The organism is Serratia sp. MMO-28 (assembly GCF_037199905.1).
Taxonomy (GTDB): domain Bacteria; phylum Pseudomonadota; class Gammaproteobacteria; order Enterobacterales; family Enterobacteriaceae; genus Chania; species Chania oryzae.
The window spans coordinates 115,344-172,511 of record NZ_JBBCVB010000009.1; the positions used below are offsets into that span (position 1 = coordinate 115,344).

A 57,168-nucleotide genomic window follows, 5' to 3' on the forward strand; every position below is an offset into this window, starting at 1 on the left:
CGCGTGAGGCACCAAGCTACGGGGTGCCGGGCGATGAGTGATGCCGTGCGCGACATGCTGGCGCGGCTGCTGGCTTTTGATACCACCAGCCGCGAATCTAATCTTGAACTGATTCATTTTATTCAAAATTATCTGACGGGGTTAGGGGTAGAAACGCAGCTATTCCTCGACGCCAGCGCCAGAAAGGCCAATCTTTATGCCCGTACCGGCCCGGCGGGCCATGGTGGGGTGATGCTGTCTGGCCATACCGACGTTGTACCGGCCGATGGGCAGCAATGGAGCGTGCCGCCGTTTGCGCTGACGCATCAGCATGGCCGTTACTATGGCCGTGGCAGCGCCGACATGAAGGGCTTTCTGGCGTGCGTGTTGGTCTCTGTGCCTGAGTTTGTTGCTCAGCCGCTGCGTATGCCGCTGCACCTGGCGTTTTCTTATGATGAGGAGGTCGGCTGCCTGGGGGTTCGCAGCCTGGTAGCCCATCTAAAGGCCTCGCAGGATAAACCGGCAATGTGCATCGTGGGGGAACCTACGGCAATGAAGCCGGTTTATGGCCATAAAGGCAAACTGGCGATGCGCTGCCAGGTTTATGGTCACGCTTGCCACTCGGCCTATACGCCGCAGGGGGTGAATGCCATTGAGTATGCAGCCAAACTGATTAATAAATTAACCTCGCTCGGCACCCAACTGACGGCCACACAAAACCGGTGTTTTGATCCGCCCTACAGCACGCTGCAGGTGGGCACCATTAACGGCGGCACGGTGCTTAACATTGTGCCGCAGGATTGCCAGTTCGATTTTGAGATTCGCCATTTGCCCGGCGTCGCGGTTGATGCCGTCATCAGCGAACTGGAGCAGTATGCTGAAGAGGAGCTGTTACCCGCAATGCGGCGGGTTGCGGCCAGCAGCGATATCCGCTTTCAGCCGCTCAGCCAGTACCCAGGGCTATTCACCGATCCGCAATCCGATTTTGCCCGCTGGCTGGCGCAGTGGTGCAGCAGTGATGAATTCACCACGGTGGCCTTTGGCACCGAAGGCGGCCTGTTTGATGAAGCCGGCGTGGCCACGCTGATTTGCGGGCCGGGGAGCATGGATCAGGGCCACAAACCTGATGAATACGTGAGCGTTGAGCAACTCGAGCGCTGCATGAAAATGCTGGCGAATTTGCGCACCTGGATGCTGGCTTAGGCACAGGTTCACAGCATGTCTGCCAGCTCTGTCTTGCAAAACTCGACGAAGAGCTGGGCTGGCTTGGTGAGCTGGTTGCGGGTGAGCCAAGCCACGACCAGCCCAGAGCCTTCGACCTCGTCCTGCAGTTCGATGGTCACCAGCGGCTGGCCGTCATAACTGTATTGGCCATAAGGCCGCGTGACCAGAATGGCAAAACCCAGCCCTTGGCCAACCATGCCGCGCACCATCTCTATAGACGGTGAGCTAAAGACGATATTGGGGGTTATCCCCGCCTGGGTGAATAAATTGACGAAGTAGTGACGGCTTGGCAGAACGTCCAGCAGGATCATCGGTTCAGTGGCTAGCTCAGCTAAAGACACCTGGGTTTGCTGCGCGAAGCGGTGGTCGGCTGGCAATAATACATAAGGCTTTCTTGGCTTGGCCAGAATGTCCGTTGAGATGTGATGGTTCAGTTCATGATGATATAACAGCGCGACATCAAGATTCCCCGCCGTCAGGCTTTGCACTAATTCATGCTGTTCGCCATCGCGAATAATGGTTTCTACGCCGGGATAAAGCGTTTTAAAACCTCTAATCAGTTTCGGTAAAATTAATGGGGCGACCGTTTCAAAGCAGCCAATAGTGATTTGCCCGGAAACCATATCATTATCGGCTAACGCGTTTTGCTCAAACAAATGAGCCATTCTTAATAGTTTCTGTGCTTTGTTGTAAAAGCGCTCGCCTGAAGGGGTCAGTGAAACGCCTTGCGCATGGTGACGAATAAAAAGTTGCACGCCAAAGCTGTCTTCCAGGCCTTTTATCGCGGTGGAGATCGAGGGTTGCGCGATATACAGCTTACGTGACGCTTCTGCCACGCTCCGGCATTTGGCGGCGGTAACGAAGTATTTAAGCTGGCGTAAAGTGTAGTTAGCCATCGTTGACTCCTTGATTTCGTATCGGGATAAACGTAACTGACGGTTAACCATCTCCCAGGTGAATTTAGCGATCAATGTTCAAAAATCAAGCCTGATAATTTAATTAAATGTTAATTAAATGTAAAAATAAGCTTTGCAGCATAGAGTAACCGCTGTCACTTAACAGTGAGGTAGCTCAAAGAATGCGGAGCGATCCTGGCGGCCTGATTGCGCGATATATTTATCTGCCATACCTTTCCCAGCTATTTCTAACGCCATTCCTGTTGCTAAGTTTTTTTATCACCACTCACCATATTTTTACTGCTTTTCCCCAGAGCAGAAGCTCGATAGCATCAAACTCTATATTTAACATTTAATAAACACATTAATTACATAATGAGGGCGTAGGTATGTTTACTCTCAGCGGCTGGCAAGAGCGAGCGGCGCATCAACGCTTCATCAATAACGCCATCATCGATGGTCAACAGATTGCAGCGCGAACGGGCATGACGCTTGATGTGATCAACCCGGCCAACAACCAGATCCTGGCGAAAGTTGCCGCTTGCGATGAACCGGATGTCGATCTGGCGGTAGGTGCTGCGCGCCGCAGTTTCGAGCAAGGCGTATGGGCGCATCGGCCCCCCGCCGAGCGTAAAAAGGTCCTGCTGCGCTTGGCTGAACTGATGCTGGCACATCGTGAAGAACTTGCCTTGCTTGATTCACTGAGTATGGGCAAACCGGTGATGGACGCCTGGAATGTGGATGTTCCCGGCGCTGCCCAGGTGTTCTCTTGGTATGCCGAAAGCCTGGATAAATTGTACGGCCAGGTTGCGCCGACGGCGCAGAACGTATTGGCGACCGTGACCCGGGTGCCATTGGGGGTGATCGCCGCCGTGGTGCCGTGGAATTTCCCGCTGGATATGGCGGCCTGGAAACTGGCCCCGGCGCTGGCAGCAGGCAACAGCGTGGTGCTGAAGCCTGCCGAACAGTCGCCGTTTTCCGCCTTGCGCCTGGCGGAGCTGGCGCTGGAGGCGGGGCTGCCCGCCGGGGTGCTGAATGTGGTGCCTGGATTGGGCGAGCGGGCCGGTAAAGCGCTGGGGCTGCACAGGGATGTCGACTGCCTGGTGTTTACCGGCTCAACCCAGGTGGGTAAGGCTTTCATGCAGTATTCGGCGCAATCCAACCTCAAGCAGGTGTGGCTGGAATGCGGTGGTAAAAGCCCGAATCTGATCTTTGCTGATTGCCAGGATCTGGACCTGGCGGCGCAAAAAGCCGCTTTTGCCATCTTCTATAACCAGGGCGAAGTCTGCTCGGCCAACTCCCGCTTGCTGGTGCAGCGCGCCATTCATGATGAGTTTGTCGAACGCCTGATCGCTCAGGCGGCTTACTGGCAGCCCGGCGATCCTCTCGATCCGCACAGCCGTGCCGGGGCATTGGTGGATGCCCGCCATACCCAACGCGTGATGAGCTTTATTGAACAAGCTCGGCAGGACGGCGCGCGTCTGGTTTATGGCGGCCAGCGCCTGAGCTGCAACGGCTCCAGCAACTTCGTGCAACCGACGCTGTTCACTCAGGTTAGTGCTGATATGCGCCTGGTCCAGGAAGAGGTTTTTGGCCCGGTGCTGGCGATTTCCCCGTTTGATACGGAAGACGAGGCGATCGCGATGGCGAACGGCAGTATCTATGGCCTGGCCGCCTCGGTGTGGAGTGACGATCTCAATCGTGCCCACCGGGTTGCACAACGCCTGAACGCCGGAACGGTATCGATCAATACGGTCGATGCGCTGGATGTGACGGTGCCCTTTGGCGGCGGCAAGCAGTCGGGCTTTGGGCGTGACCTCTCTTTGCACTCTTTCGACAAATACACCCAATTGAAAACGACCTGGATTCAGCTGCGCTAGCGTGTCAATGGGTTCCCTGACCATTACGAGGGTGAGACAATGACTCAAAAAGCCAATCTATTATTGGATGCGTTCCCCAAAGCCAGTGATATCGCAGGGGCCCGGCATAAAACGCTGGGCCTGGGGGCATTACTGTCGGTTGCGATCGGGTTAGTGGTATCGCAAGGCGTGATGGTGTTGATGCTGCAGGCCGTCGGCATTGCAGGATTTGGTTTTATCATCCCGCTGGGGCTGGCTTATCTGCTGGCGCTCAGCTATGCGTTTTCGTTTTCTGAGCTGTCGCTGATGATCCCGCGCGCGGGCAGCCTGAGCAGCTATACCGAGGTGGCTATCGGCCAGTTCCCGGCGATCCTGGCGACGTTCTCCGGCTATATCGTGGTGGCGATGTTTGCGCTTTCTGCCGAACTGCTGTTGCTCGATCTGATCATCGGCAAAGTTTTCCCTTCGTCGTCATTGCCACCGCTGACGGTTGCCTTCGGCATCTTGGGCCTGTTCACCGTACTCAACCTGATGAACATCGATATTTTCGCCCGCCTGCAGTCCCTGTTGGCCGTAGTGATGCTGGTGGTATTGCTGCTGTTAGGCCTGAGCGCCATCAGCCATGAACAGGCGCAGCCCTTGACCAGCCTGTTTGCCAATAGCTCGGGGAATCCGCTCGGCTGGGGCGTGCTGACGCTGGTCGCTATGGCGATTTGGGGCTTCGTTGGGGCGGAGTTTGTCTGCCCGCTGGTGGAAGAGGCTCAGCGCCCGGAACGCGATATCCCGCGTTCGATGATCGTCGGCCTGAGCGTGATTTTTGGCACCATTATGATTTATTGCCTCGGCGCCCTGTTGATGATCCCACCCGAGGAACTGGCCACCAACGGTTTACCACACTACCTGTTTGCCACGGCGGTATTTGGTGAAACGGGCCAGATATTCCTGGTGACCGCAGCGGTTACCGCCACCTGCAGCACGCTTAACTCCTCGCTGGCCACCATTCCCCGCATGCTGAGCGGGATGGCGCAAAACGGCCAGGCGTTCCCCTGCTTTAAACGCCATAGCGCCAAAACGGGCTCCCCATGGGTTTCGGTACTGTTTGTTGCCAGCATCACCGGGCTGCCGCTGCTGTTGATGGAAAACGATTCGATCAACCTGCTGCTGAGCGCCGCCGCACTGGCCTGGCTGCTGGCTTACATCATCACTCATATCAATGTGCTGGTGCTGCGCAGGCGTTATCCCAATCAGCACCGGCCTTTCCGTACCCCTTTTTACCCGCTGCCGCAGGCGATCGGCATCGTCGGCATGCTGTATGCCATCGCGAATATTTCACCTTCAACCGAGCAAGCGATACAGATTTATAAGGTGGCGGGGGTGGTACTGGGATTGGTTTCACTGATTGCGCTGGTGTGGATCAAATTTGTGATGCGTAAACCCTTGTTCAAGCCAGAGCCGCTGGCACATACGCCGCAGCCTAACGTCGATACTCATACTATGTGAAAGGATAATCGCCAATGAATATGCAAAATCATCACAAGCGTGAAACCCGTGACTACCAGGAACTGGATGCGAGCCATCATATCCACGCGTTTCTGGATCAAAAAGTACTGAATGCGGAAGGCCCGCGGGTGATCGTGAAAGGTGAGGGGCTCTACCTGTGGGACAACGATGGCAACCGCTACCTGGATGGCATGTCGGGCCTGTGGTGCACCAATCTCGGCTATGGGCGTGAGGATTTGGTGGCTGCCGCGACTGAGCAGATGCAGCAACTGCCGTACTACAATATGTTTTTCCACACTACGCATCCGGCGGTGGTGGAGTTGTCAGAAATGCTGTTCAGCCTGCTGCCGCGCCATTACAGCCACGCTATTTATACCAATTCAGGTTCTGAAGCCAACGAAGTGCTGATCCGCACGGTACGCCGTTACTGGCAGGTGGTCGGGCAGCCGAAAAAGCGCGTCATGATTGGCCGCTGGAACGGTTATCACGGCTCTACGCTGGCCAGCTCTGCGATGGGCGGGATGAAGTTTATGCATGAAATGGGCGGTATGCTGCCGGAGATCGCTCATATTGACGAGCCTTATTGGTATGCCCATGGCGGCACTATGACCCCCGAGGAGTTTGGCCGCCGCTGTGCCTTACAGTTGGAGGAGAAAATTCTCGAACTGGGGGCTGAAAATGTCGCCGGGTTTATCGCCGAGCCTTTCCAGGGCGCGGGCGGGATGATCTTCCCGCCAGAGAGCTACTGGCCGGAGATTCAGCGTATCTGCCGTCAATATCATGTGCTTCTTTGTGCCGATGAAGTGATTGGTGGTTTTGGCCGCACCGGAGAATGGTTTGCCCATCAGCATTTCGGCTTTGAACCCGACACGCTGTCGATCGCCAAAGGGCTGACCTCGGGGTATATCCCGATGGGCGGGCTGGTGCTTTCCCGCACCATTGCCGAAGCCTTGGTGGAAAAAGGCGGGGTGTTTGCGCATGGGTTGACCTACTCCGGCCACCCGGTTGCGGCCGCGGTCGCGCTGGCAAACCTTAAGGCGTTGCGCGATGAAGGGATCGTCAGCCAGGTGAAAAAGGATAGCGGGCCATACCTGCAAAAAGGGCTGCGTGAGATCTTTACCCATCACCCGCTGATCGGCGAGATCCAAGGCACCGGCATGGTGGCCGCGTTACAGTTTGCCGAGGATAAAACCCGCCGCCAGCGTTTTAGCAACGAAAGCGATATTACCTGGCGTTGCCGAACTTATGGTTTTGAAGAGGGCGTCATTATCCGCTCCACTGCGGGGCGGATGATTATGGCGCCAGCGCTGGTGGCGAAGCACAGTGAGATCGATGAATTACTGGAGAAAACCAAACGTGCAGTGGATCGCACTGCGCGCGATCTGGGGGTAATGTAATTACTCAATAAGAGATAAGCCGCAGGGAATGGCGGCTTATCTTATCTTTCGGGAAGTTATTCCCCCATCGATTCGACCAGTGCCTTTATTTTCACTGCCTTCTCAAAGTGATCCAGCTTCATGTCTTTTATCCACCAACTGGCAGCTTCCATCAGTAGTTCAGGATCATCATTTCTGTTGGCAAAAAAGGCATAAAACGAGAGCCCAACGTTATCTCCCTTCGTACGGATTTTCTCATCACAGACCTGGATAATTTTGGCTCTTAACGCTTTTCTCATGGGGATCCTGAATCGAATAGGCTCGAGTGACGGTTATGTTAATACAAAACCGTCTATCGCAAATCAGCGCAGCAGCGACTCTGTCAGGTGTGCCCATAAACTTCCTGCCACTACGATCAGCTCATCATTAAAATCATACTGTGGGTTATGCAAACCAATGCCTTCACCTGCACCAATATTGATATAACACCCTGGTACCTGTTGTGACATAAAAGCAAAATCATCACTGGCTAGCAATGGTGGTGAGTCAGTGATGACATTTTCCTCTCCAAAATATTCAGTCGCGACTTCTATTGCCAACTGGGTGGGTTTATTGGCATTGACCAAAACTGGGTAGCCAATCGAATGTGCTGTAATACTTGCAGTCGCGCCGAAACTTTTTACTTGCGCTTGCACAATTTCATTGATTTTCGCAAGAATAAATGCCCTTTGTTCCTCATTCAAGGTTCTGACGGTTAATTTCATCTCAAGTTCGTTGGGAATGATATTAAAGCTATTACCAGCCTGAATACTTGTAATACTGACAACAGCACAATCAGAAGGGCCTACATTGCGTGATACAATGCTCTGCAAAGCATGTATCACCGATGCCGAAATCACAATAGGATCGCAGGTGAATTGAGGTGAAGCAGCGTGCCCTCCCTTACCGATAATTTTGATAACCAGCGAATCTGCTGAGGCCATTATTGCACCGGAATTAATACACATCGCACCAAATTTAAGCGAAGGGGCGGGGTAATTGTGTATTGCGAAGATCATGTCGCAGGGGGCGATAGTAAACAGCCCATCATCAATCATTGCCTTCGCGCCTGCATTACCTTCCTCTGCAGGCTGAAAAATCAGATTCACCGTGCCTGAAAAGTTTTTCTTTTGTGCCAGATATTTGGCCGCAGCAAGCAGGGTCGTTGTGTGTCCATCATGGCCGCAGGCATGCATTGCGCCAGAAATACGACTTGCATAGGGCAATCCCGTCGTTTCCTCAATAGGCAATGCATCCATGTCTGCCCGCAAGCCAATTGATTTGGTGCCGTTACCGGCTTTTAAAATACCTACGACACCGGTGCCGCCAATACCTCTAATGACTTTATAGCCCCAGTGAGTTAAATATTGGGCAATGAGTTCACTGGTCCGATGTTCCTGATAACCCAACTCAGGATGCTGATGAATATCGTGACGAATTTTCTGCATTTCGTCAAAAGACTCTCTAATCTCAGGAATGATGCCTGTTGCTGTTTTCATGAGTTATTGACCTTGTTTAGTCGTAATGACGTTCTTTGAACATGCAGGTTGCCAGTAGGCTTAAACTGAGCATGATGATTAAATACCAGGCTGGTGCCATCGGATTACCGGTTATATCGAGCATCCAGGTGACCAAGAATTGCGCGGAACCACCAAATATCGCGACACCAAAAGAATAAACCACCGATGTTCCCGTTGCACGTACATGTTTGGGAAAGGCTGCCACGATTAGCATTACGCTAGAGAGTATATTGATGCCTAATGCAACAACAATCAGGATGCGGAATATGGCAGCAACCAGAATATACTCGGCTACACCGAGGAACCAGAACATCGGATAAACCAGTAATAGCGCGGTGGCCATCGAGAAAAGCATCGGCTTTTTATAATTATTAACTTTGTCGACGTAACGACCAGAGTAATAAATAGCGATGACTTGTGTAATACCTGCTATGCAGCTGAATAAGTAGGCAGTCGGTGCCGAAATGAGGCTGGTTCGTATCATGTAAGTCGGCATATAACTCATGATAATGTATGACATCGTGGTGCCAGACATAATCATTAAGATACCGAGAACTAGCTCACGAGGATGATGCGACAAGAGTTCCAGTAAAGGCCCTTTGTTTTTTTGAGTCTCAATATTTCCTTTGGCTTCAGAGGAGTAGGTTTCATTAATGTTTTTTCGGATATACAGACCGACAGGAATGATCAACATTCCGAAAATAAACGGGATACGCCATCCCCAAGAATAAAGCGCCTCTTCTGATAGTGTAGACGTTAAGATAAGGCCAAATGACGCACCGGCAAGAATACTTACGCCTTGGCTCATGCCTTGAAAGCTGACAAAGAAGCCGCGTTGATTCTTACCTGCGGATTCTAGTAATAGTGTTGTGGCAGCGCCAACTTCCCCACCAGCAGCAAACCCTTGTATCAAACGGCCGGCTAGGATCAGCAGCGGAGCCAGAATACCTATTTGTGCGTGAGTAGGGCTGAAGGCAATAAATGAGGTCCCCAGCCCCATCAAAATAATAGTGACCAGCATGGCAGCCTTGCGCCCTTTCTTATCCGCGTAGGTTCCTAGTACCATACTACCCAGAGGGCGAGTGATAAAACCTGCACCAAAAACGGCAAAAGACAACAAAAGAGAACCATAAACTGAATCGCTCGGGAAATACAGTTTACCGATAATAACAGCAAAGAAGCTATATACTGTAAAGTCAAATATCTCCAGGCCATTGCCTAGGCTTGCAGCAATGATAACTTTATAGTTACTGACTTTTCCCGCTGTTTTTTCTGCTAATAAAGAGTTTTCTGTCATACCCATAATCCTTTTAGTAGTCAGACAAGAAATTTTCAAAATTACTATCTACATACTGCATCTATCCTCATGGAAAAATTTATCTCCTGAATAATTCAAACTGCAGGCAAGCGACAAGTTCGAGAGTCTTCAAAAACATAGCTAGCTATGTTTTTGGGGATGAACAAACGCAACCAACGTACATGCCAACTTGAAGTGTGGCGGATGAAGTAAGTGAATTCTTAGTTAATATTAGACAGTATGTACATGTATATACTAATGCGTACAATATAAATTACCTTGGAGTGGGATTTGCAGCACACTTTGCATAGGAAGAATGGGGCACGTTTATGATCTTAGAGTTTTAATATCCATTTAATTAGTAATGATATTGATTTTTTCTAGAGGTGGGTCAGCAGTGAACATAATGTTTTTACAAAGCAATGTTGTTTGCTTTTCTGTCACTTATCCCTTCCTTTAACCATAAATTAAATAGGCCTTATTTTATGTGTGTGAATTATCGAGCCAATTCCACTTCAAACAGTTACGGTCAGCAAAATATGCTGATCTAAATGAATAAGCTCCCGGAAATCCGGTTTTCTTGTCTGGAGTTTGTGTTAAAGAGGGGACAGAAATTAACGGGAGGACAAAATAGAGGGAAATAAACAAGATGGTAGTAAAAAAGCCACCGTGAAAGGTGGCTTAATTATATGATTTTAAATCTAAAATTTGGCGGCCCTGCTGGGTCTGTTCTTGTTTATTAATCTATTGTTTTTAAATGAATTAATAAATTAATTTTTGATTTCGTATACCCAAATGTATACCTATTTGAATTTTTCACCCCGAATTGCGGCGGCTCTAAAAATCTTTAAACGTGCTTTAAAAGGGGTTTAAACACCGTGTGTTTAAAAACCTATCATTTTTGTTCAGTTTCCTATTCATTTTTTATCAAAAAAACACCATAAAAAACCATTTTTTATCATTTTAATACAGTGAGTTACGGTGATTTTCTGTTAAAGAAGGTGATCCATATCAATGAATTATCCTTGCCTTACCTTGTTTAAATAGCCTTGAAAAATGAGCACCACCCCACCCACCAGCGGCAAAGGGCAGCTATTTTACTCGCATGGGGCGCTATGGCGTTAAAACCGCTACAGGCTTATCGAGGGGAGAGTAAGGGTTAAAGCGCCTCAAAATGGCTTACAGCGCGTTTTGTGACGGTGGCCTTTCCAGTAGAGGTGCGTGTTTGAAAAAATGAATGTTGTTACATCTGAACGGCATTCATCCCGCTAAATCCTGCACTATCCCGGCCAATCCCGATTTACCAAGCGTTCGGCTTTGTTGCCGGGCTATCAGTCATGGCCGGAAGGGTGTGTTACCGTCGATAGTCCATTTTCAGCCCATTGGCGCGGCTGGATGTATCGACGTACACGACATGGAGAGGTGTGATTATGAAGTTATCCCCATTCTTGAAAGTGCTGGTACTCACCCCGGTACTGATTGTTACCGGGTGTGATAGCGTGATGAAGGCGGAGTTTAGAACTTTGTCGGATTGCCTGTCGTCAATTGAAAACAATTCAGGGCATTCCCTTACGGTTATCAGAGATAAACCCGACATCGTTAGCGGCAAGTTATCCAACGGGAAAACCTTTGCTTGCGAACTAAAAGAAACTGGCACCAAAGGAACATACTACGAGGGGTGGTACAAGGCCGACTGAATCCGCAAAATCCGGCGGGTAATGATGCCCGGTCAGCAACAGCCACCGGATTACGGCGGCATGATTCATTAATGTTTAATCTTGTGCATGAATGAAGAAAAAGTTTTGCCGAAATAATTCCCTATATAGACGTGAAGGTGTCGGTTCAGTCGGTTTGTCGGTTCACTACCCTGAGAGCCTTTCTGTGTCTGGGTTTGTGCTGAACCGACATTTTGAAAACGTGTCGGTTCAAAGGGGGTAAATGTCGGTTCATCGTATGGCGCGGAGGAGAGAATAGCTATTTTTGTTGGTTTTTTATTCAAATTTAATAAATCATATAAAAGGAGTAACTTTCATGTTTTGTGATTTATTGATTAGAAAAAATTAAGTATTTAAGCGGCCAGCCAGAAAAAAGGCTGAAAAACATCAGCCCTCCTACCGTGCCATTTTGGTGCACTGAACCGACATTTAACCATTTGAACCGACTGAACCGACATTTTATTAAGCGTGTCGGTTCAGTAAAAAGCCAGTCGTGGTGCGGTCTGTAGAGGTATTTATATAGAGTGAACCGACTGAACCGACAATTATTTACGCGCACACATGAGAAAAGTTACGCGCCCTCTGTATCGTCATCGTCTGGCAGCATCAGCACGTATACGGTGTGTTGCTTGCCGTTGATGCGGGGTGATTTCTTCACATACCCCCGCGCCTTGGGGCTGTCTGGCTTTTCCAGCATCCCCGACTCAAACAGGGTTTGCGCGGCCTTAAGGCGGTTGTAACCTTTCGCTATCTCCTCCTCAAACACATGCGGGAACGTGTAATAGCGCATGTCTATCTCATCACTATCCGGCGCTTCTTTCCGCCCTTGACGGTATCCGGCCAAGTCACGAATGGGTAAATCACGTGGGTCATACTTTACCGGGGCGTAGCGGCTCATGCCGTAAGCACTCAAGAAAGCTATTGCCTGCCTCACGATGGCGGAGTCCTCCCGGTTTTCCAATCCGAACAGGAACAGCCAATCGTTAAAACAGCGCTGTATGGCCTGCTGACATTGCTCTTGCGTCCATCCGGTAAGGTGCGTTGCCATTATCAGCGCGGCCTCAAGTAACGCGAATCGGCTAGCCACCCGGCGCACTTGGTCACTGGCTTGCGTAGGAATGCGCGATTGCCACGCCTCTACGGTGCGCAGGGCGGTTTCAACGGCCAATGGCTTGCAGGTGGAGAGGTAAGACACCCATTCGCGCCCAAGCGCCCCGTAGTGGGCTTTTGTGGCTGTCTGTAAGGCGTCGGCATGGCTGCGGGTGTCAGGGTGGCCGTGCGTGCGCTCTACTGCCAGAATTGGCACGTTGAGCAGGCGCACCAGTTGCCCGGCGTGTGTGGTTTCTCCGGCAGCGCTCAGGTAGGTTTCCAAATCCTTTTCGCCGGTACTCAAAGCCAGCACCCGCCAACTCAGTGTTTCCCGGTTGCCGCCGTCTTTCGCCCCCTGAATCTTGCCTGTACCGTTAAACAGAGCATAAGCCGCACTGGCGACTGATTTCGCCCTGGTGCTTTGCCCTATCTCATCCAGTGACAACAGGCCATCATTGTGCGCTACCGCCTCATTGGTCAGCCCGTACTCTGTTGCAAACCAACTCAACAGCAATTCCGTAGGGTGGCCCCACACGCTGTTAGCAATGTAGGCAATGGTGGATTTACCGCGCCCGGAATCGCCAAAAAGATGCACACCGAAACTGTCCATTTCCGCAATGTGCAGCAACGGCGCAGCCAGCGAACACGCTACGCCCAACATCATGCAGGCGTTACCGTTCACCAGTGCGCCCACCGAATTACGCCAGCTTTCTACCGTACCCCGTACACGGTAAGCGCCTGCCGCCGCGCTGCGGCCATTGAATTTTACCGGTGTTTCCGGCTCACCAATGACAGAGCCGTCCGGCATCAGGTAAGCGCCATTTTGCCAACCGGTAGACAGTGCGATACGCCAGTATTCACGCTTACCGGCGCGTTGCAGGTGGTTAGCCAGAATGGTGCGCAAGGCGGTGTTATTGGTCACGGCCAGCCCTTTACGGCGCAACCGCGCCCACCCCTCACGCTCACCCACTTCCCGCTTGGGGAGAATTTCTGTGTGCGGCTCCCGGTGACCTTCCGGCGTCCACTCAATCAGTAAATACTGTTCCTCTCCACTGTCACCCACACCAATCACGGCCAGCGGGTCACACAGCCACCCTTCTTTGTCGGTGATTTCCCCCGATTCCCGGTCAAGTTTCGGCTCAATCCAGAAAAGGCCGTCACTGCGGTAATCAATATAGGGTTTTAGCGCATCGGTGCGCGGTGCGGTGCGTGTCTGCGCACTGGCGGTTTCTGGCTGGTAAAGCCCGGCATGAAACGCAGCGGTAGCGGCGGTGATTCCTGCACGTTGGCGGTAATCATCCCAATCCGCTTTATCGTCGGTGGGCGGCAGCGTCACCCATGCATTGGCGCTACGTGCAGATTTCTCCGCCCACAACACACCAGTATTTTCCGCACCGTCCGCGCCTGCATCGTTATCCGCCGCAATAATGATTTTGGCGTGTGGGTATGCCTCACGAAACGCCTTGCAGACTGGCAGTAAATTCTGTGCATCCAGCGCGGCCACGGTGAAAGCATTACTATCGAACAGGGAAGCGGTGAGGGCGGTAGCGTATCCCTCCGCAATAATGACCACTTCCGGGCTGTTCGGTGGTGCGGCACGGGTGCAGATAAACGCGCCACGTTTACGGCTCCCAGACAGCAATCTTTTGGTGCCGTCCGGCTTGATGATTTGTGCGCCGGTCACTTCCCCGGAGAGTGTCACCATTGCCAGAATTAACGAGCCATCAGCCAGTAGCGGCAGGCGATAACCGGTCAATCCCTTGGCCTGTAAATAGGCGCTTTCGCCGGGGCTTTTGGCCGCTGCGGATAACATGTGATTAATTTTTTCCAGCGCGGCCAGAGTAGTGGGCGCATCGTCGGGTTTCTGCGCCGTGGCGGCTGGTGTGCCGTGTGCGGATTGTTGCCGGTCAGCAACGTTACCGGCCACCGCGCCGATAACGCTTTCTACCTGTTTTGCGGCCTCCACCAAACTACAGCGATTTACCCGCGCAACCAAATCAAGCCCGTCATGAGAGCCGCACTGATTGCAAAACCAGCGCCCTTTATCGTCGTGTTTATCGCAACGGAAGCGGTCTTTCCCACCGCACGCCGGACAGGCACCGTGCGCACCATTGGCGGGGACTTCAATGCTCAACGAACGGAAGATTTCAGGCCAGCGCCCGGACGCAGCATTCACCACGGCGGAAACGCCAAAACGGGAGGATTTACCGGTCATATTTGTACCCTTACTGATTATCTGCAGCCGGAAATCAGGCAAGCCGCCGCCCTGAGCAGTAGCGGCGCTCAATGCAATGCATCACGGTGCTGATTTCTGGCGGGTGTTACGGTGATTACTGGCCGTGGTGAACAGTCACCACGGCGATAATGTGCGGTGCCTCAGCGGATTGCGCCCCGCAACGGTGGCAATTCCCCCGCAAGCTGGCGGCAACGGTACAAATCCACTACGTCATAAAACCCCGTAGCGAGTTCTGCCATAACGGCCAGTGAGTCACCCATGCTTTGTAACTCCCACATTTGCGGGTCGAGGCCGTCACCCATACCGGAGAGCAAGCGCCCGGTTGTCATGATTCCTTCCATCAGTTTGCGGCCACAGAATTCAGCATCATCAAACAGGCGTTCAGCTTTCTCCGCATCAGCGTTGCGCATGGTGCTAAGCATCAGTTCAGGAATGGTGGTGTTATACATATCAGACATGGCTGGCTCCCTCGCAGGTTGCGTGTTCTTCGTAAGACTCAATAACGGCATTCATAGCCCGAATTAAATCCGGGGCGCACATCAGGAAGCTACTCAGACGGGCTACATCGGATGGGGTGAAATGGTGCGGCTGATGCCCCGTAACTGTGCTGGCCTGTATGGCTGAACCGATAAATTCCAACCCATCAAGCAGCGCGTTACGGGAAACTTCTGCATCACTGCGCAGGCTCCAACGGGCCGCATCGGTGGTAATGGCGTCCATTGCGTGATTCAGTACGTCATAAACACAATGATGATTGAGCGGTGCCGGGTTAGTCATGCTGCACCCCCTAAGACTTCCGTGGTTGTCACGTATTTAAGAGGGCTACCAGCCGCCTGCACGGTTTCATTAAACTGCGCGGCCTTGTTCCGTGCGGCTTTGCTGGTTTTGTACTGGCGATAATACTGAGCGGATTCCGTGCGGGTCGGTTTGCCGTTGAAATACTCTGTAGTGGTAATGATGATTTTAAACATGGCGCACCCCCTGAGAGGGAACACGGCCAGCAAACAGCAGCACGAAATCACGTGCCAGCAAACGGCGTGCGGTCAGTTCATCCGGGGCGGTGACAGATTCCCGGTGCGGGGTATCGCGCAGGTCAGCGCGGCGCACGGCCAGAAAGTGAAAGGTGAATTCAGGGTGTAAACAGGTAGGGGTAGCAACCATAGCGGTGGCCTCATTAGCAAGGTTTATTAACCTCACCAGACCGCTGTCAAACGGGGTGGTGAGGCGTAACAGGGTTGACAGACCGGCGCTAATGAAACCGGCGAGCACGAAGGCTCCCCCGTCACGCCCCACCGTAATACGGGCGCAACTTGGTTGGGTACGGACGCAAAAAGACCGCATTACGGAAAGATTGCGGTTGTCCGCATTAGCTCTCAGGCTGTCAAACCCGGCCAGTGGATTTACACCAGCAAGGAAACCATAGCAGCCACCAGCGGCGGCAGGCAAGGTATTTTTACGCATGGAGCACCCCCACGGAGATTGAGGCGCACACCAGCAGCGCAACCAGCACCAGCAGGAACACGGCCACAGTAGCGCAGGGAGGGGTATTAGGCGGCGTTGGTGCTGCGCTATGGGTTTCATGGCGTAGGCGCTCAGATGCCCGTAGGGCGTCCAATGGGGTAGCAATCAGCGTGGCCGCACACCAGACCGAGCCGCCGCGCTTGATGTGTACCGGCGCATAGAGCGCTAGGGCATCAAGCACCTGATTAACCCGGTGAGCCGTTAGAAAGGAGTAACGCACCAGCACAAAGCCAGCACCGCCATGAGTGGAGTAATCAACGTGTATAACGCCCCACAGCCTGTACAGCGCCAGAAAACACCAGTACGAAATCACATAGCGGCAGGCGACAAAGGGCGCACGTATCGGGAGCATTGACAGGGCTAGCCACAGGCCAGCCAGTGGGCTTTTGCCAACCAAGGAGGGGCTTCCCTTTGGCTGGCCGGTTTTGACCGTGTGGCGGTTGCTGGTGGCCGTCACGGTGGTAGCGCCGATATACAGCCTTTCCAGCACTTGAGCGCAGCAACGCAGCCCCACCAGCGCAGGATAAAATAAACGGTTCATAAATTAAGTCTCAGTAATAGATCTGTATAGCGGCATTAAATACGGTTAATGATTTTATATATTTGCCTGTCAGTGATATTAAACTCACTGGAAAGTATTTTTAATGCATGGCGGTAACTTGGGTTTTTTTTGACTAATTCGTTAAACCTGCTGTTGATTTCCTTATTCCTTTCGTAGCGCATTAACTTGGTTTTTACAGCGGAAAGTATCTGTATATAAATACGGTCACGTGAGAAGTCACGAGTAAGCAAGGTTGCCGATTCCTTGCCTATGAGGTCAATAATTTCTCGTTTAGTGGATGAATCTCTCTTTCCGACAACCACATCAAGATTTAGTCCACCATACCGCTTCATGATTAACAGTGTATTATCAAGACCAATAACGCCAACCATTTGCAACATGTTAGCAGAAAGGAAACGCAGATAATCTTTATTGTCACGCATCACAACCCCCTTTCAATATCGTTCTTACTGTTCTTTCAGATATATCAAATTGAATCGCTATGGCGTTTCTTGCTGACAATATCATCATCCCTTTGGAAATGTTTTCAGCGTATTGCGCTATTACGGCTTGATGCATGGTTGCTTTTTCTTGCGCTGAAATTGCATGCTTTAGGGAAGGAATGTAAATGTAAATATCACCACGGGATGAAAGCAAATTAACAACCCGCCTTGCTTCTAAATCCCCAAGCACACCAGCACAATATTTAAAGAAGATGCTGTGTTTTCGGTGACAATTGTTGTAAGTTTTTCCGCCCATTTCTTGCATGATTGTAAACGCTGATTTCGAGCCAATAATATCAATCAAGCGCTTACCTGTTTCCGGTAAAAATTCATATAGATCTTTGTGGTTGATAACTGGTCGTTTCATTAGCTATTTCCCCGCATTATGCCGATTGACGGCTTTTGTTTTTGGATAAAATTGCTTCCAAAACCTTATTACGCTCATCAATACGAGCTTGAAGCCAAGCATTAACCTCTGATTCAAACCAGCCCACACGGCGCAAGCCACGACGAAAGCCCGGAATAAACTCCCCGGCGCGTATCATGTCGTCAATGCTGGTGGTGGAGCTAAGGCGCAGCAATGCAGCAACCTCTTTCTTGGTCAGTATTTTTTCGGTGGAGGTGGTCATATCTGTATTCCTCTGGCTATATCTGGCCTGTTCTGGCCGTCTAGGAATACTTTCATAGAAATGGTTTCATGTGTTGGACATGACCGGCAACCTGTCGGCCATGTCGGATATTGGATTATTTATCTAGCCAGCGCTTTAACGTTTTTGGTGAAGGTGGAATGATGCCTTTAGCTTTAAAATCCTGATATATTTCTGCTTCTTGCTTATCTATATAAAGCCAAGGTTTTGCGGTTAGTTCTTTGTCTGAGTAACATAAATCAAGTAGCCCTCTTATAAAATCAGCGGCCTTTTCAGTTATATCAATGTCGACATGTCTTGAATCTATATTTTTGCCAAGTAAAAAGGCAGTAATGTCTCTCCCGCCATTCTTTAGTAATTCAATTTCGTTATGAGAAACGAAAAGTGGTAAATCCTGAACTATGACGTTTTCGACCACTACCCCATTAAGCACATTTTTAGAGCTTTCTTGTGGGTTAAATAAATAACACACCACAACGTCATTACCCTTGTGAGGGTTCCATTCTGGTGCATATAACATCATGAATCCATTAATTATGAGTTTTATTACAGGTGCCACACCTTTTTGTGTTTCTTTATCGTGTGGGATAAGCATTATGTCAACTAAATCTGTCGTTTCAATATGATTTTTCCAATGCCTTATTTCATCTTTTTTTTGTTCTTTTAAACATAGTGATTCTATTTCTTTTTCTGTGATAGATATACTGGTTTCATCGGTTCTTGAACGGTATGAATCACCATCTAATTCTAAGTCGCATGAGGCGTTTACTCGCATCAAGAAAAACATTTTCCCCAACATAAAAAAGTGAAATAAATCTTCAATATCGCAACCGGCTTTTTGAGCCGCTTTATTTAATGAGTAAAATAGTCTATTGGGTAGTGCCATTATTTATCCTCCCACAACACATAAATTACGAATACCACCAGCAGCGCTAAGGCTTCCGGTTGCGGCCCGTTCAACAAAATCACCCCACCACGCCATAAGCGTGCGGCGCTGTTCCAAATAAGTAGAGCGATTATAGACACGGCGCACCTCATCCTTATCCAGATGCGATAACGCCGCCTCTATCACATCAGAGGGAAAACCCTGCTCGTTTAGAGCGGTACTTGCCACAGAGCGCAGACCGTGAGCCACTAGCCGCCCACCATAGCCCATACGCTTAATAGCAGCATTGGCGGTTTGCTCACTCATTGGCCGCTTGGGGTCGCTGTAATGAGGGAAAATAAAATCACGGTGGCCGCTGGTGGGGCGCATGGTTTCCAGAATGGCTAACGCCTGCTTGCTCAGGGGAATGATGTGTTCCCGGCGTTGCTTTAGTCGGTCTTCCGGTATCTGCCACTCATTGGCCTGAAAGTTGATTTCATCCCACCGCGCCCCGGCAGCTTCCACGGGGCGGCAGATGGTCAATAATTGCCACTCAATCACTAACCGGGTTTGCCGCTCTACACGGGCAATGGCAAGCGCTTGCATAAAATCGGGTAGTTCCTCCGGGCGGATGGCTGGCATATGCCGGACGATAGGGGCATTAAAGGCTTTGCTGATTTTGGCGGCTGGGTTTGCCCCAATCAGGCCAGAGTTAACGGCGTAGTACATCACCTCGTTTATGCGTTGTGCCAGACGGCGCACCGTATCAGCCTTGCCTTGTGCGGATACCGGCGTTAATGCGTCTATAAAATCCCTGGCTGTTAGTGATGTAATCGGATGCCCACCAATTGCGGGGAAAACATCCCTTTCCAGTGAGCGCCAAATATCTTTCAGCGTTCCCTCTGCCAACTGCTGACCGCGCTTTAGTTCGAACCATGCTGCGGCTACATGCTCAAACGTGTTTGCTCGTTGCGCCTCCTCAGTTCGCCTTTGCTCTTTGCGGTGTTCTACCGGGTCAATGCCTTTTGCCACCAAAGCGCGATATTCATCTTTGGTTTTGCGTGCGTCAGCAATGCTGATTTCTGGATATGCGCCAAGGCTTACCATTGCACGCTGTTTGCTGTGCGGTTTGTAGTAGCGAAAGCGCCAAAGGGTGGAGGCGTTGCCAGCCTTGATAACCAATTGCAGGCCGTCACCGTCCGTAACAAACAAATCTTTACCGGATGAGAGCGATTCACGTTGCAAACTTTTGATAGTTACAGGTGTGAGAGGCTTACTGTTTTTGGTCATTGGTTCGAACCCCAGTATAAAAATGGGTATACGGTAAAAAGGGTTTTGGATGGATATACCCAATCGTATACCTAATTAATCTGGCTCTTACACTATCAAACTGGCCGTAACTGGACAATAAAAAACCCGCAAACCTAGAAGGGATGCGGGTTTAGTGTTTTTAACTGGCCGTATCTGGTACTTGCCGGTTGTCGATTTGGTGGCCCCTGCTGGGTTTGAACCAGCGACCAAGCGATTATGAGTCGCCTGCTCTAACCACTGAGCTAAGGGGCCAAGCGGCGTGATTATACGGTAATCACGTGATGAAGGTCTACTGTCTTCAAACCATATGTTGCTTTTATGCTCAGTTCTAGCCTGTTGTAATTGCACGTAGATTTTGCGATAACCGCTGTAACTTCCTTTAACGGACTCCCGATACTTATGGAACTCCTGGCGCCTAACCTGCAGGTCGTGTTCTGCGGCATCAATCCCGGCCTTTCCTCCGCCCATCAGGGCTACCCCTTCGCCAACGGCAGTAACCGTTTCTGGAAGGTGATTCACCAGGCTGGTTTCACTAAGCACCAGCTAGCACCCGAACAGTGGCTGCAATTGCAAGATAGCGGTTGTGGCATCACTGCCCTGGTGGCACGCCCAACGGTGGCGGCCAGTGAGCTGACCCGTGATGAGTTGCGTGCGGGCGGTGAGGTATTAAAAGAAAAGATCCTGCAATGCCAGCCGCAGGCGTTGGCGATCCTCGGTAAGCAGGCATTCAGCAGCGCACTGGGTATCCGCCAGGTGCCCTGGGGGCGTCAGGAGATGATGATCGGTAAAACGCAGGGTGGGTGCTGCCTAATCCGAGCGGGCTGAACCGTGCGACGCTGGAGCAGCTGGTGGCGAGTTATCGTGAACTGTTTCTGGCGCTGAAATAAAGACAATAAAAAACCCCGGGCAGGCCGGGGTTTTAATGTGTGTCAGCTAGCCTTAGTCATCCAGGAAGCTGCGCAGCACTTCTGAACGGCTTGGGTGGCGCAGTTTACGCAACGCTTTGGCTTCGATCTGACGGATACGTTCACGGGTAACGTCGAACTGTTTGCCCACTTCTTCCAACGTGTGGTCAGTGTTCATATCGATACCGAAACGCATACGCAGCACTTTCGCTTCACGTGCGGTCAGGCCAGCCAGAACGTCGTGCGTTGCAGAACGCAAGCTTTCAGAGGTGGCAGAATCCAGTGGCAGCTCGAGGGTGGTATCCTCGATGAAATCGCCCAGATGTGAATCTTCATCATCACCGATCGGCGTTTCCATGGAGATCGGCTCTTTGGCGATCTTCAGCACTTTGCGGATCTTGTCTTCTGGCATCAGCATACGTTCAGCTAGCTCTTCCGGCGTTGGTTCGCGGCCCATCTCTTGCAGCATCTGGCGCGAAATACGGTTGAGCTTGTTGATGGTCTCAATCATATGCACCGGAATACGGATGGTACGCGCCTGATCGGCGATAGAACGGGTGATCGCCTGACGGATCCACCAGGTGGCATAAGTCGAGAACTTATAGCCACGACGGTATTCGAACTTATCTACCGCTTTCATCAGGCCGATGTTGCCTTCCTGAATCAGATCCAGGAACTGCAAACCACGGTTGGTGTACTTCTTGGCGATCGAGATAACCAGACGCAGGTTAGCTTCAACCATCTCTTTCTTCGCGCGGCGGGCTTTCGCTTCACCGATCGACATACGGCGGTTGATGTCTTTCACCTGCTCAATGGTCAGGCCGGTCTCTTCTTCGATCTGACGCAGCTTCTGCAGGCTGCGCTGCACGTCGTCACTGACATCTTTCAGCTTTTCTGACCATGGCTTAGCCATTGCCAGTGCCGCTTCGAACCAAGTGGTGCTGGTTTCGTTACCGGCAAACAGAGTGACGAAGTTTTTCTTCGGCATTTTGCACTGTTCAACGCACAGCTTCATGATGAGACGTTCTTGAGTACGAACGCGATCCATCATGGTACGCATGCTGTTGACCAGGAAGTCGAACTGTTTTGGCACCAGACGGAACTGCTTGAACACCTCAGACAGCTTCAGGATCTCTTCTGCTGCGCTGGCGTGGCTGCGACCGTTCTTTTTGATCATCAGACGGGTGGCTTCGTACTGATCGCGCAGATCGGCGAACTTCTGACGAGCAAGCTCCGGATCGATGCTGTTATCGTCTTCAGCATCGTCTTCCTCGTCTTCGTCTTCATCGTCGTCATTCTGCTCTTCGGTCGTTAATTCGGAACCGATATGCGTCGCGGTTGGGGCGATGTCCTCTTCCGCGTTGGGATCGACGAAGCCGGTGATCAGATCGGAGAGGCGCGCTTCACCCGCTTCGACGCGATCGTACTGTTCCAGCAGATAGGTGATGGCTTCCGGGTACTCGGCCACGGAGCATTGCACCTGGTTAATACCGTCTTCGATACGTTTGGCGATGTCGATTTCGCCTTCGCGCGTCAGCAGTTCAACGGTACCCATTTCACGCATGTACATGCGCACCGGGTCGGTGGTACGGCCAATCTCGGATTCAACGCTAGAGAGCACCTGAGCAGCGGCTTCTTCGGCGTCTTCGTCTGTGTTGTTTGAGTTTTCAGCAAGTAACAGGTCATCGGCGTCCGGTGCCTCTTCCATCACCTGGATGCCCATGTCATTAATCATCTGGATGATATCTTCGATCTGATCGGAGTCGACGATATCTTCCGGCAGATGGTCATTGACCTCAGCATAGGTCAAGTAGCCTTGCTCTTTACCACGGGTGACAAGTAGCTTCAGCTGTGACTGCGGGTTTTGCTCCATAAGACGGTATCCACACTTCAGAGTATTTGGGTTGGTGTCGGTCGGCGAAACCGCCAACAATAGCATTTGGGGCGTTTTAGTTGTTGCCGCGGCCCACTATGGCGGCATATTGCAGGGTTGAACCCTCGCATTTATCGGCACTTAAGCCGTTGGTATTCAGTTTTTTTTCGCTAACACCTGATTCAGTGAGCGAACTTCTTCACGTTCTTCAGGGCTCAGGCCGTGTGTTCTGGCTTGGGCGATCAGTGTTTCCAGCCGTTGCTCTAGCACCGAGTCATACAGGCTGGCCAACGTATCTAAAAAGGTCTGCTCGACCATATCCTCAACGATCATATGGTTCCAGGTCGCCAAGGTTTCAAGCTGCTGGCTGAATTTGTTGTCGCGATACAGCTCCAGCAACTGGCCGGTTGTCAGGCCGGGTTGCGCCAGGCAAGTCTGTACCAGTTCAACAAACAACGGTAATCCTGCCTGCTTGGTCTGCTCTAATCCTTCCAGTGACGGGATAAGTGTAGCCAAACGCGGATTTTGTACCAGTAACCCTATCAGTATACGCATGGTTGTGCGTTTTAGCTGGGGCACCTGATAATTATTCGCATTTTCAGCCTGTTTGGGCATCAGCTTGTCGAGCTGGCTGTCGTCCAACAGGCCCAGTTTGCTGCCGAGCTGCTGGCGCAGATACAGGCGCAAAGTCTCGCCCGGTACCTGAGTAATCAACGGTAGCGCCAGCGTGCTCAGCTTGGCGCGGCCGTCCGGGCTGCTCAGATCAACCTGCGGCATCAAGGTTTCGAACAGGAAAGTGGACAGCGGCTGTGCCAGCTCCATCCGTTGTTCGAATGCCTCTTTGCCTTCTTTACGCACTAATGTGTCCGGGTCTTCGCCATCAGGCAAAAACATAAACCGCAATTGACGCCCGTCGTTGAGATAGGGCAGTGCGGTTTCCAGCGCGCGCCAGGCCGCTTCGCGACCGGCTCTGTCGCCGTCATAACAGCAGACAACGTGATCGGTGGCACGGAACAGGAGCTGAATATGCTCAGCCGTGGTCGAGGTTCCCAGTGAGGCGACGGCATAATCAATGCCGTATTGCGCCAGTGCCACCACATCCATATAGCCTTCAACTACCAGCAAACGCTGCAGGGTAGGGTGGCTCTGCTGTGCTTCATACAGGCCGTACAGCTGGCGGCCTTTGTGGAATACTTCGGTTTCCGGCGAGTTCAGGTATTTCGGCATACCATCGCCCAACACGCGGCCGCCAAAGGCAATGACCCGTCCGCGTTTGTCGCGGATTGGGAACATGACACGTTCACGGAAACGATCGTACGTACGTCCTTGATCGTTAGTCACCAACATCCCGGCATCGTTCAATGCGGCGCGGCTGTCGGTATCGCGGCCAAAGCGTTTTAACGCATTGTCCCAACCGGCAGGTGCAAAACCGATGGCAAAATGCTGGATAACCTGATCACTCAACCCGCGCTGTTGCAGGTAATTACGCGCCTGTGCACCGCTGGATTGCTGCAGTGACTGTTGATAGAACGCGCTAAGCTGTTCCATCAGTTGGTAGAGACTTTGGCGCTGATGGCGTTCAATCTGCGTCGGCCCGGTGCCTGCTTCGTAAGGCACTTCCAGCCCGTGCATGGTGGCCAGTTCCTCGATGGTTTCGACAAACTCGAGCCTGTCGTAATTCATCAGGAAATCGACGGCGTTGCCGTGCGCACCACAACCAAAACAGTGATAAAACTGTTTATCGCCATTAACGGTGAATGAAGGCGTTTTTTCGTGGTGGAACGGACAGCACGCGTGATAATTCTTACCTTGCTTCTTGAGCTTGACCCGGGCGTCGATCAGATCGACGATGTCGGTACGCGCCAGCAAGTCATTGATAAATACACGCGGAATTCGTCCAGCCATAAGCCCCTGTTCGATTGCTTATAAACGAGAACAAGCCGCGCATTCCTTACGGAAAGCACGGCCTTCGTATGCAACTACTCAGTCTGCGTGTTCTTGGAAAAGAAAAAATCACGCGGTGGGGTTACCCCCGAAGGATTAATACAGACGAGTGCGGCGTGCGTTTTCGCGAGCCAGTTTCTTGGCGTGACGTTTTACTGCAGAAGCTTTAGCGCGTTTGCGTTCGGTAGTCGGTTTTTCATAGAACTCACGACGACGAACTTCAGCTAAAACACCTGCTTTTTCGCAGGAACGCTTGAAACGACGCAGAGCAACGTCAAATGGCTCGTTTTCACGTACTTTAATTACCGGCATGTGCCTCTCACCTCAATAGAATTCGGTTTGCTGCTGGCCAAGCGCCAGCCTTTTCAAAATGGTGCGGAATTTTACTTCAATGGATGCTGCTTTGTAAAGCACCATAGCAAATTGAAACACGCCGCGTTCCGGCAAACTCGCGCAATTATGCATCGGCCGCCGATTATAGACGAATCGGGGAGAATTGCTCGTTTTTAATCACCCGTGGCGAATCATCAACCTAGCGTACAATGGCGGTAAATGGCTGTGATTATGCTAAACTGGCGGCCGCACGTGAATGATGGGAAATGTAATGCGAGTACTGGGTATAGAAACCTCCTGCGATGAAACCGGAATTGCAGTGTATGACGATCAAGCCGGTTTATTAGCCAACCAACTGTACAGCCAGGTGAAGCTGCACGCCGATTACGGCGGTGTGGTGCCGGAGCTGGCGTCCCGCGATCACGTGCGTAAAACCGTGCCGCTGATTCAGGCGGCGCTGAAAGAAGCAAACCTGTGTGCTGCAGACATCGACGGTGTGGCCTATACCGCAGGCCCTGGCCTGGTGGGCGCATTGCTGGTGGGGGCAACCATTGGCCGCGCGCTGGCGTTTGCCTGGAACGTGCCCGCCGTGCCGGTGCACCATATGGAAGGCCACTTGTTGGCCCCGATGCTGGAAGATAATCCTCCGGCGTTCCCGTTTGTGGCGCTGCTGGTATCCGGTGGGCATACTCAGCTCATCAGCGTTACCGGCATTGGCGAATACGCATTATTGGGGGAATCCATTGACGATGCCGCCGGTGAGGCTTTCGATAAAACCGCCAAACTGCTGGGGTTGGATTATCCCGGTGGCCCGATGCTGTCTAACATGGCACAGCAGGGCAGCGCAGGGCGTTTTACCTTCCCGCGCCCGATGACCGATCGCCCCGGGCTGGATTTCAGCTTCTCCGGGCTGAAGACCTTTGCCGCCAATACCATCCGCGCCAACGGTAACGACGATCAGACGCGTGCCGACATCGCGCGCGCGTTTGAGGATGCGGTGGTGGATACGCTGGCGATTAAATGCAAGCGTGCGCTGGAGCAGACCGGGTTTAAACGTTTGGTGATGGCCGGTGGCGTTAGCGCCAACCGTACCTTGCGCGCCAAATTGGCGGAAATGATGAAAAAACGCGGTGGGGAGGTGTTCTATGCCCGCCCGGAGTTTTGTACCGATAACGGTGCGATGATCGCCTATGCGGGGCTGATTCGGCTGAAAAGCGGTGCCAATCCAGAGCTGAGCGTTTCTGTGCGCCCGCGTTGGCCGTTGGCAGAATTGCCGGCGGTATAAACGCTGAGGGCCGGCAATCTCCGGCCCCAATTATTCTTCTTTATGCTCTTCCTGCTCTGCAGCATCTTGTTTCTTCTTGCGGGACTTCCCCCAGATCTTGCCTTCCTGCCCGCGCCACAGGCGCTGGATGTTGTCGTGATGGCGCATCAGGATCAGGCATGAAAGCATCGCCACCGGGAAGGTAAACTGCGGTTTGAACCACCAGACGTAGAATGGTGCGATTAGCGCGCTGACAATTGCCCCCAGCGAGGAGTAACCGCTCAGCAGCACCGTCAACAGCCAGGTGCCGGTCATCAGGCCGGTGAGATCCCAGCCGATCGGGGCGATAGCCCCGAACGCAGTGGCAACACCTTTACCGCCGCGGAAGTGGAAGAACACCGGATAAATGTGGCCGAGGCAGGCGGCGATCGCCGTCAGGCCAAGGTACAGCGGCGGAACATTGAGCGCATAAGCCAGCCAGACGGGTAACATTCCTTTCAGAATATCAAAGACCAGTACCGTTGCGGCAGCCAAGCGGCCGCCAATGCGCAAGACGTTGGTCGCCCCGGGATTCCCTGATCCATGTTCACGCGGATCCGGTAGCCTGGCGATCCGGCAAACCAGGATCGCGCTGGAAATTGAGCCACACAGATACGCGAAGATAATCATGCCAAGCGCGGTAGCACTCATAACGCGGTTCCGTTTAATAATGGTCGTTTTACTCGCAACATCCATGGATAATACGCATATTCCGCTGGAAGTGGTATCCAGCAGGGCCAAAAACTGAGAATGACGTGATGGATATCGTATTTATCGAAGAGCTTACCGTAATCACCACCATTGGCGTTTATGACTGGGAACAAACCATTCAGCAGAAACTGGTGTTCGATATCGAAATGGGCTGGGATAACCGCCAGGCTGCAGCCAGTGACGATGTGAACCACTGCCTGAGCTATGCCGATGTCAGCGATGCGATCACTCAGCACGTGCAGTCGCAGCGTTTTGCGCTGGTGGAGCGCGTGGCAGAGGAGGTATCCGAAATTTTACTGCAACGCTTTAAATCCCCGTGGGTCCGTATTAAGGTCAGCAAGCCGGGAGCGGTTGCACAGGCCAGCCGGGTTGGCGTGATCATCGAGCGTGGCACGCGCGGTGCCTGATTGTCATTCAGATGCAACTCAGAAGAGTTATTCTGGGCAATAATGAATATGGGTTTGAGCGGCACTGTATTTGAGCATTGCCGCTTTTTTACGTTTATCCCCTTGATTTGGCAATGGCTGGCTGTGCAGCTTGCATGCGATGGGGGATATAGCCTTAAATTTGACATGGGGTAAGGCAGGATCATGGCTGACATGCATTCACTGTTTGTTGCGTTTATTCTTGGGGTGGTTGAAGGGTTAACCGAATTTTTGCCGGTTTCCTCCACCGGGCATATGATCATCGTCGGTGAGTGGTTGGGGTTTACCGGTGACACGGCCAAAACCTTTGAAGTGATCATTCAACTGGGGTCGATTCTGGCGGTGGTGGTGGTGTTCTGGCGTCGCCTGTTTGGCTTGATCGGCATTCATTTTGGCGGTAAGCCGGTAGAGCATGAAGGTAAAACGGCCGGGCGCTTGAAGCTGGGCCATATTCTGTTGGCGATGATCCCGGCGGTAGTGCTGGGGCTGGTGTTCCACGACGTGATCAAATCGCTGTTTGCACCGAAAAACGTGATGTATGCGTTGATCGTCGGCGGCGTGCTGCTGCTGGTGGCTGAATGGCTGAAACCGAAGAATCCTCCGGCAGTGGGGCTGGATGACATCACTTACCGCCAGGCATTTGCCATCGGCTGCTTCCAGTGTCTGGCGCTGTGGCCGGGTTTCTCCCGTTCGGGAGCCACCATTTCCGGCGGTATGCTGGTGGGCGTGAGCCGTTATGCAGCGTCCGAGTTTTCCTTCATCCTGGCGGTGCCGATGATGATGGGGGCCAGCGCGCTGGATCTCTACAAGAGCCTGCATTTCCTGACGCTGGGCGATCTGCCGATGTTCGCCGTCGGTTTTATTACCGCCTTCGTTGTTGCGTTGATCGCGATTAAAACCTTCCTGCAGCTTATCAAACGTATTTCGTTTGTGCCGTTCGCCATTTATCGTTTTATCGTTGCGGCGGTGGTGTACATGGTGTTTATGTAAACACCAGCAATTCATTCTCCTCTTCAATAGTGGGCTTTGCCCACTATTCACAAATTTCTCCCTCCCCTCGCCATTTGGTCCTACCAATCGATAAAAAATGTGAATCTCTCACACAGAACAGCCAAAAATAAAAACAGAGTCATTGCATATTTTTAACAGTGAATTAACTATCGCATATCAAATAGATTACCCCGCCTTATTGGTAGGACCAATTCGGTGGGGAACAAATGCGAACAATCGCTGGAGATATTTGCATGCAAGCCTGGCAACAAGTTTATGATCCTATGGGTAATATCTGGCTTTCGAGCCTGATCGCGGCGCTGCCTATTCTGTTTTTCTTTTTTGCTCTGATAAAACTCAAACTTAAGGGGCACATTGCTGCCACATTCACCGTGGGGATTGCCCTGCTGGTGGCGCTGTTTCTTTACCAGATGCCGGCAGAACGTGCGATCGCCGCAGTGGTGTATGGCTTTTTCTATGGCTTATGGCCGATTGCCTGGATCATTATTGCGGCGGTGTTTGTCTACAAAATCTCGGTCAAGACCGGGCAGTTTGACATCATTCGTTCTTCGATTCTTTCGATCACGCCCGATCAACGTTTACAGATGCTGATCGTGGGTTTCTGCTTTGGCGCCTTTCTGGAAGGGGCGGCCGGGTTTGGGGCACCGGTTGCGATCACCGCTGCGCTGCTGGTTGGGTTGGGGTTCAACCCGCTGTATGCGGCGGGGCTTTGCCTGATCGTCAACACTGCGCCGGTGGCTTTCGGCGCGATGGGGATCCCGATTATCGTGGCGGGTCAGGTCACCGGGTTAGACAGCTTCGAAATCGGCCAGATGGTTGGGCGTCAATTGCCCTTTTTGACGATCATCGTGTTGTTCTGGATCATGGCGATAATGGACGGCTGGCGCGGCATCAAGGAAACCTGGCCAGCAGTGGTGGTGGCTGGGGGCAGCTTTGCCCTGGCGCAGTATCTCAGCTCCAACTTTCTGGGGCCGGAACTGCCGGACATCATCTCTTCGCTGGTTTCACTGGTGTGCCTGACGCTGTTTCTGCGTGTCTGGCAGCCTAAACGCATCTTCCGTTTTGAGAACGCTGAAGGCCCGGTTACTGAGCCAACGTTGACGCAGCACAGCTATACGCTAGGGCAGATTATTCGCGCCTGGATGCCGTTTATTTTCCTGACCGCCACCGTCACCCTGTGGAGCATCCCGCCGTTTAAAGCGTTGTTTGCTAAAGGCGGAGCATTGCAAGACTGGGTATTCAATTTCCCGGTGCCATTCTTGGATAAGCTGGTAGCGAAAATGCCGCCGGTGGTGGCAGAGATCACGCCTTATGCCGCGGTGTTCAAGCTTGACTGGTTCTCGGCCACCGGTACCGCGATTATGGTTGCGGCAGTTGCCTCGGTGATTTATCTGCGGATGAAGCCCAAAGACGCAATCACCACATTTGCCGAAACGTTAACCGCCTTGATGCTGCCGATCTATTCCATTGGCATGGTGCTGGCGTTTGCTTTTATTTCTAACTATTCCGGCCTGTCGGCAACGCTGGCGTTGGCATTGGCGCATACTGGCAAGGCCTTCACCTTTTTCTCGCCGTTCCTTGGCTGGTTGGGCGTTTTTCTTACCGGTTCTGATACTTCGTCCAACGCACTGTTCGCCGCCCTGCAAGCGACCACCGCGCAGCAGATTGGCGTTTCGGATGTGTTATTGGTGGCGGCTAACACCACCGGCGGCGTCACCGGGAAAATGATTTCGCCGCAGTCTATTGCCATTGCCTGCGCAGCCGTTGGCCTGGTGGGAAAAGAGTCAGACTTGTTCCGCTTTACGGTGAAACACAGCCTGATCTTCACCTGTATGGTGGGGGTGATCACCACGCTACAGGCCTACTGGCTGACGTGGATGATCCCATGAGCGCATCTCAGCCACCGCGCCTAGCCGATCGTCTGGTCGAGCACGTTAAGGCAATGATTCACGAGCGTAAACTGCAAGCGGGCATGCGTTTGCCCGCCGAACGCCAGTTGGCCAACGAGTTGGGCGTTTCGCGCTCCTCGTTGCGTGAAGCGATCCAGAAACTGATTAGCGAAAAGGTGCTGATTAGCCGACGCGGCGGTGGCACCTATGTTTGCGACGAACTTTCCCCCTGGTCGGAACAATGCATCGTAGAACCACTGAGAACCTTAGTCGCCGACGACCCTGACTATCGCTACGACATTCTGGAGGCCCGCCACGCGATTGAGGCCAGCACCGCCTGGCACGCGGCGATGCGTGCCACCGCGGCAGATAAAGAGAAGCTGCAGGCTTGTTTTGACGCCACGTTAGAGTTTAAAGAGAGCGATAACCCTGATCTGGCGGCACAGGCCGACGTGCGCTTCCACCTGGCGATTGCCGAAGCTTCCCATAACGTGGTGTTGCTGCAAACCATGCGTGGTTTTTTCGATTTAATGCAGTCTTCCGTCATGCATAGCCGCCAGCGCATGTATACCGTGCCGACCATCTTTGCGCGGCTTACACAACAGCATGAGGAAATGTTGCAGGCTATTCTGGCTGGGGATCCTGAACGGGCTGGCAGAGCGGCCAAATCCCACCTGGGGTTTGTGCATTCCACCATTAAAGGCCTGCATGAAGATGAGGCAAGGCTGGCGCGCATTACCCGCCTGCCGGATGAAAATTCACTGTAATAAATAAGGGAGATCGCTCCATGATTATCTCAGCAGCCAGCGACTACCGCGCTGCAGCACAACGTAAACTGCCACCTTTTCTGTTTCACTATATTGATGGTGGCGCTTACGCCGAGCACACTCTGCGGCGCAACGTGGAAGATCTGGCTCAGGTCGCGTTGAGGCAGCGGGTGTTGAAAAACATGTCGGCACTCAGCCTGGAAACCAAACTGTTTAACGAAACGCTATCGATGCCCGTGGCCCTTGGCCCGGTAGGGTTGTGCGGCATGTATGCGCGCCGTGGCGAGGTGCAGGCCGCGCGGGCCGCAGAGCGAAACGGCATTCCTTTTACGCTTTCTACCGTCTCGGTGTGCCCCATCGAAGAAGTGACATCGGCCATCAAGCGCCCGATGTGGTTTCAACTGTATGTGCTGAAAGATCGCGGATTCATGCGCAATGCCTTGGAGCGCGCGAAAGCCGCCGGCTGTACCACATTGGTCTTTACCGTGGATATGCCGACACCTGGCGCTCGCTACCGCGACGCACATTCGGGCATGAGCGGCCCGCACGCCGCACTGCGGCGCTATTGGCAAGCGGTAACCCATCCCGCCTGGGCATGGGACGTTGGCCTGAACGGGCGCCCGCACGACTTGGGGAATATCTCAGCGTATCTCGGTAAACCCACCGGCTTGGAGGATTATATCGGCTGGCTGGGGGCCAACTTTGATCCTTCGATTTCGTGGAGCGATCTGGAGTGGATCCGCGACTTCTGGCAGGGGCCGATGGTGATTAAGGGCATTCTCGACGCTGATGATGCGCGGGATGCCGTACGTTTTGGTGCCGATGGCATCGTGGTTTCCAACCACGGTGGCCGCCAACTGGATGGCGTGCTCTCTTCTGCCCGTGCGCTGCCGAGTATTGCCGACGCGGTAAAGGGGGATATCACGATCCTGGCAGACAGCGGGGTGCGCAGCGGGTTGGACGTGGTGCGGATGATTGCGCTCGGGGCCGACAGCGTGCTGTTAGGGCGCGCGTATCTTTATGCGTTGGCGACCGCAGGCCAGGCGGGGGTGGAAAACCTGCTCGATCTGATCAGAAAAGAGATGTGTGTAGCGATGACGCTGACCGGGGCGAAAAGTATCGCGGAAATCAGCCGTGACTTATTGGTGCAGGAAGGCTTCTGAGTCACCCCCTTCCTCTTGCCCGAAAATAGGAAAGAGGAAGGGACTAACCGGCTTAGGCCTGGGGTTCCTGCGTTTTTTTCCATTCTGCCAGTGCCTGCTGGCGGCGGCGTTTGACCTCCTCGCGGATCGCCAAGCCTTGCAGGCCGCTGTCCACCACCTCTTTAACCGAGACAGTGTTGGCTATCTGATACGCCTGGCGCAGATAATCCCCTTGTGGATAAGGGTTGTTTTCAAAACCGGTACGGCCACGGGCATCGGCCTCACTGGAGAGGATCATCTGTTCCAGCCGCTGCGGCTTGCGCCACACGTCAATGGCATCAAACAGCTTTAGCAGGGTTTCTGGGCGCAGTTTATTCACCGTGTGGATCAGATCGTGGTATTCAGCCACCAGCTTGGCCAACTCGCGCACGGGATTGGGCACGCGCAGCCGCTTGCACAGTGCTTCGACCAGTTTCACCCCGGCTGGCCCGTGGCCATAGTGATGAGGCCACAGTTCTGGCGGCGTCTTGCCCTTACCGAGATCGTGGCACAGGGCAGCAAAGCGGATATCCACTTCAGGGCTGAGCTGCGTGGCAATGGCCAGCGTCATCAGCGTATGCACACCGGTATCGATCTCCGGGTGCCATTTCTCAGGCGCAGGCACGCCAAACAGCGCGTCGATTTCTGGGAACAGCACCTGCAGTGCACCACAGTCACGCAGTACCTGGAAGTAAACCTGTGGGCTTTGGCTTTGCAGCGCTTTCTCGGTTTCTTTCCACACGCGCTCGGCCGTCAGCGCCGCCAACTCGCCGCTCTCTGCCATCTGCCGCATCAGTGCGCTGGTTTCTGGAGCCACGCTAAAGCCCAAATGGGCAAAGCGGGCGGCGAAGCGCGCCACGCGCAGTACGCGCAGAGGGTCTTCGCCAAAGGCCGCGGAAACGTGGCGTAACACCCGTGCTGCAAGATCGGCCTGGCCGTGGTAAGGGTCGATCAATGCGCCATCGGCAGCCTGCGCTATGGCGTTAATGGTGAGATCGCGTCGCAGCAGATCGTCTTCCAGCGTCACGTCCGGCGCGGCATAGCAGGTAAAACCGGTATAGCCCTGGCCGGATTTGCGCTCTGTGCGCGCCAATGCATACTCTTCATGGGTTTCTGGGTTGAGAAATACCGGGAAGTCTTTACCCACCTGCTGGTAGCCGCGTGCCAGCAGATCGGCAGGCGTTGCGCCGACCACCACCCAGTCGCGATCGACCACCGGTATATTGAGCAGATTGTCGCGGACGGCACCGCCGACCAGGTAAATCTTCACGGTTTAACTCCTGAATATATTGGATGGCTGGTTTTATCAGATTACATCAATTGGCGGGCAGATGCTGAGGCCAATAAAAATGGCGCCCGCAGGCGCCTGAGCTGGCTGAGAATGAGATCAGTTCATCCAGCGATTATTTTTACGGCGCGGAACCAGGCGCGGAAGCAGCAGACCAAGCAACAGGCCAGCACCGGCAACGCCGCCGCCGTACAGGAACCATTGCAGAATAATCGTGCGCTGTTTGTCGTCGAGCTGCAGATTAACCGCGTTCACCTTCTTCTGGGCGACAACCAGCTGATTTTTCAGATCCTGATTTTCCTGCCGCAGACCATTGATGGTGCTGTCGCTGGCGGCCACTTTTTGCTGCATTTCGGCGGTGCGCTGATTCCAGCTGTTATCGATATTGGCTAATTTATCGGTCAGGGTTTTCACCTGCTGCTCCAGTTCCGGCACCTGAGTACGCAGGCTTGGCGTCTGGCTCAGCTGATCCAGTTGGATCCACACGGTGCGCCCTTTCGAGTCACGAATCTGACCATAGCTGTTGTTTTCGTTCACGCTCAGCAGCGTCACTTCTTCACCGGCGTTCAAAGTCCCTACAATACGATATTGCGTACCTGGGCCGCTGTGGACATAAGTGTTTAATTCATCGGAGATATAGCGCTTATCTTCGGCATGTGCGCCCCAAGTGATGCTGAAGCTCAGCACGGCAAGGCAAATCAGGCGTAATTTCTGCATGAGTTAATCGTTTCTGGGTGAATTAATGGAACGATAGTAGAGCGTTCAGTCTGATGGCGCAACGCCAAAACCGGAATGAGAACACTCTTAGTATCACGGATTCCGTGCGTTGCGCGGCATTTTATAGCCTAACAGGTTTTTTCTACAGTCGGCAGAGTCAAGCCGGTGGGAATCGCGGTAAGATACTCACCATTGTGTGTTCGTGGCCGGCTGACTCCGCCACCGTGAAGCATCACGGCAGTGCCTAACCTATTGGTGTAAAAGAATGATGAGCGTTGAAATAGAACTGAAGTTTATTGTTTCCCCTGAAGCGATCGCTGGCCTTCCCGCACGGCTGGCCGCTTGGCCGCATCAGCATTCTGCACCGCAGAAGTTGACCAATATTTACTTCGAAACCGCCGACAATTTCCTGCGTAGCCATGATATGGGCCTGCGTATCCGTGGTTTCGACGATAGCTATGAAATGACCATCAAAACTGCAGGTTCGGTGGTGGGTGGCCTGCATCAGCGGCCAGAGTACAACGTTGCCATCAGCAAGCCGGTGTTGGCCTTGAAAAAGTTCCCGGCAGACATCTGGCCGGAAGGCTGCAAGCTGGCCCCATTGCAAAAGGCGCTGCAGCCGCTGTTCCGTACCGACTTTGTGCGTGAGAAGTGGGTGGTCACTTACGGTGAGAGCGAGATTGAGATTGCGTTCGATCAGGGTGAGGTTAGCGCAGGGGAACTGAGGGAAACGCTGTGTGAAGTTGAACTGGAACTGAAGCAGGGCGAAGCCCGCGATCTGCTGGCTTTGGCAACGGCCTTGGCAGAACAGGGTGGGCTGCGCCAAGGCAGCCTAAGTAAAGCCGCGCGGGGCTATCATCTGGCGCAGGGCAATGCCGAACGTGAGCGTCGCCCGTTGGCGGTGCTGAAACCGGCTGCCAAATCCACGGTTGAACAGGGCATGGTGGCGGCTTTTGAGCTGGCGCTGAGCCATTGGCAGTATCACGAAGAACTGTGGCTGCACGGCGATAAACAGGCACGCCGTGCGGTCATGGAAGCGATCGCCTTGATTCGTCAGGCATTGGTGATTTTTGGTGGTCTGGTGCCGCGCAAGGCCAGTGCCGATCTGCGTGCCCGCCTGACGGCGCTGGAGCCGTTGCTGGAGGATAAAACCACCGAGCCCCAGGTGCTGTGCTACAGCGCAGAGTACCTGCAATGTAAGTTGGCGCTCACATCATGGCTGATGACCGGCGCATGGCGGCCATTTATTGATGCCAAGTCACAGGCCAAGCTGGACGGCTCATTCAAGCGTTTCAGCGATATCATGCTGGGGCGCTGCGCTGCCGATCTGAAAGAAGCCTTTACGCGCACCCTGAATGAAGATGAATATCAGGAGCAGTTGCCGCGTTTGACGCGTCAGGTGCTGGCTTTCATGCTGCTTTCCGGTGCCTACCCGGACAGCGAATCCGCGCCCTATATTGACAGCTGGCGCGAGCTGCAACTGGCGGTCGCGGAGCGCCGTCAGGGTTGGTATGAAGGCTGCCGCAAGCAGGCTTTATCCCATGCGCCATTTTGGTTGAATGGTGCCGTTCGTTAACTACCATCGCGGGCCTGCTCGCTTGCAGGCCGCAGAATAGGTCACTCACTTATGTTGCCACTCTCTGCTGCGTTACAGGTTCAGGCACAGGATATCGTGCAGCGATTTCAGGAAACTCAAGGCGCTGAGGTGCTGCTCAGTGCTGCGGAACAGGCTGTTTTGGCGTCGAGCGATTTTGTCAGAGACATGTTGCTTGGCCACCCCGAGTGGCTGGAAAGGCTGCGCCAGCAGCCACCGGCTCCTGAAGAGTGGCAGCACTATGCGGCCTGGTTGCAGGACGAGCTGGAAGAGGTGCGCGACGAAACACGGTTGATGCAGGTTCTGCGCCTGTTTCGCCGCGAGAGCCTGGTGCGTATTGCCTGGGCACAGGCCCAACAGCTTTGCACCACAGAGCAAACCTTGCAGCAGTTGAGCGCGTTAGCAGAAACGCTGATCGTCAGCGCCCGGGATTGGCTCTACCAGACCTGTTGCCGTGAGTGGGGCACCCCTTGCAATGCCGCAGGCGTGCCGCAACCGTTGCTGATCCTGGGGATGGGCAAGCTGGGGGGCGGTGAGCTGAATTTCTCTTCGGATATCGACCTGATCTTTGTTTACCCGGAAAATGGCCAGACGCAAGGCGGCAGGCGTGAGCTGGACAACGCCCAGTTCTTCACCCGTTTGGGGCAACGGCTGATCAAGGCGCTGGATCAGCAAACTATCGACGGCTTTGTCTACCGGGTGGATATGCGCCTGCGGCCGTTTGGTGACAGTGGCCCGCTGGTGATGAGCTTTGCCGCGCTGGAGGATTACTACCAGGAGCAGGGGCGCGATTGGGAGCGTTATGCCATGGTGAAAGCACGCCTGATGGGCGGCTCTGAAGATCCCTACAGCCAGGAACTGCGTAACACGCTGCGGCCATTCGTGTTCCGCCGCTATATCGATTTCAGCGTGATCCAGTCGTTGCGCAATATGAAAGGCATGATTGCCCGTGAAGTGCGGCGGCGCGGGCTGAAGGACAATATCAAACTGGGTGCCGGTGGCATCCGCGAAATTGAATTTATCACCCAGGTATTCCAACTGATCCGCGGCGGGCGCGAACCCAGCCTGCAGGGGCGTGCGCTACTGCCCACCTTGCAGGCGGTGGGGGAACTGGGGCTGCTGACGCCGCAGCAGGTGGCCGAGTTGAGCGCCAGTTATCTGTTCCTGCGGCGGTTGGAAAACCTGCTACAGGCGATTGCCGATCAGCAAACGCAAACATTGCCGCAGGATGCGCTGGATCAGGCGCGCCTCGCCTGGGGGATGGATCAGCCCGATTGGCCAGCACTGCTGGTGGCGCTGGAGGCACAGATGCAGAATGTGCGCGCCGTGTTTGATGACCTGATCGGCGACGATAGCCCCGATGTAGGCGAAGACCCTAACTATCAGCACTATCACAGCCTGTGGCAGGACGATCTGGACGAAAACGAACTCGCGCCGCTGACGCCACATCTGACCGAAGAACCCCGCCGCCAGATGTTGCGCACGATCGCTGAATTCCGTCGTGACGTGGACAAACGCACCATCGGCCCGCGTGGCCGCGATGTGCTGGATCAACTGATGCCGCGCCTGCTGGCGGAGGTGTGCCCGCGCGGCGACGCGCCCACCGCGCTGGTGCGTTTGACCCAACTGTTACTGAGCATTGTCACCCGCACCACCTATCTGGAGCTGCTGGTGGAGTATCAGGCCGCTCTCAGCCATCTGATCCGCCTGTGTGCGGCCTCGCCGATGGTGGCCAGCCAACTGGCGCGCTATCCACTGTTGCTGGATGAACTGCTGGATCCTGCCACGCTATACCAGCCGGTGGCGCTGGATGCCTATCGTAGTGAACTGCGCCAATACCGCCTGCGCGTGCCGGAAGACGACGAAGAACAGCAACTGGAAGCGCTGCGGCAGTTCAAGCAGGCGCAGCAGTTGCGTATTGCCGCAGCGGACATCGCCGAAGCGCTGCCGGTAATGAAAGTGAGCGATCACTTAACCTATCTGGCAGAAGCGATCATTGATGCGGTGGTGCAACAGGCGTGGAAAGACATGGTGGCGCGCTACGGCCAGCCAACTCACCTGCATGAACGGGAAGGGCGCGGTTTTGCGGTGATTGGCTACGGCAAGCTGGGGGGTTGGGAGTTGGGTTACAGTTCCGATCTCGATCTCGTATTCCTGCTCGACTGCCCGCCGGAGGTGATGACCGATGGCGCACGCTGTATCGATGGCCGTCAGTTCTACCTGCGCCTGGCCCAGCGCGTGATGCATCTGTTCAGCACCCGTACTTCTTCCGGCATTCTTTATGAAGTGGATGCACGTCTGCGCCCTTCCGGGGCCGCCGGGATGCTGGTCAGCACCGTCGAGGCGTTCGCCGATTATCAGCATAACGAGGCCTGGACCTGGGAGCATCAGGCTCTGGTGCGTGCGCGCATCGTGTATGGCGATCCGGCGTTGCATCAGCAGTTTGACGCCATCCGCCACGAGATCCTGTGCAAAGCGCGTGAAGCAGAAAAGCTGCAGCAGGAAGTGCGTGAAATGCGCGAGAAAATGCGCAACCATCTGGGCAATAAACAGCGCGATCTGTTTGATATCAAAGCAGACGAAGATGGCATCACCGACATCGAATTTATCGCCCAATATCTGGTATTACGTTATGCGAGTGCGGAACCACGCCTGACGCGTTGGTCCGATAACGTGCGCATCTTCGAGCTGATGGCCAACTACGACATTATGCCGGAAGAGGAAGCGCGGGCGCTGACCCAGGCCTACGTCACCATGCGTGATGAAATTCACCATCTGGCCTTGCAGGAACATTCCAGCAAGGTCAGCAACCAGCTGTTTATGACGGAACGCGAGCAGGTGCGGGCCAGCTGGCAGAAATGGTTAAGTTAACCGGGTTATTACGGGTATTACTGGCCGCTATGGTAATATCTGCCGAATTTATTTTTATGACTTGTTTGGAGTTATCGGATGAAAGTTACACTGCCTGATTTTCGCCGTGCCGGTGTGCTGGTGGTTGGTGATGTCATGTTGGACCGCTATTGGTATGGGCCAACCAGCCGTATTTCACCGGAAGCGCCGGTGCCGGTGGTCAAGGTTGATACCATTGAAGAGCGTCCCGGCGGTGCGGCTAACGTTGCGATGAACATCGCGTCACTCGGTGCCAATTCGCGCCTGGTGGGGCTGACCGGCATCGACGATGCGGCGCGTGCGCTAAGTGCCAAGCTGAGCGAAGTTAACGTGCGTTGTGACTTTGTCTCGGTGCCGACGCACCCGACGATAACCAAGCTGCGCGTGCTTTCCCGCAACCAGCAGTTGATCCGCCTGGATTTCGAAGAAGGTTTCTCTAACGTCGATCCGCAGCCGATGCTGGAGCGCATCCAGCAGGCGTTGCCGCAGATTGGCGCACTGGTACTGTCGGACTACGGCAAAGGGGCGCTGAGCAAAGTGCAGGGCATGATCGCCCTGGCGCGAGCGGCTAACGTGCCGGTGCTGATCGATCCAAAAGGCACTGACTTTGAGCGCTACCGTGGCGCGACGCTGCTGACGCCAAACCTGTCTGAGTTCGAAGCGGTAGTTGGCCATTGCAAAGATGACGATGAACTGGTCGAACGCGGCATGAAGCTGGTGGCCGATTATGCGCTTTCAGCGTTGCTGGTCACCCGTTCCGAACAGGGGATGACGCTGTTGCAACCAGGCCATGCGCCGTTGCATCTGCCAACGCAGGCGCAGGAAGTGTTCGATGTTACCGGTGCGGGGGATACGGTCATTGGCGTGCTGGCGGCGTCGCTGGCGGCAGGTAACTCGCTGGAGGAGTCTTGCTTCCTGGCGAACGCGGCGGCCGGCGTGGTGGTTGGCAAGCTGGGAACCTCAACCGTTTCGCCTATCGAGCTGGAAAACGCCATTCGTGGCCGTGCCGAAACCGGTTTTGGCGTAATGACCGAAGCCGAACTGAAAAAGGCCGTGGCGCAGGCGCGGCAGCGCGGTGAAAAAGTGGTGATGACCAACGGCATCTTTGACATTCTGCATGCTGGTCATGTTTCCTATCTGGCGAATGCGCGCAAGCTGGGCGATCGCCTGATCGTCGCGGTTAACAGCGATGCCTCCACTAAACGCCTGAAAGGGGAAGCGCGCCCGATTAACCCGTTAGAAAACCGTATGATCGTGCTGGGTGCCCTGGGGGCCGTGGACTGGGTGGTGCCGTTTGAAGAGGATACGCCGCAGCGCCTGATCGCCGACATCCTGCCAGATTTACTGGTCAAAGGCGGTGATTACAAGCCGCAGGACATTGCTGGCAGTGCCGAAGTCTGGGCCAACGGCGGTGAGGTGAAAGTGCTGAACTTTGAAGATGGGTTATCAACAACCAACATTATCAAAGCCATCAAAGATGGGCGTGATTAACGCCCAATAAGGCTTATCGTGAGTGGACTGAAGCAGGATCTGAGTTTGGCGCAGGGCGTTGGGCTGTTGTCCACTTCGCTGCTGGGGACCGGGGTGTTTGCTGTACCGGCACTGGCGGCGCAGGTCGCTGGAAATGACAGCCTGTGGGCCTGGCCGATACTGATTGCGCTGGTGTTTCCGATCGCTATTGCCTTTGCGGCGTTAGGCCGCCACTTCCCCAGCGCGGGCGGTGCGGCGCACTTTGTCGGTTTGGCCTTCGGGCCGCGTATGGCGAGAGTGACCGGCTGGCTGTTTCTCTCCGTGATCCCCGTTGGGTTGCCTGCCGCGTTGCAAATTGCGGCAGGTTTCTGGCAATCCGCGTTTGGCTGGAGTGCCAACGGTTTGCTGCTGGTGCAGATTGCCACGCTGGTGGTGATCTGGCTGCTCGGCACGCGCAGTGCCGGTTCCAGCGCCAATATTCAGACGCTGATTGCTATTCTGGTTGTTGCGCTGGTGGTGGCGATCTGGTGGAAAGGCGGCATTACGCCAGCACAGATCCCTTGGCCCGTGGTCAGCAACATTTCCCCGCCCAATATGTTCCACGCTTTGGCCGTGATGTTCTGGTGCTTCGTCGGGCTGGAAGCTTTTGCCCATCTGGCCACCGAATTCCGTAACTCTGAGCGGGATTTCCCGCGCGCGCTGCTGATTGGCATGCTGGTGGCCGGTGCCGTCTACTGGGGCTGCACCGTGGCGGTGCTGCACTTTCATGCCTACGGTGCCGATCGCGCTGCCGCCGCTTCGCTGCCCGGTGTGGTTGTACAGCTGTTTGGCGAAAGCGCGCTGTGGATTGCCTGCATCATCGGTTATCTGGCGTGTTTTGCCAGCGTGAATATCTATACCCAGAGCTTTGCCCGCCTGGTGTGGTCGCAGGCTCAGGCCAAGCCATCAAGCGCGTTGGCCAAACTTTCCCCAGGCCGGGTGCCGGTGAATGCCTTGAGCGCAGTGGTGGGGTGTTGCCTGATCTTTACTCTGCTGATCTATACCCTGAATCTACCGCTGGATACGCTGCTGGTGTATGCCAATGGGATTTTCGTACTGATTTATCTGCTGTGTATGCTGGCGGGTTGCCGGATCTTGCAGGGCCGCTCGCGGCTGATGGCGGTGATTGGCTCAATATTGTGCCTGTTGCTGCTGGTGATTATCGGTTGGAAAAGCCTGTATGCAGTGGTGATGCTGGCGCTGATCTGGCTGGTGCTGCCGCGCCGGGCACAGGTGGTCGTCAGGAAGGAATAAGGGCGCGTTGCGGCGCCCTCGATCACGCTTATTCGTCTTCTGGCTTGGTGGCTGGTGCGGCACTCTGCTTGCCTTCCAGCTCGGCCAAACGCTGCTCCAGCAACGCCAGCTTCTCGCGGGTGCGCAGCAGCACTTGAGTTTGAACGTCGAACTCTTCACGGTTAACCAGATCCAGCCGGGTTAGCTGCGCCTGCAGCACCTGACGGACCTTTTTCTCAACGTCTTCCCCGAATTCCCGTACGCCTTTAGGCAGAGATTCTTGTACCTGGCGTGCGATCTGTTCGATTTTTTTCGGGTCAATCATGGCATTTCCCTTTCTGATATTGGCTGGCTGGTGCCTAGTGTAATGCGAGTTGCTTGCCGGATAAACCAATACTCTTCATCTCACCGCGTGGCTTGAAACACGAAGGTGATGGCGCTATAGTCGAGAGGCTTATTCTCAGGGCGGGGTGAAAGTCCCCACCGGCGGTAAATCACCTTCTACGGTGAAAGCCCGCGAGCGCTCAGCTTCTCTCTTGAGGGAGGTTAGAGGTCAGCAGATCCGGTGTAATTCCGGGGCCGACGGTTATAGTCCGGATGGGAGAGAGTAACGACACCTGTCGGGCTTATGCCCGCTTGCGTTATTTTTTCGGCTATGGTTATAGCCACTCCTCAAGCTAGCCCTGGTTCTGGTAATCCATAATATTAATGAGGTTTTTTACCATGAATCAGACTCTACTTTCAGATTTCGGCACGCCAGCAGAACGCGTTGAACGCGCGCTCGACGCATTGCGCAACGGGCGCGGTGTGATGGTGCTCGATGATGAAAACCGTGAAAACGAAGGTGATATGATCTTCGCCGCAGAAACCATGACCGTTGAGCAGATGGCGCTGACCATTCGCCACGGCAGCGGTATTGTGTGCCTGTGTATCACCGAAGATCGTCGCCAGCAGCTTGAGCTGCCGATGATGGTTACCAACAACTCCAGCCAGTTCCAAACGGCGTTTACCGTGACTATCGAAGCCGCACAGGGCGTGACAACAGGGGTATCGGCAACCGATCGCCTGACTACCATTCGCGCCGCGATTGCCGATCACGCCAAGCCGAGCGATTTAAGCCGCCCAGGCCACGTGTTCCCGCTGCGTGCTCAACCGGGTGGCGTATTGAGCCGCCGTGGCCACACCGAAGCGACGATCGACCTGGTCTCGATGGCCGGTTTCAAACCTGCCGGTGTGCTGTGTGAACTGACCAACGATGACGGCAGCATGGCGCGCGCGCCGGAAGTGATCGAGTTCGCCAAACAGCACCAGATGGTTGTATTGACCATTGAAGATCTGGTGGCGTACCGTCAGGCGCAGGAAAAGAAAGCCAGCTGATTGGCTGAAAAGAGGTAAAAAGCCACGCGTGTCGCGTAATGCTTGTCAGTTAAGGCTAACCCTAACCCTCTCCCTTGGGGAGAGGGTTAGGGTGAGGGGATGAACACCGCACTACAAACCCCTCACCCCGGCCCTCTCCCACGGGGAGAGGGGGCGACTCCTTTAGCAATTGCACACGATTATGCAGTTTTGCGTTTAACTGACCGGCATTACGCGTGTCGCGGCTTTTTCTTATTAACCAATCCCGCCGCTTTGCAGCAGCGTCAGGCTGAATCCCATTACTGCCATGCCACAAAGCACGCCATAACTTGGGTTATTGTGCGGATCGATCTCTTTGGCCAGCGGCATCAGTTCATCCACCGACAGCGCCACCATAATCCCGGCTACTGCCGCCATAATTGACGCCATTACCACCGGCGAAATCATCGGGCCCAACAGCAGAAAAGCCAGAACCCCTCCCAGGATTTCTGCCAGGCCGGATATCCCCGACCACATCAGCGCCTTGGTTTTGGAACCGGTCGCTGCATACACCGGCCCGGCCACTGCCAGCCCTTCGGGAATATTGTGAATCGCGACGGCCAACGCAATCCCCATGCCCAGTTCCAGATCGGCACTGGCAGTGACGAAGGTGGCGATGCCTTCAGGGAAGTTGTGCAGGCTGATCCCCAGCGTCAACAGGACTGCCGTGCGCTTCAGGTTGTGCGGTTTAATCGGCTTTTGTACCAAGTCTTGCGGGTGCTGGTGTGGCAGCAGGCGATCGAGCGCAAAGTAGCCCAAGAGCCCAAGCATAAACATGCCGTAGCCGAGCATCGGTGACATCCCTGGGGTATGCAATGCGGCAGGCAGCATTTCCATCAGAGAAATCAGCAGCATAATCCCGGCGGCAAAGCCGAGGGAAAATGCTAACAGGCGGTTAGAAGGTTTCTGGCCAATAATGCCGAACAGGGCGCCGACAAAGGTCGCGCCACCGGCCAGCAGGGTCAGAATCAGCGGTACTGACAAGATAGATTCCTTTATGCTAATGATTATTGTTTATGCTCTGATACTAACAGAGTAAAGGTATAAATCGAGCTGATTTGGCTTATTACTTCCATTGATCTCGCCGTTCAAATTTATTGAAGATCTTCATCATGGTTATCCGGCTGTTTCCCGAAAACAAAGGGCGTAATGTAATCAGAAGAAAGAATATGACGCTAACCAAAGGATAACTTATGACCACCTCTCGTATGCCTGCACTTTTTCTTGGCCACGGTAGCCCGATGAACGTGCTGGAAGAGAACCGTTATACCCAGGCGTGGCGTGCATTGGGTGAGCAATTACCACGCCCGAAAGCGATCGTTGCCGTTTCTGCCCACTGGTATACCCGGGGCACGGCTGTGACGGCAATGGAGCAGCCAAAAACCATTCACGACTTTGGCGGCTTTCCTCAGGCGCTGTTTGATACCCAATATCCGGCACCTGGTTCACCGGAACTGGCGGCAGAGTTGCAAGCTTTGCTGGCTCCGATCGAGGTGGTGGCAGACAGCGGTGAATGGGGATTGGATCACGGTACTTGGGGCGTGCTGATCAAAATGTACCCGCAAGCGGATATCCCGGTGGTGCAGCTCAGTATCGATGGCACCCAGCCTGCTGAGTACCACTATGCAATGGGGCGTAAGCTCGCGGCGCTGCGCGATCGGGGCATCATGATCGTTGCCAGCGGGAATGTGGTGCATAACCTGCGGATGGTGAAATGGCAGGGGAACGCTACTCCTTATCCGTGGGCAGAATCATTCAACCAGTACGTGCGTGATAACCTGAATTATCAGGGGGATAACCATCCGCTGGTGAATTTTATGCAACACGAAGGCGCGGCATTGTCGAACCCCACGCCGGAACATTATCTGCCGTTGCTGTATGTGCTGGGCGGTTGGGATGGCAAAGAGCCGATCTCAATCCCGGTCGACGGCATTGAAATGGGGGCATTGAGCATGCTTTCGGTGCAGGTAGGCTAATAATCATTGGGCGCAACATGCTGCTGCGCCCAATTTATTGCAACGTACTATCAGCCAAGGATGATATGCGGGTAGAAACGTGACAGATCCTGAGTGATCAACTCGCGATCTTCCCGCAGGCCGATGCCGCAAGGCTGATCGTTCACCAGCCAGCTACCAATCAGCGTATAGCTGCCTTCAAACTGCGGCAGCGGGTGGAACTGCTGCACAATCATGCCTTCTTCGCCGTAGGGCCCTTCGACGCGTGCCACTTCTTGGCCGTTTTGCACGATCTGGATATTTGCCCCTTCGCGTGAGAACAGCGGCTTGGTGACGTAGTGATCCAATGGTGGGTGATCGTCTTGTGCAAAGTAAGCCGGTAGCAGATTCGGATGGTTGGGGAACATTTCCCACAACAGCGGCAACAGCGCTTTATTGGAGATAATGCTCTTCCACGCCGGTTCCAGCCAGCGCACGCCAGCGTCTTCCAGCTTGGTGGAAAACATTTCGCGCAGCATGAATTCCCAAGGGTAGAGTTTGAACAGGTTACCGATAACCTGGTTTTGCAGATCGGTAAACTGGCCTTTCTCACCCAAGCCGATCTCTTCCATAAACAGGAATTCGGTCGGCAGGCCTGCTTCCAGCGCACAATCTTGCAGATATTGCACTGTACCGCGATCTTCCTCGCTGTCTTGGCAGCAGGCCAGATGCAGCAGGTTAAAGCCGTGATGGGCTTGCAGTTCGGCAAAGCGCTCGATCAGTTTTTCCTGCAGGCTGTTGTACTGATCGGACTCGGGATCCAGCTTGCCAGCGTTGATCTGATCCTCCAGCCACAGCCATTGGAAAAAGGCCGCTTCATACAGCGAAGTGGGCGTATCGGCATTGTTTTCCAGCAGCTTAGGCGGGTTGACGCCGTCATAAGCCAGATCGAGACGTGAATACAGCGAAGGCTGATTGGTGCGCCAGGAGCTGCGGACGAAATCCCAGGTATGTTTTGGAATACAGAACTTGGTCATCAACTCGTCGCTGTTGACCACTTTCTCCACCACCTGCAGGCACATTTGATGCAGCTCTGCGGTAGCGTTTTCGATCTCTTCAATTTGCGCCAGGGTGAACTGGTAGTAGGCATCTTCACACCAGTACGGCTCACCGTACATGGTGTGAAACTTAAACCCGAATTCAGTGGCTTTTTCGCGCCAGTCTGGGCGCTCGGTAATCGCAACGCGTTTCATGCCTTAACCGCCCATGCTACGAGAGCTGGAACTGGAGGTGGCGCTGCTGCGCTGCATGCTGGTCTGTTTGGCGACGGTTTCACCAAAGCCACCACGGGTGATGGTGTTGGTTACCGGCGGCTTAGGCGCCATGGCGGTTTTTGGCACGGTCATGGTACGGCCGCCAGCGGTAGCTGGGCCGTAGCTCTTGCCGGTAGCATCAACGAATTTGCCGTTTGCCGGGCTGGCACCATTTTTAGAGGTGAACAGCGGCTGCTGGGCAAAGCCCGAACCGCCCATCATACGGCCCATCATATAGCCCGCCATCAAAGGCATCCAAGAGATACCACTGCTTTGTGATTCTGCGGCCATGCCTGCCTGCGCAGGTGCTGGCGTTTGCGTACATTGCGTTTCGCCGAATTCGGCTACGCAATCTTCACGGGTGGCATACTTCGGCGCGGTTTTCTCGGCTTCTTTCAGCGCGTTGTTGTACGCGGTGGTGCATTGCTCGCTCATCGAAGGATTGGCGCGCGAACAATCGTCGGCATTCTGATACAGAGAAACCGTTTCATCCGCCTGTTCGCAGCCGGCCAGCATAAAGACTGCGCTGATCGCCAAAGCCACGGGCGCAACGCGCCAGGATTTGCGGAATGTATCTCGGTTGATGTTTTTTGTCCGTTTCATCGTTAGTAATCCCATCATTTGGGCTGTATTCGCCCTTACCCAGTAGTAGGCCGTAAGGATAGGGGAAAGATGGTCATAATTAAAGCGAAAATGCCCATAGAATCCACTCTTTACGCAGCTATACGTTGTGATGTGCGCCAGTTCGCTTTACGGCGGTAGAAAGCTTTATCTGCGTGCCATTATGCAACATCATGCAGCTTATAATGCTTAAATCTTGTCCAATCGCCACAGGTGCTCGGCGCATATCGCCAAAATGCACAACAGCGTATCGACATTTCCAACAAGAGGAGTGAATGGTGAAGAAACTGATCAATAGCCTTGAGTCGGTATTAGATGAACAATTGCAGGGAATGGGGGAGGCCCATCCGGAACTGCGGGTCCATCAGGATCCCCGTTTTGTCACACGGGCTGAGGGGCCGGTTCCCGGCAAGGTAGCGCTCTTGTCCGGTGGCGGCAGCGGCCACGAGCCGATGCACTGCGGTTTTGTCGGCGAAGGAATGCTGGATGGCGCTTGCCCTGGAGAGATCTTCACTTCACCGACGCCGGACCAAATGTACCAATGCGGCCAGGCTATCGACGGTGGCGCTGGCGTATTGCTGATCATCAAGAACTATACCGGCGACGTAATGAATTTTGAGACGGCGACCGAATTGCTGCATGACAGCGGCACGCTGGTGGCAACCGTGCTGGTGGATGATGACGTGGCGGTCAAAGACAGCCTGTTTACCGCCGGGCGGCGCGGTGTAGCTAACACTGTGCTGATGGAAAAGCTGCTCGGTGCGGCGGCGGTAAAGGGTGGCGACTTGGAGGCGTTGGTGGCGCTGGGCCACAAAGTCAACAATCAGGGGCATTCGATCGGTATCGCCCTCGGTGCCTGCACCGTTCCTGCTGCTGGTAGACCGTCGTTTACTCTGGCAGACAATGAAATGGAGTTCGGCGTGGGGATCCATGGCGAGCCAGGTATCGAACGGCGGCCATTCACCACCCTCAATCAGGCCGTCGATGATATGTTCCATACCCTGATTGAACATGGCTCCTATCAGCGCACGATCCGCGTTTGGGATCGCAAACTTGCGGCATGGCGTGATGAAAGCCAGAGTAAACGGGCTCTGGCGCGCGGCGATCGGGTTATTGCACTGGTGAATAATCTGGGGGCCACGCCGCTTTCCGAGTTGTATGGTGTTTACCACCGCCTGGCAGAGCGTTGCGCGGAGGCCGGGATAATCATTGAACGTAATCTGGTGGGTTCATACTGCACTTCACTGGATATGCAGGGGGTTTCTATCACCTTGCTGCAAGTCGATGATGAATTACTATCGCTGTGGGACGCACCGGTGAAAACTCCTGCGTTGCGCTGGAACTGGGAGGAAGCATGACGTTAAGCAAACAACAGGTGCTGGAGTGGCTGCTGCGTTGTGCTGAGGTTTTTACCCGTGAGCGCGATGTTTTAACCCAGTTGGATACCGAGATTGGCGACGGCGACCACGGCCTGAACATGAGCCGCGGTTTTAACAAAGTGGTGGAAAAGCTGCCTGCGGTGGCGGATCAGGATATCGGTACTATTTTGAAAAACACCGGTATGACGCTGCTTTCCAGCGTTGGCGGTGCCAGCGGCCCCTTGTTTGGCACTTTCTTTATCCGCGCGGCACAGGCAGCTAATGCCAAGCAAAGCCTGGATCTGGCGGAGTTGCAGCAGGTGATCCAGGAGGGCGTTGCCGGCGTGGCGATGCGTGGCAAGGCGGAACCGGGGGATAAAACCCTGTGTGACGTCTGGTGGCCGGTGCTAGAGAGCCTTGGCCAGTCGGTACAGCAACAGCGCGGTTTGCCGCAGGCTTTACAACAGGCCGCCGTGCGTGCAGAACAGGCGGCGCTGGCGACCATCCCGATGCAGGCGCGTAAAGGGCGCGCCAGCTATCTGGGGGAACGTAGCATTGGTCATCAGGATCCGGGGGCCACCTCGGTCATGCTGATGATGAAAACGCTGGCTGCAGTAGCGGAGGAAGCCGGATGATCAACATCGTTGTCGTTTCACACAGTGCTCAACTGGCGCGTGGCGTAGAGGAGCTGGCCCGGCAGATGATGCGTGGTGATGGCTGCAAGTTGGCGCTGGCCGCGGGGATTGATGATGCGGAACAGCCGATCGGCACAGATGCGCTAAAGGTGATGGCGGCGATCGAGTCGGTATCTGATGGAACCGGGATCCTGGTGCTGATGGATCTCGGCAGCGCATTGTTGAGTGCGGAAACGGCGCTTGAGTTGTTGGCCCCGGAACTGGCAGCGAAGGTGGTGCTGTGTTCTGCACCGTTGGTGGAAGGCACGTTGGCGGCAGTGGTGGCAGCCAACTCCGGTGGTGGTTTGGAACAGGTTCTGGCGGAGGCGCAGGGGGCTTTGCAGATTAAGCAGGTGCAATTGGGGGAAGGGAAGCCCGCAGCCACAGCGCTGGAGTTGCCACTGACGGCAGGCAAAAGCCTGAGCTGGAAGATACAGAACCCACATGGCCTGCACGCTCGCCCGGCGGCACGTTTGGCGGAGGTGCTGGCACCCTTTGACGCAGAACTGGTGCTGGAGAATCACGGTCAATGCGCCAGCCCTTTGAGCCTGAACCAACTGGCGTTGTTGCAAATCCATCAGGGTGACACCATTCGCCTGATCGCCAATGGCCCGCAGGCTGACGCCGCGCTGGCCGCTTTCAAAGCATTGGCAGAGCAGCATTTTGGCGAAACCGTTGCCGAGCAGCAACAGCCTTCGCTGCATGGCATGCCGGTGGTGGAGAGCGTCAGTAGCGGCCCGATATGGCAGGCTCTCAGCTTTTGGCCGCAGATGAACCTGCGCAAGGTGGGGGCTGGTGATGTGCTGCATGAGCAACAGCGGTTACGTATCGCCTTGCAGCGCACGCTAAGCGATCTCAACAAGCTGGCGGATCGTACCGCTACGCTGGTGGGTAAGGTACAAGCGGCGATATTCGGAGCACACAGCATATTGCTGGACGATCCGGACCTGCAACAGGCAGCCTATACCCGTATTGCTCAGGAACATTGCAGTGCCGAACAGGCATGGCAGCGGGAGCTGGAGCAGGTTGCTGCTGGCTATCGGGCGTTGGACGATGAATATCTGCAGGCGCGTGAGCAGGATGTGCGCGACATTCTGCGCCGCACGCTGAGCCATTTGCAGCAGCAGCCAATCCCGCCGCTCATTCTCCGCGCACCGTCAATTCTGGTGATGGATGAGTTGATGCCTTCAGACGTGGTGATGCTCGATCGGCGCATGGTGCTCGGTATTTGTTTGAGTGGTGGCAGCGCATTATCACATGCCGCCATTCTGGCCAAAGCGATGGGGATCCCGATGGTCGTGGGCATGCACGGTTGCATGAGTAAAACCCGCAGTGGGCAGAAAGCGAGGTTGGATGCCGCGCGTGGGGTGCTACAGCTTAGCCATTAGATGGCACAGCAACGAGGGGGTAACATGGATTATCAGCAGGTTCGCAAAGCAGCATTTACGGTCACCGGTATCCGCAAGGCCACCCCTGATGGTGGCGATCTCTGGGATATTATCAAGTCAGACGGCAGTAAAGCGCGGTTGGAGGCACTGTCAGGCAAGGTCTGTGATATTGGCCTGTGCTTTGGTTTTGATGCCGCCGTGGGCAACGATTATCTGGCGGGCGTCGAAGGCGTCAGCCTCGAAGGTTTTACGTGCTATGCCTATCCCGCCACCACTTTTTTATTGTTTGACGTAAAAGGCAAAATTTCTGATGGGGTATTGAGTAAAGCCTGGGAAAGCGTCAAGAAGAAAGGGTTACCGACTGGGCATACGCCAAGCGCTTTACCAACGCTGGAGCGCTACAGAGTGTGGAGCGAGGCAGCAGATCAATGCCATGTTGAGATCATGATACCGCTTGCATAGAGCCACATCGGTTGCCCAGGCTGGCTTGAAGTATGACGGGTATATAGAGAATAAAAAACGGGGCCGATTTGTCGTGCCCCGTTTTTTATGGCTACAGCGATCAGTTACGCAGCATGCCGCTGCGTGCAGGTTTGGCCGTTGCCGGCGCTGCCGCACTGGCTCCGTCGGCGTAGGCATCCTGAGCGGAGGTGGCTGGCGCTACCATGTCTGGCGAGGTGGAAACTGGCTTACCCAACACACCGTTCATCATCATCAGATCGTTTTCATTCAGCGTACCGAGTGCTGATTTGATGTTTAGCTGATTGATCAGATAGGAATAACGCGCGCTGGAAAGTTGCTGTTTGGCGTTATACAGCGTGGTGGTGGCATTCAGCACATCGACAATGGTACGGGTGCCCACTTCGTAACCGGCTTCGGTCGCATCCAGTGAACTTTGGGCAGAAACTACCGCCTGTTTATAAGCGCTGACGCTGCTGACAGAGGCCGAGACGTTGTTGAAAGAAGAACGTACGGTCTGCACGACGCTGCGGTGCGCGCTTTCCAGTTGCTCGCTGGCACCGACGAAGTTGTACTGCGCCTGTTGCACTCGAGAGTTGGTCACACCGCCGTTATACAGTGGCAGGTTTAAACTGACACCGACCTGATTCTGACCATCATTGCTACTATCTCGAGGGTTATTGGAACCGCTATTTCTGGTATTGGTAATACCGGTAGATGCAGACACATCAATAGTCGGCATATAGCCGGTTTGTGCCGATTTGATCTGCTCACGGGCCAGATCCTGGCTCAAACGTGCAGAAAGCAGGCTCAGGTTGCGCTTCTCAGCTTCTTTCAGCAGGTTATTCACCGCATCCGGGCGCTGAGTACTGAATTTGTCAGTATTGAGCGAAGCCAGTTCCGGGTAGAAAGTACCGGTGAGCTGACGCAGGCTTTCTACCGCGTTATCCAGGTTGTTACGTGCGGTCACTTCATTGGCCAGCACGGTATCGTAGTTGGAGCGGGCGTTCTGCACGTCGGTAATCGCCACCAGGCCGACGTTAAAACGTTGGGTAGTCTGATCCAGAGTACGGTAGACCGCCTGTTTGTTTGCCTGAACATAGGACAGCGAATCAATCGCCTGCAGCACGTTGAAGTAGGCGGTGGCGGTATCAAGGATTAGCTTCTGGGAAGCCGTCTGGAAAGTAACATCCGAAATCCCAGCGGTTTTTTCCTGCAGCGTCAGCGCACGCCATTTGGACATATCGAAGACGGTTTGGGTCAGCGTCAGGGAACCGCTGGTGGCATTGCTGTTGACGCCGTTTGAATCACGGAAACCGTTGCTATGGCTGTAACCGGCAGATAATCCAAGCTGTGGCAGCAACGGGCTGCGTGCCTCACTGATCTTTTCAAATGCCGCATCACGGTCAGCTGCCGTTTTACGCAGATCGGGGTTACTTTCCCGCGCCTGTTTGTATACCTGCAACAGGTTTTCTGCCTGGCTCATTGCACTGAAGCCACTCAGGCTCAGTCCGATAAGAAGGGGGAGCAGTTTCTTCATTTGCATTCCTTGTTGTGCAGCAATATTGCTATGTTAGCGCTGACGATAGACGAAATAATTGCCGATTCTAGCAGAGTGCGCTGATGGCTTAAGTTGGCTTAATGTGCCATCTCACAGAACTTTTACCTTTCAGGGCGCTACGTTGACCTACGCTTGACAGTTTGCACATGCATCACCTGATATCATGGTTCACAATCTATCACAAAGCCGAGGAAGATGACCCTGCCGTTTCTGTCATCAAAACCGTTTATTTTATCGGCATACCTACCCAGGAGAATTCGCCAGATGAACCACTTGCAACCTTCGCCCGTTACTCTTGATGAAAATGATGTAGAAATTATTGCACGTGAGACGCTATATCGTGGTTTTTTTTCACTTAATTTATACCGGTTTCGTCATCGTTTGTTCAATGGTGAGATGAGTGGCGAGGTAAAACGCGAGATTTTTGAGCGCGGCCATGCGGCAGTGTTGCTACCCTATGATCCGGTGCGTGATGAGGTGGTCTTGATTGAGCAACTGCGCATTGCGGCGATCGATACTTCGATTTCCCCTTGGCTGCTGGAAATGGTGGCAGGTATTATTGAAACTGGGGAAAGCGTAGAGGATGTTTGCCGCCGTGAAGCGCTGGAAGAGGCCGGAGTGGTGGTAGGGCGCTGTAAACCGGTGCTGAGTTATCTGGCCAGCCCCGGCGGCACCAGCGAACGCTTGTCGATCATGGTGGGTGAGGTTGATGCTCTGACGGCGGAAGGGATCCACGGACTGGAGGAAGAAAATGAAGATATCCGTGTCCATGTGGTCAGCCGTGAACAGGCTTACCGCTGGGTTGAAGAAGGCGCAATTGACAACGCTGCATCCGTGATCGCATTGCAGTGGCTGGCATTGCACCATGAATCGCTCAAAGCAGAGTGGGTCGACTAAATGCAAAAGCGCTATACCCCTGATTTTCCGGAAATGATGAGATTGTGCGAAACCAATTTCGCACAATTACGCCGTTTGCTGCCGCGCAACGACGAAGTGGGTGAAACGGTGACTTATCAGGTGAGTGGCGCCAGTTATCGTCTGACTATTGTTGAATCTACCCGTTATACCGCGCTGGTGGCCATTGAGCAGACGGCGCCCGCGGTCAGCTACTGGAGTCTGCCAGCCATGACGGTGCGGCTGTATTATGACGCGATGGTTGCGGAAGTGTGTTCCAGTCAGCAGATCTACCGCTTTAAAGCGCGTTATGATTATCCGAATAAAAAGTTGCATCAACGTGACGAAAAGCATCAAATTAACCAGTTTCTTGCTGATTGGTTGCGCTATTGTTTAGCGCATGGAGCGATGGCGGTTCCGGTTATGTAATACCCTATGGATGTCAAGTTGCAACTGGGCGACAAGCTCGTGAGTCCTCAGGAGCTTAGGTTGCTAAGTGACTGAGGTGAGCGAGCGCAGTCAGCAAGGTGGCAGCTTGAAAGACGACGGGTAAAGGCAGACTGCAATAACAAAGGACACCATTTGGAAAGCCTGTTTCAACTGCCTGTGGCGAGTGGGGCCACGGTCAGGATCCTGCAAATAACAGATACCCACCTTTTTGCCGGTAAAAGTGAGACCTTGCTGGGCATCAATACCTATTCCAGCTATCACGCCGTGTTGGATGCCATCATCGCCCAACAGCGGGAGAGCGATTTGATCGTTGCGACTGGCGATTTGGCACAGGATCATTCCCTGGCCGCCTACCGGCACTTTGCTGAAGGCATTACCCGGCTGCCCGCACCCTGTGCCTGGCTGCCGGGCAATCACGATTTCCAACCGGCAATGGTTGATGCGTTAGCCGCCGCCGGGATCGCGCCTTCCAAGCATATTCTGCTGGGAGATCGCTGGCAGGTGCTGCTGTTGGACAGCCAGGTTTTCGGCGTGCCGCACGGTGAACTGAGTGATTACCAGTTGGAGTGGATGGAGCGCTGCCTCATCGCCTTTCCTGAGCGCTATACGCTGCTGTTGCTGCATCACCATCCATTAGCCTCCGGCTGTACCTGGCTCGATCAGCATAGCCTGCGCAACTCGCATATGCTGGATGCGGTGTTGGCGCGCTATCCCAAAGTGAATACCCTGCTGTGCGGGCATATTCACCAGGAACTGGATCTCGACTGGCAAGGGCGCCGCGTGCTGGCTTCTCCTTCTACCTGTGTGCAATTCAAACCGCACTGTACCAATTTTACGATCGACGAGGTTTCCCCAGGCTGGCGCTACCTGGATCTGCTGCCCGATGGCCGCGTAGAAACTCAGGTATTCCGGCTGGAGAACGACGATTTCCGCCCCGATATGGACTCGGACGGCTACTGATGCCTTCAACATTGCTCTACCTACACGGTTTTAACAGTTCGCCGCTCTCGGCTAAGGCAACCTCTTTCAAGGCGTGGCTGGCTGAACATCACCCAGAAATCGAGATGCTGGTACCGCAGTTGCCGCCTTACCCGGAAGAAGCGGCGGATATGCTCGAAAATCTGGTGATGGAACGGGCAGGCCACACGCTGGGGGTGGTGGGCTCTTCATTGGGGGGCTATTACGCCACTTGGCTGTCGCAGTGCTTTGCGCTGCCCGCCGTGGTGGTTAACCCGGCGGTGAAGCCGTTTGAGCTGCTGATCGACTATCTCGGGCAGAACGAGAACCCCTACACCGGCCAGCAATATGTGTTAGAGTCACGCCACGTTTACGATCTGAAAGTGATGCAGATCGATCCCTTGGAGTCGCCGGATTTAATCTGGTTGCTACAACAAACGGGCGATGAAATCCTCGATTACGGGCAGGCCGTGGCTTATTACACCGCCTGTCGGCAAACGGTGGAGTCCGGTGGAAACCACGCCTTCGTCGGTTTCGAACACTACTTCCCCCAGATTGTGGATTTTTTAGGGCTATAACACCGCTGCAACTTCACGTGCCGCAGGTATACTGAAGAAGCAGGCGGTTTCAGCACCTCCCCTTAACCACGAAAAATAATCAACGATGACTCAATCCAGCTATAACGCTGATGCCATTGAAGTACTCAGCGGTCTAGAACCAGTGCGCCGCCGTCCCGGTATGTATACCGACACGACGCGCCCGAACCACCTCGGCCAAGAGGTGATTGATAACAGCGTCGATGAAGCGTTGGCGGGCCACGCCAAGCGCATCGATGTGATTCTGCACGCCGATCAGTCGCTGGAAGTGATTGATGATGGCCGCGGTATGCCGGTGGATATCCACCCGGAAGAAGGCGTGCCAGCGGTGGAACTGATCCTTTGCCGACTGCATGCTGGCGGTAAGTTCTCCAATAAAAACTACCAGTTCTCCGGCGGCCTGCACGGCGTGGGGATCTCGGTGGTGAACGCCTTGTCAAAGCGCGTGGAGGTCAGCGTGCGCCGTGACGGTAACGTCTACGGCATCGCTTTCGAAAACGGCGATAAAGTGCAGGAACTGACGATCACCGGCACCTGCGGTAAACGCAACACCGGTACCAGCGTGCATTTCTGGCCTGACGAGCAGTTCTTCGACAGCCCGCGTTTCTCGGTTTCACGCCTCTCTCACCTGCTGAAGGCTAAAGCGGTGTTGTGCCCCGGTGTTGAAATCTACTTTATCGACAAGGTAAACAATACCGAGCAGCGTTGGTGTTACCAGGACGGCCTGACCGACTACCTGATGGAAGCGGTGAACGGCCTGATTACCCTGCCGGAAAAAGCGTTTGTCGGTAGCTTTGCCGGTGATACCGAGGCGGTGGACTGGGCGCTGTTGTGGCTGCCGGAAGGTGGCGAACTGCTGACGGAAAGCTACGTTAACCTGATCCCGACCATGCAGGGCGGTACGCATGTCAACGGTTTGCGTCAGGGGCTGCTGGATGCGATGCGTGAATTCTGCGAATTCCGTAACATTCTGCCGCGCGGCGTGAAGCTTTCCGCCGAAGATATCTGGGATCGCTGTGCTTACGTGCTGTCGGTGAAAATGCAGGATCCGCAATTTGCCGGGCAGACCAAGGAGCGTTTGTCTTCGCGTCAGTGTGCGGCGTTTGTTTCCGGCGTGGTGAAAGACGCCTTCAGCCTGTGGCTGAACCAAAACGTGCAGGCGGCCGAACAACTGGCGGAACTGGCGATCTCCAGCGCCCAGCGCCGTTTGCGGGCGGCGAAAAAGGTGGTGCGTAAAAAGCTGACCAGCGGCCCGGCGTTGCCCGGCAAACTGGCGGATTGCACCTCGCAGGATCTGAGCATGACCGAACTGTTCCTGGTGGAAGGGGACTCGGCGGGCGGCTCGGCCAAACAGGCGCGCGATCGTGAGTATCAGGCGATCATGCCGTTGAAAGGGAAGATCCTGAACACCTGGGAAGTCTCTTCTGACGAAGTGCTGGCCTCGCAGGAAGTGCATGATATCTCGGTGGCGATCGGCATCGATCCCGACAGCGAAGATCTCAGCCAACTGCGTTACGGCAAGATCTGTATCCTGGCGGATGCGGACTCCGACGGCTTGCATATTGCCACGCTGCTGTGTGCGCTGTTTGTGCGCCACTTCCGCACGCTGGTCAAAGGCGGGCACGTGTATGTGGCGATGCCACCGCTGTACCGTATCGACCTGGGTAAAGAGGTGTATTACGCCCTCGACGAAGAGGAGAAAGCCGGGGTGCTGGAGCAGTTGAAGCGTAAGAAAGGTAAACCGAACGTCCAGCGCTTCAAAGGGCTGGGTGAGATGAACCCGCTGCAACTGCGTGAAACCACGCTCGATCCCAATACTCGCCGCCTGGTGCAGTTGACCATTGATGACGAGAATGCGGATCACACCATGGCACTGAT

General features: G+C 54.2%; 53 protein-coding genes, 1 tRNA gene, 1 pseudogene and 1 riboswitch (2 of these 56 running past the window's edge). Of the genes and pseudogenes, 28 read left to right on the plus strand and 27 right to left on the minus strand.

The window, feature by feature from the left end:
- Together WG891_RS10210 and argE are read left to right on the plus strand one after the other, a co-directional pair.
- Positions 1–41, plus strand: partial view of a DUF1028 domain-containing protein gene (locus WG891_RS10210; protein WP_337262642.1) — the end only. It extends 634 nt beyond the left edge of the window; the window shows 41 of its 675 coding nt (coding positions 635–675); the start codon falls outside the window, past its left edge; it ends in the stop codon at positions 39–41.
- Positions 34–1,182 (plus strand): acetylornithine deacetylase, encoded by a 1,149-nt coding sequence (gene argE / locus WG891_RS10215; RefSeq protein WP_337262641.1) that lies wholly within the window; start codon positions 34–36, stop codon positions 1,180–1,182. The genes WG891_RS10210 and argE overlap by 8 nt, the downstream gene beginning before the upstream one ends.
- An 8-nt stretch (positions 1,183–1,190) precedes the next feature.
- On the opposite strand, the gene WG891_RS10220 is transcribed toward argE, so the two are convergent.
- Positions 1,191–2,099 (minus strand): LysR family transcriptional regulator, encoded by a 909-nt coding sequence (locus WG891_RS10220; protein WP_337262640.1) that lies wholly within the window; start codon positions 2,097–2,099, stop codon positions 1,191–1,193.
- 389 nt (positions 2,100–2,488) lie between these two features.
- On the opposite strand from WG891_RS10220, the gene WG891_RS10225 reads away from it, so the two are divergent.
- Genes WG891_RS10225 through WG891_RS10235 form a run of 3 tightly spaced genes read left to right on the plus strand, consistent with a single transcriptional unit; the run spans position 2,489 to position 6,855 of the window.
- The gene (locus tag WG891_RS10225; protein ID WP_337262639.1) at positions 2,489–3,979 is read left to right on the plus strand and encodes an aldehyde dehydrogenase; all 1,491 of its coding nucleotides are present in this window, start codon (positions 2,489–2,491) and stop codon (positions 3,977–3,979) included.
- Positions 3,980–4,018: 39 nt separating this feature from the next.
- A complete protein-coding gene (locus WG891_RS10230; protein WP_337262638.1) occupies positions 4,019–5,458 on the plus strand; it encodes an APC family permease in 1,440 nt (479 codons plus the stop codon).
- 14 nt (positions 5,459–5,472) lie between these two features.
- Entirely contained in the window at positions 5,473–6,855 is a 1,383-nt protein-coding gene (locus WG891_RS10235; RefSeq protein ID WP_337262637.1) for an aspartate aminotransferase family protein, read from the plus strand.
- A gap of 56 nt (positions 6,856–6,911) precedes the next feature.
- On the opposite strand, the gene WG891_RS10240 is transcribed toward WG891_RS10235, so the two are convergent.
- The 3 genes from WG891_RS10240 to WG891_RS10250 all read right to left on the minus strand — a co-directional run bounded on the left by WG891_RS10240 (position 6,912) and on the right by WG891_RS10250 (position 9,690).
- On the minus strand, positions 6,912–7,133 hold the full coding sequence (locus WG891_RS10240; protein ID WP_337262636.1) for a DUF6500 family protein: 222 nt from the start codon (positions 7,131–7,133) through the stop codon (positions 6,912–6,914).
- Between the two features lie 63 nt (positions 7,134–7,196).
- Entirely contained in the window at positions 7,197–8,372 is a 1,176-nt protein-coding gene (locus WG891_RS10245; RefSeq protein ID WP_337262635.1) for a M20 aminoacylase family protein, read from the minus strand.
- 16 nt (positions 8,373–8,388) lie between these two features.
- The gene (locus tag WG891_RS10250) at positions 8,389–9,690 is read right to left on the minus strand and encodes an MFS transporter (protein WP_337262634.1); all 1,302 of its coding nucleotides are present in this window, start codon (positions 9,688–9,690) and stop codon (positions 8,389–8,391) included.
- Between the two features lie 1,430 nt (positions 9,691–11,120).
- Here WG891_RS10250 and WG891_RS10255 point away from each other — a divergent pair.
- On the plus strand, positions 11,121–11,387 hold the full coding sequence (locus WG891_RS10255) for a hypothetical protein (protein WP_337262633.1): 267 nt from the start codon (positions 11,121–11,123) through the stop codon (positions 11,385–11,387).
- A 589-nt stretch (positions 11,388–11,976) separates the two neighbouring features.
- On the opposite strand, the gene WG891_RS10260 is transcribed toward WG891_RS10255, so the two are convergent.
- The 12 genes from WG891_RS10260 to WG891_RS10315 form a co-directional block, all read right to left on the minus strand.
- Positions 11,977–14,709 (minus strand): DUF927 domain-containing protein, encoded by a 2,733-nt coding sequence (locus WG891_RS10260; RefSeq protein ID WP_337262632.1) that lies wholly within the window; start codon positions 14,707–14,709, stop codon positions 11,977–11,979.
- Between the two features lie 161 nt (positions 14,710–14,870).
- The gene (locus WG891_RS10265; protein WP_337262631.1) at positions 14,871–15,188 is read right to left on the minus strand and encodes a hypothetical protein; all 318 of its coding nucleotides are present in this window, start codon (positions 15,186–15,188) and stop codon (positions 14,871–14,873) included.
- Entirely contained in the window at positions 15,181–15,507 is a 327-nt protein-coding gene (locus WG891_RS10270) for a hypothetical protein (protein ID WP_337262630.1), read from the minus strand. Before WG891_RS10270 ends, WG891_RS10265 begins: the two co-directional genes overlap by 8 nt.
- Positions 15,504–15,701: a hypothetical protein gene (locus WG891_RS10275; RefSeq protein WP_337262629.1), complete on the minus strand. Its 198-nt coding sequence runs from the start codon at positions 15,699–15,701 to the stop codon at positions 15,504–15,506. The genes WG891_RS10270 and WG891_RS10275 overlap by 4 nt, the downstream gene beginning before the upstream one ends.
- Positions 15,694–16,191 carry a host cell division inhibitor Icd-like protein gene (locus tag WG891_RS10280; protein ID WP_337262628.1) on the minus strand — a complete coding sequence of 166 codons (498 nt, stop codon included), beginning with the start codon at positions 16,189–16,191 and terminating at the stop codon, positions 15,694–15,696. The genes WG891_RS10275 and WG891_RS10280 overlap by 8 nt, the downstream gene beginning before the upstream one ends.
- A complete protein-coding gene (locus WG891_RS10285; protein WP_337262627.1) occupies positions 16,184–16,792 on the minus strand; it encodes a hypothetical protein in 609 nt (202 codons plus the stop codon). The genes WG891_RS10280 and WG891_RS10285 overlap by 8 nt, the downstream gene beginning before the upstream one ends.
- Positions 16,793–16,827: 35 nt before the next feature.
- Positions 16,828–17,235 (minus strand): hypothetical protein, encoded by a 408-nt coding sequence (locus tag WG891_RS10290; protein ID WP_337262626.1) that lies wholly within the window; start codon positions 17,233–17,235, stop codon positions 16,828–16,830.
- A complete protein-coding gene (locus tag WG891_RS10295) occupies positions 17,228–17,662 on the minus strand; it encodes a hypothetical protein (RefSeq protein WP_337262625.1) in 435 nt (144 codons plus the stop codon). Before WG891_RS10295 ends, WG891_RS10290 begins: the two co-directional genes overlap by 8 nt.
- 16 nt (positions 17,663–17,678) lie before the next feature.
- Positions 17,679–17,924 (minus strand): helix-turn-helix transcriptional regulator, encoded by a 246-nt coding sequence (locus tag WG891_RS10300; protein ID WP_337262624.1) that lies wholly within the window; start codon positions 17,922–17,924, stop codon positions 17,679–17,681.
- A 115-nt stretch (positions 17,925–18,039) separates the two neighbouring features.
- The gene (locus WG891_RS10305; RefSeq protein WP_337262623.1) at positions 18,040–18,828 is read right to left on the minus strand and encodes a hypothetical protein; all 789 of its coding nucleotides are present in this window, start codon (positions 18,826–18,828) and stop codon (positions 18,040–18,042) included.
- Between the two features lie 3 nt (positions 18,829–18,831).
- Complete coding sequence (locus tag WG891_RS10310; protein ID WP_337262622.1) at positions 18,832–20,097, minus strand: integrase domain-containing protein; 1,266 nt, start codon at positions 20,095–20,097, stop codon at positions 18,832–18,834.
- A 197-nt stretch (positions 20,098–20,294) separates the two neighbouring features.
- Positions 20,295–20,370 (minus strand) — tRNA-Ile (locus tag WG891_RS10315).
- Positions 20,371–20,517: 147 nt separating this feature from the next.
- On the opposite strand from WG891_RS10315, the pseudogene mug reads away from it, so the two are divergent.
- A pseudogene (gene mug / locus WG891_RS10320) lies at positions 20,518–21,005 on the plus strand (G/U mismatch-specific DNA glycosylase).
- 52 nt (positions 21,006–21,057) lie between these two features.
- Here the strand turns inward: mug and rpoD are convergent.
- From rpoD to rpsU, 3 genes are all read right to left on the minus strand, one after another.
- On the minus strand, positions 21,058–22,896 hold the full coding sequence (rpoD, locus tag WG891_RS10325; protein WP_337262621.1) for an RNA polymerase sigma factor RpoD: 1,839 nt from the start codon (positions 22,894–22,896) through the stop codon (positions 21,058–21,060).
- 156 nt (positions 22,897–23,052) lie between these two features.
- Complete coding sequence (gene dnaG / locus WG891_RS10330; protein ID WP_337262620.1) at positions 23,053–24,801, minus strand: DNA primase; 1,749 nt, start codon at positions 24,799–24,801, stop codon at positions 23,053–23,055.
- 135 nt (positions 24,802–24,936) lie between these two features.
- A complete protein-coding gene (gene rpsU, locus WG891_RS10335; RefSeq protein WP_001144069.1) occupies positions 24,937–25,152 on the minus strand; it encodes a 30S ribosomal protein S21 in 216 nt (71 codons plus the stop codon).
- 292 nt (positions 25,153–25,444) lie between these two features.
- On the opposite strand from rpsU, the gene tsaD reads away from it, so the two are divergent.
- On the plus strand, positions 25,445–26,458 hold the full coding sequence (gene tsaD / locus WG891_RS10340; RefSeq protein WP_337262619.1) for a tRNA (adenosine(37)-N6)-threonylcarbamoyltransferase complex transferase subunit TsaD: 1,014 nt from the start codon (positions 25,445–25,447) through the stop codon (positions 26,456–26,458).
- A 30-nt stretch (positions 26,459–26,488) separates the two neighbouring features.
- On the opposite strand, the gene plsY is transcribed toward tsaD, so the two are convergent.
- Positions 26,489–27,127, minus strand: a complete 639-nt coding sequence (gene plsY, locus WG891_RS10345; protein ID WP_156294466.1) for a glycerol-3-phosphate 1-O-acyltransferase PlsY — start codon at positions 27,125–27,127, stop codon at positions 26,489–26,491.
- A 107-nt stretch (positions 27,128–27,234) separates the two neighbouring features.
- Between plsY and folB the strand changes: the two genes are divergently transcribed.
- From folB to lldD, 5 genes are all read left to right on the plus strand, one after another.
- Complete coding sequence (gene folB, locus WG891_RS10350; protein ID WP_337262618.1) at positions 27,235–27,594, plus strand: bifunctional dihydroneopterin aldolase/7,8-dihydroneopterin epimerase; 360 nt, start codon at positions 27,235–27,237, stop codon at positions 27,592–27,594.
- Between the two features lie 183 nt (positions 27,595–27,777).
- Positions 27,778–28,602 carry an undecaprenyl-diphosphate phosphatase gene (gene bacA / locus WG891_RS10355; RefSeq protein WP_076941925.1) on the plus strand — a complete coding sequence of 275 codons (825 nt, stop codon included), beginning with the start codon at positions 27,778–27,780 and terminating at the stop codon, positions 28,600–28,602.
- Between the two features lie 254 nt (positions 28,603–28,856).
- Positions 28,857–30,512, plus strand: coding sequence for an L-lactate permease (gene lldP / locus WG891_RS10360; protein ID WP_337262617.1), 1,656 nt, complete (start codon positions 28,857–28,859; stop codon positions 30,510–30,512).
- Positions 30,509–31,279, plus strand: coding sequence for a transcriptional regulator LldR (gene lldR / locus WG891_RS10365; protein ID WP_337262616.1), 771 nt, complete (start codon positions 30,509–30,511; stop codon positions 31,277–31,279). Before lldP ends, lldR begins: the two co-directional genes overlap by 4 nt.
- 20 nt (positions 31,280–31,299) lie before the next feature.
- A complete protein-coding gene (gene lldD / locus WG891_RS10370; protein WP_076941928.1) occupies positions 31,300–32,442 on the plus strand; it encodes an FMN-dependent L-lactate dehydrogenase LldD in 1,143 nt (380 codons plus the stop codon).
- Positions 32,443–32,494: 52 nt separating this feature from the next.
- Here lldD and WG891_RS10375 read toward each other — a convergent pair whose 3' ends face one another.
- Both WG891_RS10375 and WG891_RS10380 read right to left on the minus strand, forming a co-directional pair.
- A complete protein-coding gene (locus WG891_RS10375; RefSeq protein WP_337262615.1) occupies positions 32,495–33,730 on the minus strand; it encodes a multifunctional CCA addition/repair protein in 1,236 nt (411 codons plus the stop codon).
- Between the two features lie 117 nt (positions 33,731–33,847).
- On the minus strand, positions 33,848–34,465 hold the full coding sequence (locus WG891_RS10380) for a TIGR04211 family SH3 domain-containing protein (RefSeq protein ID WP_076941930.1): 618 nt from the start codon (positions 34,463–34,465) through the stop codon (positions 33,848–33,850).
- Between the two features lie 268 nt (positions 34,466–34,733).
- On the opposite strand from WG891_RS10380, the gene WG891_RS10385 reads away from it, so the two are divergent.
- The 4 genes from WG891_RS10385 (at position 34,734) to yjeH (ending at position 41,711) form a co-directional block, all read left to right on the plus strand.
- Complete coding sequence (locus WG891_RS10385; RefSeq protein WP_337262723.1) at positions 34,734–36,041, plus strand: inorganic triphosphatase; 1,308 nt, start codon at positions 34,734–34,736, stop codon at positions 36,039–36,041.
- A 51-nt stretch (positions 36,042–36,092) separates the two neighbouring features.
- Positions 36,093–38,930 carry a bifunctional [glutamate--ammonia ligase]-adenylyl-L-tyrosine phosphorylase/[glutamate--ammonia-ligase] adenylyltransferase gene (glnE, locus tag WG891_RS10390; RefSeq protein ID WP_337262614.1) on the plus strand — a complete coding sequence of 946 codons (2,838 nt, stop codon included), beginning with the start codon at positions 36,093–36,095 and terminating at the stop codon, positions 38,928–38,930.
- A 78-nt stretch (positions 38,931–39,008) separates the two neighbouring features.
- Complete coding sequence (gene hldE, locus WG891_RS10395; protein ID WP_156294473.1) at positions 39,009–40,439, plus strand: bifunctional D-glycero-beta-D-manno-heptose-7-phosphate kinase/D-glycero-beta-D-manno-heptose 1-phosphate adenylyltransferase HldE; 1,431 nt, start codon at positions 39,009–39,011, stop codon at positions 40,437–40,439.
- A gap of 18 nt (positions 40,440–40,457) precedes the next feature.
- Entirely contained in the window at positions 40,458–41,711 is a 1,254-nt protein-coding gene (gene yjeH, locus WG891_RS10400) for an L-methionine/branched-chain amino acid transporter (RefSeq protein WP_337262613.1), read from the plus strand.
- A 28-nt stretch (positions 41,712–41,739) separates the two neighbouring features.
- Here the strand turns inward: yjeH and ubiK are convergent, their stop codons facing one another.
- Positions 41,740–42,015, minus strand: a complete 276-nt coding sequence (gene ubiK, locus WG891_RS10405) for a ubiquinone biosynthesis accessory factor UbiK (protein WP_337262612.1) — start codon at positions 42,013–42,015, stop codon at positions 41,740–41,742.
- Between the two features lie 127 nt (positions 42,016–42,142).
- Positions 42,143–42,303: riboswitch (FMN riboswitch) on the plus strand.
- Between the two features lie 110 nt (positions 42,304–42,413).
- Between ubiK and ribB the strand changes: the two genes are divergently transcribed.
- The gene (ribB, locus tag WG891_RS10410) at positions 42,414–43,067 is read left to right on the plus strand and encodes a 3,4-dihydroxy-2-butanone-4-phosphate synthase (protein WP_076941935.1); all 654 of its coding nucleotides are present in this window, start codon (positions 42,414–42,416) and stop codon (positions 43,065–43,067) included.
- A gap of 234 nt (positions 43,068–43,301) precedes the next feature.
- Here the strand turns inward: ribB and zupT are convergent, their stop codons facing one another.
- Positions 43,302–44,069 carry a zinc transporter ZupT gene (gene zupT, locus WG891_RS10415; protein WP_337262611.1) on the minus strand — a complete coding sequence of 256 codons (768 nt, stop codon included), beginning with the start codon at positions 44,067–44,069 and terminating at the stop codon, positions 43,302–43,304.
- A gap of 209 nt (positions 44,070–44,278) precedes the next feature.
- On the opposite strand from zupT, the gene ygiD reads away from it, so the two are divergent.
- Positions 44,279–45,061 (plus strand): 4,5-DOPA dioxygenase extradiol, encoded by a 783-nt coding sequence (ygiD, locus tag WG891_RS10420; protein ID WP_076941937.1) that lies wholly within the window; start codon positions 44,279–44,281, stop codon positions 45,059–45,061.
- 50 nt (positions 45,062–45,111) lie between these two features.
- Here the strand turns inward: ygiD and WG891_RS10425 are convergent, their stop codons facing one another.
- Together WG891_RS10425 and WG891_RS10430 are read right to left on the minus strand one after the other, a co-directional pair.
- Positions 45,112–46,272: a glutathionylspermidine synthase family protein gene (locus WG891_RS10425; protein ID WP_337262610.1), complete on the minus strand. Its 1,161-nt coding sequence runs from the start codon at positions 46,270–46,272 to the stop codon at positions 45,112–45,114.
- A gap of 3 nt (positions 46,273–46,275) precedes the next feature.
- Positions 46,276–46,935 (minus strand): DUF1190 family protein, encoded by a 660-nt coding sequence (locus tag WG891_RS10430; RefSeq protein WP_156293443.1) that lies wholly within the window; start codon positions 46,933–46,935, stop codon positions 46,276–46,278.
- Between the two features lie 296 nt (positions 46,936–47,231).
- On the opposite strand from WG891_RS10430, the gene dhaK reads away from it, so the two are divergent.
- From dhaK to WG891_RS10450, 4 genes are read left to right on the plus strand one after another with little or no spacing between them, the layout of a single operon-like run.
- Positions 47,232–48,311: a dihydroxyacetone kinase subunit DhaK gene (dhaK, locus tag WG891_RS10435; protein WP_337262722.1), complete on the plus strand. Its 1,080-nt coding sequence runs from the start codon at positions 47,232–47,234 to the stop codon at positions 48,309–48,311.
- Positions 48,308–48,946, plus strand: coding sequence for a dihydroxyacetone kinase subunit DhaL (gene dhaL, locus WG891_RS10440; RefSeq protein ID WP_337262609.1), 639 nt, complete (start codon positions 48,308–48,310; stop codon positions 48,944–48,946). The genes dhaK and dhaL overlap by 4 nt, the downstream gene beginning before the upstream one ends.
- On the plus strand, positions 48,943–50,373 hold the full coding sequence (dhaM, locus tag WG891_RS10445; RefSeq protein WP_337262608.1) for a dihydroxyacetone kinase phosphoryl donor subunit DhaM: 1,431 nt from the start codon (positions 48,943–48,945) through the stop codon (positions 50,371–50,373). The genes dhaL and dhaM overlap by 4 nt, the downstream gene beginning before the upstream one ends.
- Positions 50,374–50,397: 24 nt before the next feature.
- Complete coding sequence (locus WG891_RS10450) at positions 50,398–50,835, plus strand: GyrI-like domain-containing protein (RefSeq protein ID WP_337262607.1); 438 nt, start codon at positions 50,398–50,400, stop codon at positions 50,833–50,835.
- A 100-nt stretch (positions 50,836–50,935) separates the two neighbouring features.
- Here WG891_RS10450 and tolC read toward each other — a convergent pair whose 3' ends face one another.
- Positions 50,936–52,372: an outer membrane channel protein TolC gene (gene tolC / locus WG891_RS10455; protein ID WP_337262606.1), complete on the minus strand. Its 1,437-nt coding sequence runs from the start codon at positions 52,370–52,372 to the stop codon at positions 50,936–50,938.
- Between the two features lie 285 nt (positions 52,373–52,657).
- Between tolC and nudF the strand changes: the two genes are divergently transcribed.
- The 5 genes from nudF to parE all read left to right on the plus strand — a co-directional run.
- Complete coding sequence (nudF, locus tag WG891_RS10460; RefSeq protein ID WP_076941945.1) at positions 52,658–53,290, plus strand: ADP-ribose diphosphatase; 633 nt, start codon at positions 52,658–52,660, stop codon at positions 53,288–53,290.
- Positions 53,291–53,716: a DUF1249 family protein gene (locus WG891_RS10465; RefSeq protein WP_076941946.1), complete on the plus strand. Its 426-nt coding sequence runs from the start codon at positions 53,291–53,293 to the stop codon at positions 53,714–53,716. It begins immediately after the preceding gene.
- Positions 53,717–53,869: 153 nt separating this feature from the next.
- Positions 53,870–54,697, plus strand: a complete 828-nt coding sequence (gene cpdA, locus WG891_RS10470; protein WP_337262605.1) for a 3',5'-cyclic-AMP phosphodiesterase — start codon at positions 53,870–53,872, stop codon at positions 54,695–54,697.
- A complete protein-coding gene (gene yqiA / locus WG891_RS10475) occupies positions 54,697–55,272 on the plus strand; it encodes an esterase YqiA (RefSeq protein WP_337262604.1) in 576 nt (191 codons plus the stop codon). Before cpdA ends, yqiA begins: the two co-directional genes overlap by 1 nt.
- Before the next feature lie 85 nt (positions 55,273–55,357).
- Positions 55,358–57,168, plus strand: the 5' portion of a protein-coding gene (parE, locus tag WG891_RS10480) for a DNA topoisomerase IV subunit B (RefSeq protein WP_337262603.1). It continues 85 nt past the right edge of the window; only the first 1,811 of its 1,896 coding nucleotides appear in the window; it begins with the start codon at positions 55,358–55,360; its stop codon lies off the right edge, out of view.

Excerpts from the sequence above, each read along its gene's own strand:
- argE (WP_337262641.1), top strand. The coding sequence starts at position 34 with ATGAGTGATGCCGTGCGCGACATGCTGGCGCGGCTGCTGGCTTTTGAT.
- WG891_RS10220 (WP_337262640.1), bottom strand. The coding sequence starts at position 2,099 with ATGGCTAACTACACTTTACGCCAGCTTAAATACTTCGTTACCGCCGCC.
- WG891_RS10225 (WP_337262639.1), top strand. The coding sequence starts at position 2,489 with ATGTTTACTCTCAGCGGCTGGCAAGAGCGAGCGGCGCATCAACGCTTC.
- WG891_RS10230 (WP_337262638.1), top strand. The coding sequence starts at position 4,019 with ATGACTCAAAAAGCCAATCTATTATTGGATGCGTTCCCCAAAGCCAGT.
- WG891_RS10235 (WP_337262637.1), top strand. The coding sequence starts at position 5,473 with ATGAATATGCAAAATCATCACAAGCGTGAAACCCGTGACTACCAGGAA.
- WG891_RS10240 (WP_337262636.1), bottom strand. The coding sequence starts at position 7,133 with ATGAGAAAAGCGTTAAGAGCCAAAATTATCCAGGTCTGTGATGAGAAA.
- WG891_RS10245 (WP_337262635.1), bottom strand. The coding sequence starts at position 8,372 with ATGAAAACAGCAACAGGCATCATTCCTGAGATTAGAGAGTCTTTTGAC.
- WG891_RS10250 (WP_337262634.1), bottom strand. The coding sequence starts at position 9,690 with ATGACAGAAAACTCTTTATTAGCAGAAAAAACAGCGGGAAAAGTCAGT.
- WG891_RS10255 (WP_337262633.1), top strand. The coding sequence starts at position 11,121 with ATGAAGTTATCCCCATTCTTGAAAGTGCTGGTACTCACCCCGGTACTG.
- WG891_RS10260 (WP_337262632.1), bottom strand. The coding sequence starts at position 14,709 with ATGACCGGTAAATCCTCCCGTTTTGGCGTTTCCGCCGTGGTGAATGCT.
- WG891_RS10265 (WP_337262631.1), bottom strand. The coding sequence starts at position 15,188 with ATGTCTGATATGTATAACACCACCATTCCTGAACTGATGCTTAGCACC.
- WG891_RS10270 (WP_337262630.1), bottom strand. The coding sequence starts at position 15,507 with ATGACTAACCCGGCACCGCTCAATCATCATTGTGTTTATGACGTACTG.
- WG891_RS10275 (WP_337262629.1), bottom strand. The coding sequence starts at position 15,701 with ATGTTTAAAATCATCATTACCACTACAGAGTATTTCAACGGCAAACCG.
- WG891_RS10280 (WP_337262628.1), bottom strand. The coding sequence starts at position 16,191 with ATGCGTAAAAATACCTTGCCTGCCGCCGCTGGTGGCTGCTATGGTTTC.
- WG891_RS10285 (WP_337262627.1), bottom strand. The coding sequence starts at position 16,792 with ATGAACCGTTTATTTTATCCTGCGCTGGTGGGGCTGCGTTGCTGCGCT.
- WG891_RS10290 (WP_337262626.1), bottom strand. The coding sequence starts at position 17,235 with ATGCGTGACAATAAAGATTATCTGCGTTTCCTTTCTGCTAACATGTTG.
- WG891_RS10295 (WP_337262625.1), bottom strand. The coding sequence starts at position 17,662 with ATGAAACGACCAGTTATCAACCACAAAGATCTATATGAATTTTTACCG.
- WG891_RS10300 (WP_337262624.1), bottom strand. The coding sequence starts at position 17,924 with ATGACCACCTCCACCGAAAAAATACTGACCAAGAAAGAGGTTGCTGCA.
- WG891_RS10305 (WP_337262623.1), bottom strand. The coding sequence starts at position 18,828 with ATGGCACTACCCAATAGACTATTTTACTCATTAAATAAAGCGGCTCAA.
- WG891_RS10310 (WP_337262622.1), bottom strand. The coding sequence starts at position 20,097 with ATGACCAAAAACAGTAAGCCTCTCACACCTGTAACTATCAAAAGTTTG.
- rpoD (WP_337262621.1), bottom strand. The coding sequence starts at position 22,896 with ATGGAGCAAAACCCGCAGTCACAGCTGAAGCTACTTGTCACCCGTGGT.
- dnaG (WP_337262620.1), bottom strand. The coding sequence starts at position 24,801 with ATGGCTGGACGAATTCCGCGTGTATTTATCAATGACTTGCTGGCGCGT.
- rpsU (WP_001144069.1), bottom strand. The coding sequence starts at position 25,152 with ATGCCGGTAATTAAAGTACGTGAAAACGAGCCATTTGACGTTGCTCTG.
- tsaD (WP_337262619.1), top strand. The coding sequence starts at position 25,445 with ATGCGAGTACTGGGTATAGAAACCTCCTGCGATGAAACCGGAATTGCA.
- plsY (WP_156294466.1), bottom strand. The coding sequence starts at position 27,127 with ATGAGTGCTACCGCGCTTGGCATGATTATCTTCGCGTATCTGTGTGGC.
- folB (WP_337262618.1), top strand. The coding sequence starts at position 27,235 with ATGGATATCGTATTTATCGAAGAGCTTACCGTAATCACCACCATTGGC.
- bacA (WP_076941925.1), top strand. The coding sequence starts at position 27,778 with ATGGCTGACATGCATTCACTGTTTGTTGCGTTTATTCTTGGGGTGGTT.
- lldP (WP_337262617.1), top strand. The coding sequence starts at position 28,857 with ATGCAAGCCTGGCAACAAGTTTATGATCCTATGGGTAATATCTGGCTT.
- lldR (WP_337262616.1), top strand. The coding sequence starts at position 30,509 with ATGAGCGCATCTCAGCCACCGCGCCTAGCCGATCGTCTGGTCGAGCAC.
- lldD (WP_076941928.1), top strand. The coding sequence starts at position 31,300 with ATGATTATCTCAGCAGCCAGCGACTACCGCGCTGCAGCACAACGTAAA.
- WG891_RS10380 (WP_076941930.1), bottom strand. The coding sequence starts at position 34,465 with ATGCAGAAATTACGCCTGATTTGCCTTGCCGTGCTGAGCTTCAGCATC.
- WG891_RS10385 (WP_337262723.1), top strand. The coding sequence starts at position 34,734 with ATGAGCGTTGAAATAGAACTGAAGTTTATTGTTTCCCCTGAAGCGATC.
- glnE (WP_337262614.1), top strand. The coding sequence starts at position 36,093 with ATGTTGCCACTCTCTGCTGCGTTACAGGTTCAGGCACAGGATATCGTG.
- hldE (WP_156294473.1), top strand. The coding sequence starts at position 39,009 with ATGAAAGTTACACTGCCTGATTTTCGCCGTGCCGGTGTGCTGGTGGTT.
- ubiK (WP_337262612.1), bottom strand. The coding sequence starts at position 42,015 with ATGATTGACCCGAAAAAAATCGAACAGATCGCACGCCAGGTACAAGAA.
- ribB (WP_076941935.1), top strand. The coding sequence starts at position 42,414 with ATGAATCAGACTCTACTTTCAGATTTCGGCACGCCAGCAGAACGCGTT.
- ygiD (WP_076941937.1), top strand. The coding sequence starts at position 44,279 with ATGACCACCTCTCGTATGCCTGCACTTTTTCTTGGCCACGGTAGCCCG.
- WG891_RS10425 (WP_337262610.1), bottom strand. The coding sequence starts at position 46,272 with ATGAAACGCGTTGCGATTACCGAGCGCCCAGACTGGCGCGAAAAAGCC.
- WG891_RS10430 (WP_156293443.1), bottom strand. The coding sequence starts at position 46,935 with ATGAAACGGACAAAAAACATCAACCGAGATACATTCCGCAAATCCTGG.
- dhaL (WP_337262609.1), top strand. The coding sequence starts at position 48,308 with ATGACGTTAAGCAAACAACAGGTGCTGGAGTGGCTGCTGCGTTGTGCT.
- dhaM (WP_337262608.1), top strand. The coding sequence starts at position 48,943 with ATGATCAACATCGTTGTCGTTTCACACAGTGCTCAACTGGCGCGTGGC.
- WG891_RS10450 (WP_337262607.1), top strand. The coding sequence starts at position 50,398 with ATGGATTATCAGCAGGTTCGCAAAGCAGCATTTACGGTCACCGGTATC.
- tolC (WP_337262606.1), bottom strand. The coding sequence starts at position 52,372 with ATGAAGAAACTGCTCCCCCTTCTTATCGGACTGAGCCTGAGTGGCTTC.
- nudF (WP_076941945.1), top strand. The coding sequence starts at position 52,658 with ATGAACCACTTGCAACCTTCGCCCGTTACTCTTGATGAAAATGATGTA.
- WG891_RS10465 (WP_076941946.1), top strand. The coding sequence starts at position 53,291 with ATGCAAAAGCGCTATACCCCTGATTTTCCGGAAATGATGAGATTGTGC.
- yqiA (WP_337262604.1), top strand. The coding sequence starts at position 54,697 with ATGCCTTCAACATTGCTCTACCTACACGGTTTTAACAGTTCGCCGCTC.